Here is a 57671-nt window from a genome sequence, read left to right on the forward strand (position 1 = left end):
ATGCACACCGTTGCGAGTTTCCCATCCCATCACAGGGCTTGCTGGGTGAACTTTTACGCCGAGTGCTCGCGCCTTTCTTAGATAACCAAACGCCAGTTTCCCTGCATGGATGCCAATACCTTCTGGCTCATGCATTGCGCCTGCTGCTTCTTGGTCGCCGACGTAATCACGCTTTACGGTTTCCGCATCTAAGATCTGCGCATCGTAATCAAACGTGTCACGCAGCAACTTGGCTTCTTTCTCGAGTGTTGCCATCACTTTTGGACGGTGAGCAACATATAAGTGGCCACCCGGCTGCGGGTCACAATCAATGTCTTTGATTAGAGACTTAAATGTGTTCATGCCATCGACGCATTCGCGGTGCATTTTTAGCGCGGTTTCTAATCCCCAGCGTTCAATCCACTGAGAACGCTTCAAACGTCCTGACGCACACTGAGCCTGACCACCATTTCGGGTACTGCAGCCCCAACTCATACGGTTAGCTTCAATCACAATCGCTTTAATGCCGTACATTTCAGCAAGGTGTATCGCAGTACTTAGGCCTGTGTAGCCTGAACCGATTATCGCCACATCGACATCCATATCCGATGTAATTGGGCCATCATCTTCAGGTGGCACGCCTGCGGTATCTACCCAATAAGTCGGGGCGTATTCCTTGCCGTGACCTGGGCTCTTGTCTTTAAGTGGGTCGTATTTTGGATCGTATCTTTCTTTTGCTTGGGTACTTTCTTGTGCTCGGGTGCTTTTCACCTTTGGTGGCACATCGGCTGCCGGTTGTTCCATTACTAAACTCATAATTCGACTCTCCTAGTCATAACACGTGAACGGGTTGTGGTTTCGTGTCTAGCTCTTGGGAGTGTTGTTAGGAGTCAAAAGAGGTCGTGTTTTACGGAAGGCATTTTTTACGCTGATTTTTCCCTCTTTCAGGGTAAACACATCAACCATACGAGCTTCGATGACGGTGCCATCAGGGTTAGTCGCAGAGAACGTTGATTCGCTTACCGCGCGGTCGCCACACACAAAGTGGACAGGGTCGCTCCAGGCTGCATCTGGAAAGTTCTGCCAAACCAATTCAAAGCTATTACGAACGGCTTCGTACCCTTCGATAGTGTTTCCAAGTTCGCCTTCTCCTGCCACGGTGTGGAAGACACAGTCTTCGGTCATAAACGACATTAGCGCTTCAATATCATGGTTATTCCATGCATCACTAAAAGACTGTAAAAAGGCGGTGTCGACTTGGTTTTCCAGCACGAATGTCGCTGCATTGGTTTGCATATTCATATTCCAGAATCCTTTATGTTTTCGTTATTGGTTTAAATTTCAGTAGCTTTGCGCCACTTTTTTATTAGAGTGTTTAAACTAGATCTGTGAAAATTTAACAACTTGATAACAAGATTCGCCACTCTAACTTCGAGTTACTTTATAAACAATCTTTAAGCTCACAGATTTCATCTTTTTATAAATTAATTAGTGTTCTGATTTTATTTATCTCGTAATCACTAGATTTATATTAGGTCTAAATAAAATCATTAGAAATATTAGACTTTAGTCGAAATCAAAATCTTGATGGTACTTTCGGCCATACTGCTCAAGCTGGCGATCATGAGTATTAACTTGTAACTCGATATTACCCTCGCCTTTATTCATTGCTTGATTGCTGTCTATATGGGCTTCATTTTTCAAATCAGCCAGTTTCTCTTCAATATATTCTGTCGGTTCATTTAAAACATTCATGGAGATTAATTCCTTTATCAGGTTTACTTTCGCTGATGGAAGAATATGAACGGATACTAGACCGTTTGAATATTCTTTTTCATCGTACAAAGGCTGAATGGCATCATTGCCACCTTCCTTAAATGGGTGAATGGAATACCACTTATCTTTTCGTTGCTCTTGCTGATCACAATCAGCCACATTGAATATCTGAGTCCTATTGAGGTCACATGGTGAGTTGAAAACACTAACTTTATGATAATCAATGGCTTTAATAATATTGATACAGTCTTTACTTTGGCTATGACATACAGACCACAGCGCATTAATCAGGTTATCTGTCCATTCAAGTAAACGGGTTGGAAACCCCTGTTTCTTGGCTAAACACATCAGTAACCAATCGTTTATCTCGTGTGCACTCAACGAATGCCCACCATAAACTCTCACGCTCGAGAGAAGCTCTTGTTCGAAACGGCGAATATTCTTTCGATTTGATCGGCCTAAGCTCGGCATCAAGTTATTATTTTCATAATCACACACGTTATAAATCAAATCACGATGTCCACTACACTCAGCAATGAGTGAATCGATTATTTCATACAGCTCTTCGAGTGAGCTTATATAACGTTTATTTTTCACAACATTCATACAATAAGTCATTTAATTTATATTCGGTAAAGTTAAAGTATTAATAATCACGTTAATCAATTGTTCAATTGTTCAATTGGTATAGTTGTAATTATTGAAAAATGATAATAGGTATATATCTTCGTCAAAGATGACCATTTATGGATCCATTAGTTAAGGATCGAACAATAATAATGAGTGACAAAATTTATATAGCTAGAACCACTTATGTACCGATGGAACATTTAATTAGTGTTCTAATGTTTAAGTAGAAATTATTGAACTAAGCGTTTACGTTCTTCACTTAAGCACTTTGCCAATACCCGTTAATATTGCCCGACCACGTTCTTTATAATGCGGTGGCCGGACAAACTTCCTATGACTTATACGTAGTCTTTATATTTATCTAGGAAACGAACCGGTGTTGATAGTGCATCTCGGCGGAACGGGTCGCCCAATTCCTGAGTACACATGATTTCAATGATGGTTGTTTTGCCTTCGTTCATTTGCATGTCGATAGCTTTTTGCAGAGTTGGGCCTACATCTTCTAGCTTATCAACTGTGATACCTTCAGCGCCCATTGCTCGTGCGATCTCTGCAAAGCTTTGGTTCTCAAGTTCACCAGCAACAAAGCGTCGGTTGTAGAAGTCGACTTGGTTCTTCTTCTCAGCACCCCATTGACGGTTGTGGAATACCACGGCTGTCACTGGAATGTTATGGCGAACACATGTCATGGTTTCCATCAAGCTCATGCCCCACGCACCATCGCCAGCATAAGAAATAGCGGGACGATGAGGTGCCGCTGCTTTCGCACCAATGATGGTCGGGAACGCATAACCACAGTTACCGAAACTCATTGCAGCAAAGAAGCTACGTGGTTTTTCAAAGCGTAAGTAGCTGTTTGCCACTGAGTTGATGTTACCGATGTCCGTCGAGACCATTACGTCTTCAGGCATCGCTTTTTCTAGCTCACGCAATACTTGGCGTGGGTGTAGATATTCGCCACCAGAGAACGGAGTCTCGTGTGAGTTTTCTTCAATCATATCTAAGCTGAACGAGTCACGTTCGTGTGTCCACTCATCAAGCTCTTTTTCCCACAGTGCTTTCTCTGTTGCGACTGTATCTTGACGAGCGCCTTTGTTGTCATCACACAACAGTGCGCGGCCTTCCAATCTTTCAGATAAAGCAACCGCAGCTGCTTTCGCATCGCCACAGATACCAACAGAAATCTTCTTAACCAAACCTAGCATCTTGTTGTCTGCATCAATCTGAATGATTTTCGCGTTCTTCGGCCAGTAGTCCATGCCATGTTGAGGCAAGGTACCAAATGGACCAAGACGTGTACCCAACGCGATAACCACATCCGCTTGAGCCATCAATTTCATTGCTGCTTTCGAACCTTGGTAGCCTAGAGGGCCACACCATAATGGGTGACTCGCAGGGAAAGAGTCATTGTGCAGGTAGCTGTTCACTACAGGTGCACCTAGTCTTTCTGCTAATGCTGCACACTCTTGAACTGCATCTGCCATTACCACACCGCCACCAGAAATGATGACTGGGAATTTTGCTTCAGCAATCAGGTCTGCTGCTTCATTCAGAGACTTCTCGCCACCTGGACCACGATCTAAACGCGCGGGTTTCGGGATCTCGGTTTGAGTTTCACCGTAGAAATAGTCACGTGGAATATTCAGTTGAGTTGGACCCATCTCGCTCATTGCGCGGTCAAAACATCGGCCTGTGTATTCTGCCATACGGTCTGGGTGCGTTACGTGTCCTTGATACTTAGTAAACTCTTGGAACATTGGAAGCTGGTTACACTCTTGGAAACCACCTAAGCCCATTGTTTTTGTACCTGTCTCTGGCGTCACAATGACGACCGGGCTATGTGCCCAGAACGCCGCTGCAATCGCAGTCACACAGTTACTAATACCCGGGCCGTTTTGCCCGATTACTACGCCGTGGCGACCAGATACACGAGAGTAACCATCTGCCATGTGAGCAGCACCTTGCTCGTGTACCACTGGGACCAATCGAATGCCAGCAGGAGCAAAGATATCCATTGCGTCCATAAATGCTGACCCCATGATGCCGAACATGTCGGTAACATCATTAGCAACCATAGTTTCAACGAACGCTTCTGATGGTGTCATTGTTACTGTGCCGGAAACAACCGTACGTTTTTCTTGCTCGCTCATTCTTCCATTCTCCTTGAGTTAACCAAAATTTCATTTTTCGGAATGAATTGTCTCTTTTTCGAATTCATTTTCACCTTAGTAGTAGAATTTTTGCACGTCAACTTTTTATATTAAATTGGAACAATTCATTCTAATTAATAAAACTGGATCACATTATTGGTAGTTTTTCGTACAAAAAGTGCCATTAACTTAAGAGGAGCTGTTAATAATCGATGTCATATCGCGATAGCAGCGACAAGTGATGAGCTATATAGAGGGGAATATAATGAAAGAGGCGGAATTGATACCAACGCAACCAGTAAGTGTGAGAGAACGCTTTGGGATCGACAGCAATCTAACCGTGATGGCATTTGAACATGCGGGCGAATATGTGCCGAAAGTCGACCCTAATTACTGTTTTGACCCTGAAGTGACGCTGGCTATATTGGCGGGGTTCACCTCCAATCGTCGCACACTGATTCAAGGCACACATGGGACGGGCAAGTCGTCTCACATTGAGCAAATTGCCGCGAGATTGAACTGGCCATGCTTGAGGATCAACCTAGACGGACACCTAAGTCGCTTGGATTTCATAGGTAAAGACAGCATCGCCATTAAAGACGGAATGCAGGTGACTGAGTTTAAAGAAGGCATTCTTCCTCAGAGCATTCAACAACCCATCGCACTGGTGTTAGATGAGTACGACGCTGGTCGTCCTGACGTGATGTTTGTGATTCAACAACTATTAGAGCAGGACGGGAAATACACCTCTTTAGAACAAAATCGAGTGATCACGCCTCACCCTTCTTTTCGCTTGTTTGCTACCTGCAACACGCTTGGCTTAGGTAACTTCTCCGGTTTGTATTCGGGCACTCAAGTGCTTAACCACAGTCAATTAGATAGATGGAACATCATCGCTACGCTCAACTATTTAGACCCACAACATGAAACCAAGATCGTGTTATCCAAGCTTCCAAATCTGAATGATGAAAGTGGCCGCCAACTGGTTGAGAAAATGATCGCCACCGCAGGATTAACGCGTAACGGGTTTCGGGCTGGCGACCTTTCAACGGTGATGTCTCCGCGAACGGTGCTCACTTGGGCTGAAAATATCCAAATATTCGACGATGTTGCGACGGCATTTAGGCTTTCATTCTTAAATCGCTGCGAAGACGAAGAAAAAGAACTGGTTAGCGAATACTATTTCCGTTGCTTTGGTGAAGATTTAGAAACGCCTACTCAAAACTATTCCCACTCGGAGTCGTAAACCATGGCCAATGTTTCTTCCCAGCAGAAAAAGATCCTCGATCTTGGCGTGTCTGTCGCCAGAGCGATCAGCGGTGAGTTGAGTCTGAATTATCGGGGAGAACGTCTCTATAAAGGCAATAGCCCCTGTTATTATCAGTCTGCACATACTAACGATCTCACCTTTGTGTCTCGCCATGAGTTGAAAAACAGCAAACTTTCGATGCAAGGCAAGATCGATTCATCAGCATTACGACTCTTACTTTCAGATGCTGATCTTCACTATTCATTACGACCGAAAAACGAAGTCGAACGTCTGTTATATGATTTCTGCGAACAAGTACGAATTGAATCGCAAGTTCCATCTTATTTAAGAGGTGTAACCACCAGTATTCAGTTCAATTTTGCGTATTGGAGCGACCAATATCATCAGAATGGCTTCACCGAATCACGAATCGGCATGTTGCTGTTTACACTGATGCAAGTCATCCACACCCGCTTAACCGGTGTTCCAGTTTCGGAGCCGATTGCTGAAACCATTGAATCGACTCGCGCCGGCATCGTGCCTACTTTTGGGCACAGCCTGAAGCGCTTAAAGCAACATAGAACCGACCAACAACAGTTTGCTCACTGCGCCAATGAGCTTGCAGCCCTTGCACAAGAGCTAATAACCCAAGAACAAGAGAGCGATAACTCGCCCACGCCAACAGTTGAAGAAGACATTAAGATCCTTGCACAACTTGCCTTAATTGTGGATGGTGACATTCAAGATGAAGACGTCGATACCGACATCACAGGCAGTAGCAAGGTATTCGAGCTGTCGGGCGCCAATTATCAGGTCTTTAATTCAGAATTGGATCAAGTCATCGCGGCAGACAAACTCGTCAGGCGCGCCCTATTACTCGAACTGAGACAAAAGCTCACCGATGACATCATGGCGAGACAAGTCAACACTCGCCGTTTAGCCGCGATGCTCACTCGCTTTGTTGCCACTCCTCAAACGAACCGACGTCAGGGTCATTTAGAAGAAGGCATTGTTAACGCCACTACCATCACCAAGCTCATCACATCGCCATTAGATCGCACTGTCTTTTATCAACCAGACATTGGCGCATCTCATCAATGTGCCATCACGTTTTTGATGGACTGCTCAGGCTCAATGCAAAAGCACAGTCACAAGCTAAGCCTACTGATGGATACAATTCTCAAATCCGTTGGGCTGGCCAGCATTCCTTTTGAGATTATTGGCTTCACCACCAATAACTGGAACGGTGGCAAGGTTTATCGACAGTGGCTCAAGCAAGGTCAACCGAAACACCCAGGCCGCTTGAACGAAGTTCGACATATCGTATTTAAGGATTTTGATACCCATTGGAGACGCTCTCGCCTTGGCATTGCCAGCCTTCGTAAAGCAGACATCTTTAAAGAAGGGATTGATAGCGAAGCGGTGCAATTCGCTAGTCAGCGGTTGCAACAGCACAATGCACAAAGAAAGGTTTTAATCGTGTTCTCAGACGGCTGTCCGATGGATACCGCCACCAGCACCGCCAACGATCAGTTCTATTTAGATAACCATCTCAAACAAGTCATTGAACGTGAGTCGACCAAAAACGGTATCGAAATTCACGGTGTGGGGATGGGTGTCGATTTAAGTCCGTATTACCGCAGTAACATCACTTTAGATGTGCAGGAGAGCTGTTTGTTTGGGTTATCTAGGAACATCTTCGAGATGCTAAAGCGTTAGGAGATATAAGTCGTGAGCAGTGAAGTATCGGCTAGCAGACCGCTAGCCTTTTATCGGAATGTTCTTAATAGGTAGCAAGCAACTGATATATAAAAAGTAGCTAAGAGACAGCAAGCAACGACCATGCAGAGGCCGCCATCAAATATCCACCAATCAACATCAGCACAATAAACACCAGCTTTCTGAGTTGATCATTGGACAGCGGCGGTGGGAAGCGCCGAGCAAACATAGTAACAAGTGCCACCAAGGGGACAGCGATTGCGGATAGCCACAGTATGCTCGCTTCCATGTCACCAGCAGCGTAGACATTGACAGTACGGGACATCGACGTACAAGCGAACACCATCAGCAGTGTGCTTCGCACCAGATCGAGCGTAAAAGGTTGTCGATAGAGATGATAAACAATCGGTGGACCTGCCATCCCAAACAACCCACCCGCTAACCCAGAGCTAAAGCCTGAGACAAGGAAAGATACGGTTGCCGAACGATCCTTTCTGGTTTTAGGTTTGAACATAAAACTCACACCTGCGAATAGCACCATCGCACCCAATAGTCCTCGGAGAATATGCGTTGCCGAATCGCTCAACTCGTCCAGCAAGAACACCCCCATCGATACGCCGGGAATAATACCGATCACTAACACCACCAGAATCTTGAGCTCCCCAAGTAATGGTTTACCCATCAAAGCAACCAAGCAATTGAACAAGGTCACAATACTCACCACTGCGGCTATAACGGGTAAAGAAACCAGATTAAGGCTGACCGTCAAACCAATCACGATGATACCGAGGCCAAAACCCGTCACAGTTTGGAAGTAGGTACCCACCGCAATAGTGGCAAGAATGGCGAGTAAAACAGGTAACTCCATTAGCTATCCTAATTAGGTTGTTTTGGGTTTGATTTGAATGTGAGTACTAGATACTAGAGTGAGATGTTAATACCGGAACTCAAATGCCGACTCTTCTTTTTCTTCAACATCAGCTTCAGTATCAGCCTTAGAGCTAGACACTTTCTCTTGCTGCGCTTGTACGGCAGTCACCGCAATTACGTTAAAGATATCTTCCGCGCTACACCCTCTGGATAAGTCATTGGCAGGCTGATTCAATCCTTGTAGTAACGGGCCAATCGCGACCGCGCCACCTAACCTTTCTGCGAGCTTATAGCCTATGTTCCCCGCTTCTAAATTAGGGAATATCAATACGTTAGATTGGCCTTTTACTTCTGAATCGGGCAGCTTTTTTGCGGCAATTTCAGTCACAATCGCGGCATCGAGTTGAACATCCTGATCGACAGCTATTCCGGGACAGCGTTGCTTCACTAACTGAGCAGCATTGCGAACCTTATCGACCGATTCGTGTTTCGCACTGCCATTGGTCGAAAACGACAACATTGCCACTTTAGGTTCTTCCATCAGCAGCGTTTGAGCACTGTTTGATGCCGCCACTGCAATAGAGGCCAACTCCGTTTCATTGGGGTTAATCACCAAACCACAATCACTGAAAATCATGCCGCCTTTAAGATTATGGAAAGGCTCACACAACATCATCAGAAAGAAGCTGGATACCAATTCACTGTCTGGCGCAGGCCCAATAATCTGCAGCGCCGCTCGTACTACATCAGACGTGGTATAAACCGCACCATTAACCGTACCGTCGACCAGTCCTTCCCTCACCATCAAATTGGCAAAAATCAGTGGGTCTTTGACCTTCTCCAATGCATCTTCATAAGTCATGCCTTTGGCTTTTCTTAGCTCATAGAGCCGTTCAGCCAACACAGCTTTGAGTGCTGATGTTTGTGGTGACACAATATGAATGCCGGCGAGATTAATGTGGTTCAACTGTGCCGCTTCGATAATCGCCTTTTCATCGCCGACTAGCGTGATGTAAGCAAGCTGTTTATCTATCGCCAATCGCGCCGCTTTGAGTACACGAGGGTCTTCTGCTTCACTCAAAACCACTCGCTTACGATCTAAGTGAGCCTTATCAATAATCCGTTCAATCGCCTTCATCTTAAATTCCATTTATTGAGATTAATTGTTCCATAATTTATATTTATATTATTGAAATAATAAAAAAGGTCAAATTTTATTCAGATAATTGAAGATTTTTAATTTGGTATGTACACTCTTATACATAGACATATCGCAAGGATGAATCACTGTATGCAAACAGAAACACCACAAGTTCAAGGAGATACGCCCACTCTCCGACTTTTTGCACTATTAGAGGTGATAGCGCAAAAAGATGAGTTTATTTCTCTTCAAGGGCTCGTCGAAGAAACCGGACTACCGAAACCAACTCTGCACCGTATGCTGCAACAATTGGAAGCCGCAGGCATTATTCAAAGAGATGGTGACGAAAAGCATTACAGCTCTGGCATTCGACTCAGAAAGCTTGCTGAAAACCTGCTGTTCAATAGCACCATGCACAGCGCACGACGCACTATTCTTGAAAACCTTCGAGCAGAAGTCGGCGAAAGCTGCAACCTAACGGCACTGTCGAGCGGTGAGATCATCTATCTTGATCGAGCAGAAACCGAAGCCCCGCTGCGCTTCCATCTACAGCCAGGCTCTCGCGTGCCCGTACATTGCTCAGCCACAGGCAAATTGTTTTTGGCGCACATGTCGAAATCACAACGCAGAAGACTGATCGAAAGTGTGCCTCTCACTCAATACACAGTAAAAACCATCACCGACTACTCGACGCTAGAGAAAGACATCGAAGAAGCGAAGATCCAAGGTTTTGCTATTGATGATGAAGAGTTCTTACCCGGTTTAGTCTGTATCGCTGTATTGATACCGTCTTCTACTGGCCAATCCAATCTTGGCTTAGCAATACAAGCACCAGTGATTCGAGTAAAACCAGACGAAGCGATCAAGTTTCTGCCAGCTCTTCAAAAAGCAGCCAAAGCGCTCGCGAAGATAGAGTCTGATAACTGGGGCTAGTGAGAAGCTATCTCAGAGAATGACCAAGATTAGCGAATCAACATTAATGAACTTCGACCAATGAACATTTGGTCGAAGTCATTTCAACACACGCCACCCCGCACATAAGCAACACGTCTAAAGTAATCACAACAAAGGAATCACGATGCTAAACATTAAGAACCAGCACTTACTCTCTTTTATGGTGACAGAAGCGAACAACGCAGTTGCAGTCACAAACCCAGCAACGGGTGAGCTTATTGGGCATGCGCCAATCTCATCCGAGGCGGAGTTAGAGAGCGCTATCGAACGCGCTCATGTTGCGCAGAAAGAGTGGGCAAAAATTCCCGCTAAATCCCGTGCTGCATTGCTAAGTGGTTGGCATCAACTGATCCTTGAAAACAAAGAAGATCTTGCTCGCCTAATGACCATTGAACAAGGTAAGCCTTTAGCAGAAGCAACGGGCGAAGTGGTGTATGGCGCGAGCTTTATTGAATGGTTTGCCGAAGAAGCGAAGCGAACTTATGGTGATTCCATTCCTAGCACCGCCACAGGCAAACGCTTGGTGACCATCAAGCAACCTATCGGAGTCGCATGTGCCATTACGCCATGGAACTTTCCAATTGCGATGATCACTCGTAAGGCCGCTCCTGCCCTTGCTGCTGGCTGTAGTTTTATTGTGAAGCCCTCAGATGAAACGCCGCTTTCTGCATTTGCTGTGGTTGAACTGGCTTACCAAGCAGGCATTCCGAAAGATCTACTCCAAGTCGTACTTGGCGACAGCCCCGAACAGATTGGTGAGCTTTTCACATCACACCCACTGATCAAAAAGATCTCTTTTACTGGATCGACTCGAGTCGGCAGTATCTTGATGGCTCAAGCGGCAAAAGGCATTAAGCGCACCTCAATGGAACTGGGTGGCAATGCACCGTTTATCGTGTTTGACGATGCGGATATCGACGCTGCAGTTCAAGGCGCAATGGCTTCAAAATTCCGTAATGCAGGCCAAACCTGTGTTTGTGCAAACCGTTTCTACGTACACAGTAAAGTACACGATGAGTTTGTGGCTAAATTCGACCAAGCAGTACAGCTGCTTAAAATTGGAAACGGTTTGGACGAAGGCGTAACGGTTGGCCCTGTTATCAATGAAGGTGCTAAGCAAAACATCCAAGGATTGATAAACCGAGCTATTGAACAAGGTGCTAAACCTGTGACGCCACTTCAACAACTTGATGGACTCTTCCTTCAACCCGTTGTTCTTAAAGATGTAAAACACAGCATGGACATCGTTCAACAAGAGATTTTTGGCCCAGTCGCACCCGTGATGCAATTCGAGACAGACGAAGAGCTTATTGAGATGGCCAACGACACTATTTACGGTTTGGCGTCGTACTTCTACAGTCAGAACATTCATCGAGTATGGAACATCGCGGAAGCACTTGAGTACGGTATGGTTGGCATAAATGATGGCCTAATCTCAACCGAAGTCGCGCCTTTCGGTGGGGTTAAACAATCAGGTATTGGCCGTGAAGGCGCAAAGGAAGGCATCGATGAGTATATGGATATTAAGTATCTTTGCTTTGGTTGAAAATAGGGTTGGTAGTCACTAAGTTTCCTCACTGACTCAGCTATTCTCTTTCTATAACCCCTCAAAAAAAGCCGCGCTATAAAGCGCGGCACCTTGGGCTCGGTTTAAATGGGTGTTTCTTTTCTTAGTGGTTTTATTATTTAGTGACGTTGTTATTTAGCTACTCCGTAACACAGTTACGTTACTTTGCTATTTTGTTCTGTGGCCTATTTAGCAACCTTGTTTTATGCAAGTGCTTTTAACTTCAATCGCATCGCATGTAGCACTGGCTCTGTGTAACCACTTGGTTGGGCGCAACCTTCGAATACCAACTGACAAGCTGCTGAAAATGCAATGCTGTTTTCAAAGTTAGGAGCCATATTACGGTAGCTAGGGTCGCCAGCGTTTTGCTCATCAACCACTGCTGCCATACGCTTCATAGTTTTCATTACTTGGGCTTCATCGCAAATACCGTGACGTAACCAGTTAGCGATGTGTTGGCTTGAAATACGCAATGTTGCGCGATCTTCCATCAAACCTACATCGTTAATATCAGGTACTTTAGAGCACCCTACGCCTTGGTCAATCCAACGAACCACGTAACCTAGAATACCTTGCGTGTTGTTATCCAATTCGTTTTGGATATCTTGAGCTGTTAGCTTTTGATTACCTAATAGCGGAATAGTAAGGATATCGTCTACATTGGCTCTCACTCGCTCACGAAGCTCTTTCTGGCGGCTTGGTACACTCACTTTGTGATAGTGCAGAGCATGCAAAGTCGCAGCAGTTGGAGAAGGTACCCAAGCCGTATTCGCGCCAGCTTGTGGGTGTCCGATTTTCGCGTCCATCATCTTCGCCATATTATCTGGCTCTGGCCACATACCTTTACCGATTTGAGCTTTACCTTGCAGGCCACAAGCTAGGCCAAGATCAACGTTTTGATCTTCGTATGCGCCAATCCAAGTCATGGTTTTCAGCTGTGTTTTAGGCGCAAATGGCCCAGCTTCCATACTCGTGTGAATCTCATCACCCGTTCGGTCTAAGAAACCGGTATTAATGAACACAACACGATCTTTAGCCGCACGAATACATTCTTTCAGGTTGACCGAAGTACGACGCTCTTCATCCATAATGCCAACTTTGATGGTGTAGCGGTCTAAACCTAAAGCATCTTCAATGCGACCAAACAACTCATTGGTAAACGCCACTTCTTCAGGGCCATGCATCTTAGGTTTTACAATGTTGATACTGTTTGCGGTCGAGTTTTGGTAAGCGCTATTGCCTTTTAAATCATGTATCGCGATTAGCGAGGTGATCATACCATCCATAATGCCTTCAGGTACTTCATTACCTTCGGCGTCAATGATCGCAGGGTTGGTCATTAGGTGACCCACGTTACGTATAAATAACATGCTGCGGCCTTTGAGCGAGATCTCACCGCCAGTGACACTGGTGTATTGGCGATCTGGATTCAAACTACGAACGATGGTTTTGCCGTTTTTCTCTAGCGACTCTTTCAGGTCACCTTTCATCAAACCTAACCAGTTGCTATAGGCAAGCGCTTTATCTTCACCATCAACCGCAGCAACCGAGTCTTCACAATCCATAATGGTCGTCAAGGCAGCTTCGACTAATACATCTTTAATACCAGCAACATCAACGCTACCAATCGGTGCGCTCGGGTCAATTTGAATTTCGATATGCAGATTATTGTGTTTAAGCAGAATGCACGAAGGGGAACTTGCGTCACCTTGATAGCCAATGAACTGGTCGCTATCAATTAGAGTGACTTCCTCACCGTTATCCAGTGTCGCTATCAACTTATTACCGATACTAGCGTTACTGATGCTGTATTTGGTTACGTCTTTATGAGAAACGCCATTTAGTGGCGCAGCATCATCAAGGAACTCACGAGCATAAGTCACGACTTTAGCGCCACGCACAGGGTTAAAGCTTCCACCTTTTTCCGCGCCGTCACTTTCGCTGATCACATCGGTGCCGTAGAGCGCATCATATAAGCTGCCCCAACGCGCGTTGGCTGCGTTAAGTGCAAAACGTGCGTTCATAATTGGCACTACAAGCTGTGGCCCTGCCTGGGTGGCGATTTCTGGTTCGACATTCGCTGTTGTCACTTGAAAATCATCGCCTTCAGGGACTAGGTAGCCAATCTGTTGTAAGAACTGTTTGTACTCTGCCGCATCTAGCGTTTGTCCAGCACGCTCTTGGTGCCAAACATCAATTTGGTGTTGAAGGTCTTCACGCTTAATAAGCAACGCGCGGTTTTTTGGAGCCAAGTCAGCAAGGATGGCTGCAAAAGATTGCCAAAAGTCCTCGGCGATAATGCCCGTTCCAGGAATGATCTGCTCATTAATTAATTGGTAGAGGGTGCTATCAATGTTCAAGCTTCCCTGTTGAATACGACTGCTCATAAAATCTCTCTCAAATTAACTGATGACTACTCAATAGATTTACGTAACTGGCTTAAGTTTACTTTACTAGCTCACATTTATGTTACTAACTTAAACTTACTTAACGGACATGAATTTAGCTAATTTATGCCACTTATACCGGATATTCATAAAAAAAATACCCTACAAGCTGTGTTATCCCGTCACTCCACTCTCTATCTCGTTGGCAACACTTTTAATTAAGCGGCGCATCCATTGGTGGTCGGGATTGGTTTGCAATAATGGACTCCACGCCATTTTTACCTCAAAGGGCTCAATCGCAAATGGCGCAGGTTTGATCAACAACCTAGGATTATTGCGCTGCAATTGTGCAGCTTTGGTTGGAATGGTAAGAATCAAATTTTTCTGTTGAGCGAACAAAATCGCCGACAAGTAGTGTCGAGTAAACACCGTAATATTTCGTGTTTTACCAATACGCATTAGTGCTTCATCTATCCAACCCAGCTTTTGTGCTTCACTCGGATTGATCCCGACTCCGGTTCCCATTCCGGTTTTACTCACCCAAATATGTTGTGCCTTTAAATAAGACAAAATATCAAAGTTGTCGGCTATTGGATTGTCACAGCTAAATAAGCAAGAAAACCCGTCGTGCCAAAGGCTCATCTGGTGAAACGACTGTGGAATATCGTCAAAACGATTGATAATAATATCAACAGTTCCTTGCTCTACATCCTGATAACTCACGTCACTTGGCGTCATGATATCCAGTCGTATTTTCGGCGCGATCTCACTCAACTTTTTTAGCAATGGTTGAATGATGGTCGATTCAGCATAATCACTCGCCATAATACGAAACACACGTTCACTGTCTTCCGCACTAAACTCAGTGGTCGGTTGTAGCGTCTTCTCTACATTGGCCAGTATGTTGCGAATCAGCGGCTGTAATTTGTGCGCTCGCTCGGTAGGAACCATTCCTTCACTTGTTCTCACCAGCAGTGGGTCTTCAAATAAATCCCTCAGTCGGCGCAGTCCATTACTCATGGCTGGTTGAGTAATTCCTAGCTGATTTGCCGCACGAGTTACGTTTCTTTCACGTAACAACATGTCTAAATACACAAGTAAATTAAGGTCTATACGAGCAATATTCATAAGAAAAATACCGAATATAATAACTATAAATTAACAAAATTATCACATGCATGGTTATTCTTTGTCCATAGCAAAGTTTTAATCCAAGCCAATTTGGCTACCATACCCCACGTGAAACTAAGGAATAGTTATGTCGCAAATTACACAAGATATCGAAATGATAGAAGTTGCAAAAAGCGCTGCAGGTGCACCATGGGATGCAATTAACCCTGAATCTGCTGCTCGTATGCGAGCTCAAAACAAATTCAAAACAGGTCTGGATATCGCGCAATACACGGCAGATATCATGCGTGCGGATATGGCGGCTTACGACGAAGACAGCTCTCAATACACTCAGTCTTTGGGTTGCTGGCATGGTTTCATCGGCCAACAGAAGCTGATCTCTATTAAGAAGCACTTTGATGGCAAGACAGACCGTCGTTACCTATACCTTTCAGGTTGGATGGTAGCAGCACTTCGCTCTGACTTCGGTCCACTTCCTGACCAATCAATGCATGAGAAAACGTCGGTTGCAGGTCTAGTAGAAGAGCTATATACCTTCCTACGCCAAGCTGATGCACGTGAGTTGGGCGGGTTATTCCGTCAACTAGACGCAGCACGTGAAGCCGGCGATGTTAATCAACAGGATCTTATCCAAGACAAAATCGACAACCACGTGACACACGTAGTACCAATCATTGCCGATATCGATGCTGGTTTCGGTAACGCAGAAGCAACTTACCTAATGGCTAAGCAGATGATTGAAGCCGGTGCGTGTTGTCTACAAATCGAAAACCAAGTAGCTGATGAGAAACAGTGTGGACACCAAGACGGAAAAGTAACGGTTCCACACGCTGACTTCCACGCGAAACTTCGCGCACTTCGTTACGCATTCCTTGAGCTGGGTATCGACAACGGCATCATTGTTGCTCGTACCGATTCACAAGGTGCTGGTCTAACAAAAGAAATCGCAGTAGTGAAAGAGCCGGGCGACCAAGGTGACATCTACAACTCATATCTAGATGTTGAAGAGATTGATGTTGCTGATATGGCTGAAGGTGATGTTTGCTTCAACCGCGACGGCAAGCTGGTTCGTCCTAAGCGTCTGCCTTCAGGCTTATACCAATTCCGTGAAGGTACAGGTGAAGACCGTTGTGTATTTGACTGTATTGAAGCAATCAACGCGGGTGCTGACCTACTTTGGATTGAGACAGAGAAACCACACATTGGTCAAATCAAAGAGATGATGGATGGCGTACGTGAAGTGCATCCTAACGCTAAACTGGTATACAACAACTCACCATCATTCAACTGGACGTTAAACTTCCGTCAGCAAGCGTACGATGCAATGGTAGCAGCAGGTAAAGATGTATCAGCTTACGACCGTGCAAACTTAATGAGTGCGGAATACGACGAAACGGAACTGTCTGCAAGCGCTGACGAGAAGATTCGTACATTCCAAGCGGACGCATCTCGCGAAGCGGGTATCTTCCACCACTTGATTACTCTGCCGACTTACCACACAGCTGCACTGTCTACCGACAACCTTGCAAAAGAGTACTTCGGTGACCAAGGCATGTTGGGCTACGTTGCAAATGTTCAGCGTAAAGAGATTCGCCAAGGTATCGCATGTGTTAAGCACCAAAATATGTCTGGTTCAGATATGGGCGATGACCACAAAGAATACTTTGCTGGTGAAAATGCATTGAAAGCAGCAGGTGAAGCGAATACATCAAATCAATTTGATTAATCGCTAACCGTTTTCCCCAATAAAATCTCCTCCTTCCCCATTCCCTGTTAGGTTTTCGGAGGGAGGAGGTTTTGAAATGAAGATTGTATTTATTATAAGCTTCATCTCAAAGCCTCAGATTTGTGTTCCACACCACGGTTAACTGAACAACTTCTGTTTAAGCTAATTACATTCCCGTTCGTTGACTTTCCTATTTATTGAGAGTGCCTATGACTTCAATTCCTACACACTTACAAGATGCAAAAACACTGCTATCAGAAAATGGTTTCGCGACGGGGGATACTTGGTATCACGGTACATCTTCAGCCTTACTTGCTTCAATCCAAGGTCAAGGGCTAAAACGCTCTGGCGATAAATCACTCACCGAAGCCGCCTTAAAAACCATGGCGACTATTGGAAACGACTACACAGAATCCGTTCAACCTATCTTTCTTACTCAGAGTAAAGAACTCGCGTATTACTGGGCTCAGCAAACGGTTCGAGAACGCACGGTTCGTTTTGCAGGCACAGAACTCCCTGTCGTTTTAGCAGTGAACCTACCAGAAAAACAACGTCAAAAAGTAAGGCCTGACGTTGGTGCAATGAGCCTACTAATGATGAGTGCTGGAGAGCAGTTCATGGAACACTTGGCTCAGATCTATCAAGAGAACAACATTGAAGGCCCAAACATAGAACTACGTAATGCCGATCGTATGGACTACCTCAACAAACTTGGGATGGCATACATTGATGAAGACATAAGTCGCGCTTGCGTGAAAGAGTTATCGGAACCCGAACTGGCTAACTAATATAGCTAGCTAATAACAGCTAACTATTAACTACTAGCTAGTTAATAGTTAATAACGTTTAAACCGCTCCTACTGACATTAAAAATGGCTCCGTTGAGAGCCATTTTTTTAACCACTTGTTGAGCTGTGCAACCCAACTTAACAGCCGAATTTGTTAAACTTGTTTATTGGCACAAACGGCCTTGTTGCGCGACTTCCATCATCTCGATATCACCTTGTAACGAACGATAGACGATAGTATTCCATACCTCACCATTATCCATTTCAAACTCAATAGCATAGTTCAAGCCAGCAACGACCTGAGTACGAACACTCAGAATTTGTTTGAGCTCAGCTGCAGTGTTCATTTGACCAAGAACTGCGTCTAAAGCTTGCTCTGCCTGAGGCGTGATATCACTTTTCGACCAACCACCGGTAAGGTTTTGAGTGCTACAGATTGGATTCGTATTCTCTTGTGATTGGTTCATAGCTTCTCCCTTCTGACTGCACCCAGCCAAAACCACAACGCCTACCAAAGTAACCAGTAATGTTTTTTTCATAAACCCTCTCTAATAGGTCAAGCCTCTAGTAACAAGCAATTACTCGCAACAATGTTTCATATGCTGTCAAGATTAAACCTCAAATGTCATCACTTCATCAGAAATTACGGTGTACCAAACCCATAATCACAGAGCAGTGTCAAAAAACAAAGCCGGACATTTATGCCCGACTTTTTGTTCTGCTATTGAGCTTATATTTAGACCATTTAGGTAGGGGGACGTTTTCGTCATTTCTAGTTGGGCTGATGCCCTTTTATTAATACTATTGACTTAATGCGTCTTATTGGTGCTCTCTACTTAGTGAACGTACACCAACATCTCAACATCATCCCCTTCTAAGTCTGCGCTGAGTAAGAAATGCAAATAACCCACCTCGCTCACCGGAATTTGCAGATATTCATTACTACCTGTGTAGTTCGACGTATACTCGTATTTCCCTGCGGTTGGCCAATATGAGCGACTAGCAAACAGATCGACATTACCGGTATCTGATTGAGTCGCTTTTTTATCCGTTAACCACACTCGCACCTCCTGCACACCTCCAGGAACATACACCGCAGCATAGCGGCGTTGATGAACAGTAATTATTTGTGGCTGACCTGACTCGAAGATTATTGGTGTTAAATCATCTTGTTCTTGGGCTGGTGGTGGTAGCGTTTCTGTTTCTAACGATGCCAACAGTTTCACGTCATTGAAATCGGTGCGCCCTGCGATACTCATGTAGTAACGACCTGTTTGGATGTAACCCGACGCTTCTGGCTCAAACGTCACAACTTCATTACTGCCGTTACCGTATTGGCTGAACTCGAAATCATAATAATGCGCCTCTTTGTTGTAACTCATATAAAGGTCTGCATCACTTTGACCCAGAGCACTACCTTCAATCGAAACCTCAAAATGCGTGGTGTTCTCTGGTACATCGACGTAGAACAACTGCTCACTGTACGCCTCGCCGCTCAACACCACACCTTGGTTTGCTGCAAGCACTATGGCTTGGTCTGTTGGATTTGTAGGATCAGTCGGTTCTGTGGGATCAGTCGGCTTTGTTGGTTCACTTGAAACAGTGTCTAGCCAACGCTCAAACTCACCATTGTATTGCAGCCCAAGCACTTTCACTTGTTGTGCCCATTCTGAAAATTTGCCAGCACGAGACAGTGCCAATAAGCTTTGTACCTCTTGAGGATGTTCTTCTATCATAAAGCGCACCGCCAAGTAGCCCCATCGGTAGATACGGTTAGAATCATGGGAGTAAGTGGTCGCAAGCACATCCGACAAACTCATCTTCCCGCTACGAATCAAACCAACAGCGGCATCGTAACCTTGCTTGTAATGCATGAACTCAGCAAAACCTTCTAGCCACCACACAACGTAACCATGTGCCAAGTTGTCGTTAAACGACCCGTATTGGTTAAAGCGCGCATCGAGATAGTGAGTGTACTCATGCTCTAAATTGAAAATTGAAAGGTCATCGCCGTTAGCGTAACGGTAAGCTACAAAGCGAGCGACGTTACCCACTTCTGATGGGTTTCCTTCTAAGTACTGACCACCGTTGTCTGTGGTGTTTCCAAACAAGAATGCAGAGTAATCAGTGTAGCTACCTTTACTGCCAAACACCGCGACTTCAACTCGCTCGTTATTATCGTCGGCGACAGGTTGTTGACCTGTGTTCGCTATTTGATGGAAGTCCGCCTCTTTCCCCGCGAGTACATCACACGCTTCTTGTGATTGTGCTTGCGTTAAATCTTGAGAACGAATAATCGCAGGTCCTTGGCACTCATGACGATTGGGAAGTACACGCATTGATAAATCACGCTTTGCTTGCTCTAAATCCAATCCATTCAAGCCGTCTGGCGCGTAATACCCCATCATCTCAACCGCCGCTAACCAAAGCTTGTCATGCTCACTACCAAGTGGGTTTTGTACCATCACTTGCTGCATAAAACGCAGCGCTTTGTCTTTCGTTGATTTATCTGGGCTTGCCAGCAAACGACCGGTTTCACGCACGGCGTTATAAACAAGGAAGCTCGCATCAGTATCTAAAGCCCACGTGTTATCACGAGCGAATACCGCCAACGTATCGATGTGCTGGGTATGGCTCGCCATGTAATCGTAGAAGTCATCTCTAGCTGCGTGCCCTGCCATTGCTCGAAACAGGTTGTTTAACCCGTCGACCCATTGTGAGTCTTGCGCCGTTTCTTGATTAAAGTGACGTAATGCCGCAAGTTGAGCATCCATTGTTAGTGGCAATTGCTTAACGTTATCGACCATTAACGTCAGGCTCTTCATTGCCCCGACTTGTTCGCGACCTTGGTCTAATGCATTTGTATTCGCAAGAAAAGCATTGGTCGATTGAGCAAAACGTTGACTCAAGGCTTTAGAGAAATCTTCAGCTTGCGCGTTATAGCGAACGTAATAAGCGGCACGAACAAACTCACCAAGGTTTTCGATTTTACGGGCTTGTTGTTCTTCCCCTCGATAGCCGGCAACTTCCAAGCTCAGCGCGATTTGAATGCGGCTAAGACTCGCTTCACTATAAATATTATTTAATGCATTTTCCGGTGCAGAGAACCAAGATCCATAGCACCTATTATTTGCAGCAGAGACAGAAAGAGCAAGATCAGCGGCCTGTTGAAGATCAATGACATCACATTGATGTTCGGCAAAAGAGAAGCTGGAAACACTGGCAAGGATGCAAGCGATCGCCAAACGATGACGCGGGAATAAACGGGTATGAGACATACTACACTCATTAGTTAATTATATATTTTGGCTCGCCGTTATATTCCTTGCGATTATCAAGGTGAATCTAGTTGCTTATGATTTATGAGATTGGTTCAAAAAATAGATATTTTTCATAATTTTATAAATTTAAAAGCTTATGCTCACCTGATTAGATCATATTAAAACTACAACTAACACATACAAACTGTTGATAGTAAGACAGTCTATTTTCATGTTAATTAAATCAGATATGATAAAGCTATATTGTTAAGGACGAGCACAAGTAGTAAACTTGCGCCCAATTGTGCAACATGTTTTATACAGTGCGAGCACAGGTAAAGTCACTATTACCCTGTTAGTGGCGTACCACATATCAATACTAAAATTAGTGCTCGTAAATCATGACTCGTGCAGACCAAATAATAACTATTATATAAACCTAGGCTAAGTTAACTCCATGAAATTAAAGTTGTCTTTAGACTCACTGTTGGCTAGCAGTCTGCCTATCGAAAAGAAACAGCGAACGCTGATCGAGATCATGCTCAACGCCTATCTGCCTCAAGAACGTACTGTGCTTTTCCAAACCATTACAGACTATCGCAGAAGCCAATTAGAATCGCTCTTCCCTAAACATCAAAACAAAAGCTTATCTGTATTATTTGAATTGATGAGCTACCGCGATCTCCTACAACGATATCCAAACACTTTGTCGATAGAAATGGCTTCGCTGGAAGCCATCGTTGGCCACTGTTATAAGCATTGGTTAGATTTTTGGTGTGAATGTGAAATTGCCTGGATAAAAGCAAAGGCACCCATCGATGTGAACGAGACACTTCATGTAGAACTACCTATCAAAGACAGTGCTTATTACGGTGCAATTATTGAACAGATAGAAGCTTCTTCACTTGTGGTACAAATACCCAGCCACCCTCAAGCCATGCCAATCTGTGATGCCATTGCTTTATGCAACCTTGAGGTTTTCATCAAAGGTGAGAAATGGTTTGAAATGTTACCTTTACTGCACCTATCACAAACAGGTAAACACTTTGTCTTACTCAAACATCCAACTGGTGAAGTACACACTACGCTGGTCTCATCTGCCTTAATTCAAGATTGGTCGAAGAATGAAACATGGCTAAGTTACGCGCCACCATTTAGCAATGAACAATGGCAATACTGTTTACCTAAGCAGGGTTACGATGATTTAGCAGGATTACAACTTTTCACACCACCAAAACTGCCGAAATGTCATTCTCTCGTAGAATTTGATAATCACTTCCAGTTACAATTGTCTGACAAAAACGCTGTGTGTGAAGTGTTGCGCTTGACAGTAAGTGGCAATACTCAACAAAAACTCTATTTTCTCTACCTTGCTCAGAAAGAATTGATGAATGCCTTACATCAAATAGAGTACAAAGTCGGCTTCACTATTATCGAGCAACCTTTCATGCTCCAATTTTATCAAGCTACCGATCCCAAAGCGTATTTCCATTCTGGATATTGCGAGTTGAATGACGACGGTACAACCATTTATCGTGGGTTCTGGAATTTCGAAGTGATGACCAAAGTATTCAATAACACCGATTTTCGTCGCTACAAGCGCACAGTGCGGGACAATAGAAAGCTCAGTTCTATAGAAAAAGTAAGCTCAGTAGATAAATCCAGTTCAGTAAAAAGAGATGAACATGTTTGATTTCGGCCTAGAGGCGATCGCTTATGCCAAAGCAATAACGCTCCTAATGACGGCAGCAATCGTCGTAATGTGGTTGCTCTACTATTGCTATCGCCTTAAACAAAAAAGAGAAGTAATCGCAGGCACGCATCATGTACCTTACATTGCTTATTCCGTCTGCATCATTGCTTGGATTGGTAGCAATGCTTATTTCCATACTGAGTTGTTACCGGAACTTGGCGATTCGGCCGCTGTGTTTGCGGCAAAATTTGCCAACCTTGCATCTTTCTTTGCGTTTGCCTTCGCCTACTACTTCTCGTGTCAGCTCGCAGCCGAGCAACGCAATGGCAAAGTACACTTATGGCAACAAGCCATTTTCGTCAGCTCATCTGTCTATTCCCTGTTTATTAATTTAAGTCCAGGATTAACCGTTGAACACGTCGATATTACCGGCCCAAGCCAATTCGTTATTGAGTTTGGTCCTCATACGCCATACTTCTTTATCGGACTGGTGAGCTTTGTTGTCCTAACCTTAACCAACCTTGTCGCTATGCGAACCAATAGCAGCAAACTCATACTCGCCAAGACAAATTACATGATTGCGGGCATCTTAGTTTTCATGCTTTCAACTGCGACCATTCACCTTGGCATGACCTACTTCATGCGTGATTTCTCACTGACCTGGCTACCACCTGCTTTATCGATTAGTGAGATGATGTTCGTTGGTTATGCCCTGCTTACTTCACGCTTTTACAGTGTGAAATACCTCGCTTATATGAGTCTCAACGCGCTGTTAGTCTGCGCGATTCTAGTGATACCTTTCGGTGCAATCTTCATCCCACTGACCGATGACAATCAGTGGCTAGTAGCCATTCCTATCTGTGCGCTGATAGGCATTACTTGGCATGTACTCTACAAACGCGTGAGCCACTACGCCTCCCTCTTGGTTTACAGAAACAAGAAAACGCCAGTACAACAAATCCTTGCTTTGGAAGACGATTTCAAACTTTCGATTGATGATGCGATGCGTCGTTTAGGTAACCTGCTGCAGATACCAGAAGACAAACTGCGCCTCGTCAATAGCAACTACAACGAGACTTTTTACGAAGAGTACCTTTCAACCAATAAGTCCGTATTGTTATTCGATGAACTTTCTGAAGAACTCGATTACTCAGAGCCTACGAAAAGCTCTATCAAGGCGCTTTATGACAAAATGAGCTCGAATAACACCGCCTTGGTTATGCCTCTATTCGGCAAAGGCCAGTCTGTTTCGCACTTATTGATATCGTCACACAAGAATAACGACCAGATGTTCTCTAATGAAGAGATCCTAGCACTGCAAACCTTATTAACTCGTGTGCAAAGTACCATCGAAGCCGATCGTCGTATTCGCCAAAGCCGAGCACTAGCTAACTCGATTGCTCATGAAATGCGTAATCCTCTCGCTCAAGTACAATTACATTTTGAAGTGCTAAAGCAGCATATTGATAACCAAGCACCGGCTAAACAGATATTACTCGATATCGAGAATGGCCAAGCGGCTATTCAGCGTGGGCGTCAGCTGATTGATATCATCTTACGCGAAGTCAGTGACAGTTCTCCGGAGCACGGTCCCGTTACCATGACTTCTATTCACAAAGCGGTGGATCAGGCGGTAAGCCAATACGGTTTCGAGAATGAGAAGATTATTGAGCGAATTCGTTTACCACAACATGCTGATTTTGTAGTAAAACTCAATGAAACCTTGTTCAATTTTGTCATTTTCAACCTGATACGGAATGCGATCTATTACTTTGATTCTTATCCAGAAAGCCAAATAGAGATCAGCACTAAAGCCGGATCATACGAGAACGTTCTGATCTTCCGAGATACAGGCCCGGGCATTGACGAAACCATAGCTCACAAGATCTTTGATGACTTCTTCTCTTATCAAAAAAGTGGAGGTAGTGGACTAGGATTAGGTTATTGCCAACGCGTGATGCGTTCATTTGGCGGCAAAGTTGAATGCCACTCTAAACTTGGTGAGTTTACAGAATTCCACCTTTACTTCCCTGTGGTGCCAAATGCACCCAAAGCAGATGCGCTTCGTACGCCTTACTTCAATGATTGGAAAAGTAATCAAACCGCAACTGAAAACAAAACCAACGCCAAGGTTAAGCCAGATAACCAAGCGGAAACGCAACATTCAGAACCAACAAGTACAGTAACCCCAGAAAACCATTTGGCTCCAACCGTGCTTATCGTCGATGATAAAGAAGTACAACGCACGCTTGTTCAGATGTACCTGAGTCGACTTGGTGTAAATAGCTTACAAGCCAAAAACGGTGAGAACGCCGTTGAGCTGTTCAAAACACACAAGATCGATTTGATCTTAATGGACGTACAAATGCCGATAATGAATGGTTTTGACGCAAGCCAAATCATCAAGGCACGCTCTCCTCAAACGCCAATCATTGCTTTGTCCGGCGAATCAGGACAGAACGAGTTAGATATGATCAGCCAGTTGATGGATGGTCGCCTAGAGAAACCAACCTCTTTGAATGCACTGCAACACGTGCTCAATAACTGGCTTGATAAAGGCTGGGCGTCAAATGCTTCCAAAGAAGCCGAAGGTGGAGAGTAGATGGCTAATGACTAATGGCTAATGGCTAATGGCTAACAAGTTAATCAACGACTGATAAAAAATCCCCTCAAGAAAGGTTCTTGAGGGGATTTTTATTTGGGGATATTTCAGGAATTAGAAGAAATACTAAAGCTCTTTAATCTCGATCTGACGCAGCGTTTCCATGTACTCCAAAGTTTCATCCACATCGACTGGCTCATATAAGTGCAACACTCCCGCCCAGCCTTCAAAATCATAAGCTTCACCTGAGCCACAGTTAAATGTCACTGACACCGTGCCATCACCGTTATCACGCATGGACTCGCCCGACGCATAGAAATGCTCAGAATCAATCCAACCGTCCGCACCATAGGTTGTCAAAGAGTAATAACCACCACGCCCTACAAAGTCCAAGTTTGGTGTTGGAATCCTCCATTCTTGGCAGCTTATTGTCTATAGTGAAACAGAGCGACGTATTATTCCCATGCTCAAAGCTACTGGCCAATTCGCTTTCAAATGAATTTTCCTTTGTGCAGTTTCCTCACATGCCCAACATGCCAAATGGCGACATAGGCATGACTATCGGGCGTAAACATCGCAATCAACCGAAAATGCGCTGGTTGGAATCATGTATCGAAGAGGTATTCAGAGGCTAGGGCCTCTAAAAAGTAGAAAACAAAGCTCGCCCTTACTGGTGATTAGCCTCTGCCATCGCCGTTTCAATCAAATCCAGCAGCCATTTGTATTTAGCTGAATGTTGGTTTTTCTTATGAAGATAGGCGAACACCTCCATCTCCTCGGTTCCCTCTTCCAATCCCTCAATCGCGATTGAGCGCAATACACCTTTATGTTGTTCAATCACAGGAGGCATACAAGGGGCGATAATATTAGAGTGCTTGATCGTTTCAATTAACCCAACGATAGAAGTCGTCCGAAGCGCCATGTTAATCGATTTACCTTGGCTTATGACTTCCTCTTCCAATCGCGAGTGCTTGTTTTGGTCGAAGTAAGCGAGGTCAACATGAGCGAAAGGAAACGCCAACAAATCATCAATCGTTGCGATGGACGCCTTGAAAGGATGACCTTCTCTTACTGCCAATACAAATTTTAAGTTTACGAGAGGTACGGCAATGATCTCGGCAGGCAAATTCTCAGCTTCGAAATGAACGACAAAATCAATCTCGTCACTCTTAAGTCTTTCTAAGGAATTTTGGGAGCTAGTATGACTTATCAGTCTTGAAGATGGACTTTCTACTGATAGCTGATGAAACAGAGCGGGAGTCAACCAAGGCAGAACATGAGGATTCGCATCAATTTTAAAATCTTCACTGAGGTCCACGGGATTAAACTGTTTTCCTTCTTCTATCGCCGTAACCAATCCATCCAATAACGGAAAAACGCGACGATACAGGTCGTCCGAATAAGGCGTGGGTAAAAACTGCTGATGGGACAGCACAAACAATTCTTCACCTAAGGATTCTTTGAGTTTCTTGATGCTTTGGCTAACTGCAGGTGTCGAGACAAACAACTTCTCAGCCGCTTTTCTCAAGCTCTTCTCCTGATACACCACCACAAACACTTTCAATAAGTTCAGATCGACATTGTTCAGTTTCATGAGACACCATAAAGCATTGCTTAACGAATGATTAAGTTTATATGAATTAACTTAACAAAGTCCACTTTGTATAGTTATCCCACCTTCACGAAGTACACGGATGTAGTGAAATAACTCTATGAGGCAGCTATGTTATTACAACGTTCGATCCTTTCTCTAACCCCTCTTTTGTTGGCTAGCGGTGCTATCGCTGAAGAGACAGAAGTTCAAGATATGTCAGACCCATTGGCGGTCTACACACAAGCCGGCTTCGGCTACACCGACAAGGGCTTAAACCTAAAAGTTGGACAAACCTACGACACTGGTAGTGATACAACCATGGGCATGAATGTGTTCGAAATCAAAGGTATCGCTGGTGAGGCTATTGGTTGGAACGGTCGAGATGCAGACGACAGTATTGATTCCATCCGCTTTAGAAACTTTGGTGTAGACCTAACTAACGGCCGAGGCACTCAGGTTGATATGTCTTGGGATTTCGATAGCAACCAAGGCAGTGCGTCTTACAGCTTTATTCAAGCATTACCACAAATGGGCATGTTTAACTTCTACCCGCTTGCGGGTGTCGGTGTTGCTGCAGGTGAAGAATTGGTTGAAGGCACTGGAGGCAATCTCGACGCCGATCAGCTTCGCGACCGCTACAACATGCACGGTACTTTCTACGTCGCAGGTATGTACGCCAAGATGCAACTAACTGACAAGATTTGGCTGAACTATAACCCAATGTATTTAGGCACAATGTCGGGGTCTTCAACATTCAAAGATTTTGGCTTTGAGGGCAGTGATTCAGTATTCGCACATGAATTTGCAGCGAGCTATCAGATCTCTCCAAGAGCCAACGTTCGTTATTTTGCAAACTGGACTGAAAACACCAGTATCGAAGACGGTGATCACCGCATCGAATTTAACTATCAGTTTTAACTAAGCATTTCTAACAAAGCAGTTTTAACTGAGCATTTCTAACGAACGGTTTTAAATTCAGCGAGAAGCTTCAAATTAAAAAATAAGCTTCGAATTTTTGAGGACACAACATGAACATTTTATCTAAAGCAATAGCCGGCACTCTCACTTGCCCACTACGATCGACAGCGATGCTCATTTCCGTAACGGCCTTGTTTTCAGCAACAGCGATTGCAGGAAACGATAACCCAACAGAAACTCTTCAAACACGCGCGGGAGACTTCACTTTCGAAACCGACTTTCTTCATGGTATTCCAACACAAGAAAGCTCAGCAAAGTTGTTTGAACTGATGGACTATCAACGTGCGTCACAAGCTTACATTTGGTCGGTACCTTTAGTTTCAAACTACGCATGGAAACAAGCCTATGCTGATATGGGTGCTGAGGACGGCCAAATTACTTATGTTGAGTCTCACGAATCTAAGCTAGGAGGCTTAACTTACAACACATCTACACCTTACGCGATTACTTGGTTTAACGTCGAGAAAGAGCCCGTTGTTATAGAAATTCCCACAGATGAATTGCGCGGCGCAGTACACACCATGTGGCAAATCGGTATTTCTCAGATGACCGAACCGGGCGTCTACGTGGTAAAAGCCAAAGGAGCAGAAACACCGAGTAATCTGCCAAAAGGCGCTAAGGTTTTTGAGTCGGACACCAACTATGTTTTCTTCGGTGTTCGCTTAATGGCAGAGTCAGATAAGCAACGTATGAAAGACTTAGAGGCTCTCAAAATTACAGACCTCAACGGTAAGCCACTGAGTGATAACGGCGTAAACTTCCCTGAGCGTGGTGAAGACGCCAAGCACCCAAGAGGCATGGCATTTTGGAATACGTTGAATGAAGCCATTCAAGCTGAGCCAGTAGCAGAGCGCGATCGTATGATGCACGACATGCTACGTCCATTAGGTATTGAAAAAGGTAAAGCGTTTACGCCATCAGTTCAGCAGCGTGACATCTTAGAGCAAGCTGTCGTCATGGGTGAAGCTATGGTTAAGAACATCGACTTCAACAAAACGGAACGCTTGCCACACGCAGCTTACGGTAATGAAGGTAATTCGTGGGAAATAGCAACAGCTTCGACTCCGAACCAAGATCGTGACTACGGTATGGATCTCGATGGACGTGCGGCTTGGTTTTATGAAGCGGTGACCAACGATATTGCGATGCACGGTTTCGAAAACGGCGGTTGGGGTCAGATCTACCTAGACAACTACCGTGATGACAATGCAAATGGGCTTAATGGCAGCAATCACTATACTTTGACGTTGGATGGCGATGTTAATTTCGCCGATTTGTTCTGGACAATCACTGTTTATAACGTTGAGAACCGCGCCATCATCGACAACGACATTGAGCGTGCCGATGTAGGTTCAAACATCGAAGGAACGGTCAAAGACGCACAAGGTAATTACACCTTCCACTTCTCGCCAACTAAACCAGCAGGTGTGAATGAGGCTAACTGGGTGCAAACCCGAGAAGACGAAAACTGGTTTGTTTACTTCCGTGCCTACTCACCAAGTAAAGCGTTTGTAACGCAGCAGCCAGAAACCTTATTGCCTAACTTCAAGCGTGTGAACTGATCATCAAAAGCAAGTCACATATGATCTGTTCACGCCACAAATAACTATCAGGCTTACAGATCAAAACAAAAGAGGAGCCTCAGGGTTCCTCTTTTTTACTTTGGCTAAATAGTAAAAACTAAGGGAATCGTCTTAGGAACCTAACCCAAGGTGAAGAGTCGATGGAAAGTAGCTAACAAGTTAATCAGCGACGAATAAAGTAACACCCGTTTCTTGGTTAATTGAAATGGATTGCGCTACTCCATTTCTTATCAACCTTAGACTGATAACATCCGAGCACCACTCGATATCAGAAACTCGAACCTCATCGTTTTGCGTCAAATTATGTACCGTGGCAACTTTAAGAACCGCTTCTTGGCTACGCAAAATCGTGTAAGCTAAATCACTGGTTGCAGGGTTGTCTGGCGCATACCCCAACAACAGAGTCGCTGAACTATCCGTTATCAGCTGCTGATTAAATTCGGTTTGTCCATCAATCGAATAACGTAAATTAGTGGACGCTTTAAGAGGCATCTCATGGCAACTCGTCATTCTTGCTAAAGGCCCATCTAGTGGATTGTCGCAACCTTGTGCCTCTGCCAAAGCACAGTGTTGTCCTCTGATATGCCAGACCAAATCCAACTGTTGTTGGTGAGGATTTTCCGCGGTATTGAATTCAATCGCCACATCCCCTAACCACAGAATTTGACGACGAAACACAACGTCTTTGTACGCGGCTAAATCCCACTGAACAATAGTATGGCTATCGACCGTCGGTAACTCACCACACCAATCTGTTTGTGTGTCTAACCATTCGTAGGACTGTTCTTTTACAAACGTATTCACCTGAGGGTTGGCTGGCGGTTGATTCTTCTGATTCACCGCCAAGGTGTTGTGCGTCACCGTATTTTTATAATACCCATAATGCAGTTCAGCACCGTACCCTGTTGTTCCCAAGTCAGGCAAAATTTCTTTACCATTTCGAGTAACGATCATCCCTAGTCGATCATAGTGATCATGCTCACCACCATACGGAGAGTGCTTAATTAATAGCATGTTATCGTGCTCTCGATCGTGCATGATCGTGACGCCTGATTGTTCTGCATGAATAGACTGGCACATGAGCAGCTCTGCCACAGGTAATGCATCAACACCGTACAACAGTGCGTCGATATTGTTGCGTGGCTTATCTTGATAGATGCTCTGCAACGCCGATGCAAATAAAGGGTCTCTGAACTCACGATACCCGAATTCGAACAAGTGGCTATGAGTTAACTTCTCTTGACCCGCAATACAGTCGTTCAGACGTGGAAAGTCACCCGTATTGATGAGTAGCTTGAGCGGGAACGCCAACATGGTATGGAAGTTTGGTACCGATTGTAGTGAGTACTCTGTTTTACATGCCATTTTTTCGAAATTCAGAAGTGCTTGTAAAGCGTAGTAATGATAATGGATAGAACCTTCAAACCATAAGCCCTCCCCCTTTACACCATACTCTAACTGATACTTCAAGCCATAAGGCGTGCTCACCGCAAAGTCGATGAATTTTCGGTCACCAAGTATCAAGCCTATCACACCAATAGTCGCAGAAATTTTCATTTCATGGTTATGCAATTGATCAGCTCGATGTTGCATCAGGAATTCAGCGCCTTCGCGTAACAAGCGCTGTTCAATAAACAATTGCTCTTCGGTATTCAACTGATCTTTAACGAAATCATAGCCTCGGGCAAAATCAATATTGCAATTCGCTTCGCAAAGAGTCTGCGCGTTTGCTTTGCCTGGACCATTGTATGGAATACCGCCATGTTCTTCGTAATTCGGGTAGTATTCAGCATAACCTAATAAGATCTCACGAACTTTTTCGAAGTATTTGCGGTCTTGAGTAATGTGCCAAAGCAAGCCTAGGTCATTACACGCTTTCGAATTGAGCCCATTAAGCCAACGCCACCATGCTCCGTCATAAGGTTCCCCAGTAAGCACCTCGCCATCAACAGGGCATACATGTTCAGTGGGTCGGTCTCTATCCCAACTTAAGCGAACCCCATGCGTGGGGCAAAAATAATATAAATTCCATGTTGCGCGGGCATCAGGTGGAACGAGAGTATCTGAAGTAAGCACAACCTGATTATCTTGAATAATTTGTTCGATTATCTCTTGGCTGGCATTTTGACGAATGACCGCCATTTCCTGAGAGGTAAACTGCAGCATAATGGATACCTATACTAAATCTTTAGATGGATGAAAATTGAAGTATTGTTTGGCATTTTGATAACAGATATTCTCGACACTCTGTTTAAGCAAAGGCTCATCATTCGGTAATTCCCCGTCATCGACCCACTTACCGAGTAAGTTACATAAAATGCGACGAAAATAGTCATGACGAGAGAGTGACAATACGCTGCGAGAGTCGGTTAACATTCCGACAAAGCGTCCTAGAGCCCCTAAATTTGCTAGATCTTGAAGTTGTTTTTCCATACCCGCCTTATGATCGTTAAACCACCACGCAGAACCAAGCTGGACTTTACCTGGCTGCGCATCACTGTCTTGAAAGGCGCCTATGATTGACCCAAGCACTGAGCTATCTTTCGGGTTAAGGCTATATACGATAGTCTGAGGGAGTTGGCGGTCTTGATCTAACAAACTCAATAAATGACTCAGGTTTTCTGCAATTGGGTTGTCACTGATAACACTGAAACCCGTACCGCCACCTAGATCATCAAAGCGCCGCTTATTCACATTAATTAACACTCCAATATGAATTTGCATCGACCAACCATGCTTATGATAAGCCTTGCCAAGCACTTCAAAAACGGCCGTCTTAAACTGCGAGATTTCTTCACTATTCAGCGCATCACCACGTTTGACCTTTGCTATAGCTTGATCAAGTACATCAGGGTGATAGTGTGAAAAATCTACAACTTTTAACCCTAAGTCAGATAATCGACAGTTATGCTGGGCAAAATAGTCCACACGAGACGTGATTGCTTGAGCGTAGCTTGCAAAATCGACGACATTAATGTCAGTGATGAACGCCAGTGAATTGAGTGTCTTTTGAAAATTACTTTGATTCTCTATTTCAATCAGACTGTCAGCACGAAATGTCGGCAAGACTTGTACAGAAAATTCTGAACGATTCAGTTTATCGTGATAACTCAAATCGCTAAGTGGATCATCCGTAGTGCACAAGGTATCGACTCGACTCTCTTTAAGCAGGCTTTGGAATCGGTGAGACTCTTGGCTGAGTTTTTGATTACAGTGTTGCCAAATAACCGCGCAATTCTCTGAGTTGAGTAGTAAATCGAGACCGAAGTATTTCTTAAGCTCCAAATGACACCAGTGATACAGCGGATTGCCGATAAGATACGGCATGGTCTCACACCACTTTTGAAACTTTTCATAATCACTCGCATCACCTGTGATGTAATACTCATTGACTCCGTTACTTCGTAATGCACGCCACAAGTAGTGATCGCAACTTAACCAAGCCTGAGCAATATTGTCGTATTGATGGTTGTCATAAATCTCTTTGGCATCTAAGTGGTTGTGATAATCAATAATGGGAAGCCCTGCCGCGTAATCGTGATATAAACGCTTGGCAGTGTCCCCCTGCAATAGAAAATCTTTATGTATGTATGAAGACATAATTCAAACTCTTGTAGAAAACTGTATTGATAAACTTTAGGGAAAAATTCATTCATGAAATTGTTTCCTAAAGCCCCTCTACGAGGTGGTTCATATAAGCCAGAGAGTGTCCCCTCTGGCCTATACCCTTGTTACTTTTACATGGCTAGCTATTGCCGATTACTTGGATGTAGACATTTCTAAACGAGGCGTTTTCCTCGCACTTTTCAATAACAGAGAACCCACAGTAACAATCACTGCGCCACAGAAGATAAAGGCCATGCGACCCCAGAACGGATTCGGGATTAGTACCATCGCCGTTACAAGTGCACCGAAAACCAGAATGAGTTTGCCTAGCATGTCGCGTTGTTGGCGATCCATTTCATCTTGTCCTTCCTCTTCGATAACAGGAGTCGCAACATCACTCCAAAACTCTTTAAGTTCTGTGTTTCGTTCACCCACTGGCTCTTTGTAGAACTTAGTTGTTAGACAGAAGAAACCACCCGTGATCACAAGGTGACCAATAACCCCAAGTAGAACTTTTAGGTCACTCGCTTCACGTCCTGTGAACGGAACTTCTAGGTTTAATAGATTGGCAACGACATCTGCTGTAAGCACAAAACTCACGATGTAAGACACCAACATGCCCACAGCCAATGTCGCCCAGGCTGCCCAGTCGGGCGTTTTCTTAATAAACATACCGAAGAATAACGGCACTAGAATCGGCATCTGTAACAGCGTACTTACGTACATCATTGCGTCGAAAAGGCTCAAGCCACGAAGAGAGTTAATGAACAGAGCCACCATGATGATCAATATGCCGAAGACCATAGTCATGAATTGACTCACTCGCATCAACTTCTTGTCATCCGCGTTTTTGTCTATGATTGGTGCGTAAAAGTTACGCACGAACACACCTGAATTTCGGTTTAGACCTGAATCCATTGAAGACATTGTTGCCGCAAATACAGCCGACATAAGCAGTCCCACCATACCAACCGGCATGACGTTTTCGACAAACACTAGGTAAACTGCATCCGCTGCTTTACTACCAAGTTCAGCCGCATGTACAGTTGCCGCTTCAGGATAGATAATTGCCGTTACCCAGGGTGGTAAGAACCAAATCGCCGGCCCAATCAGCATTAATACGAACGCAAGTAGGGCGGCTTTACGTGCGTTAGTAGAGTCTTTTGCCGTTAAGAAGCGATAAGAATCTTGCATGTTGTTGATGTTTTGCAATTGCTTAACGAACATGAAGATAAACCAAGATACGAACAGCAATGGATAGTTCATATCAGAGCCCATGACACTGTCGGCAGGGAATTGCTCGATAAGATTCGCTGGGCCACCAATTTTTGCCAATGCAGCTACCGCACAAACCACGGTCACCGCCATTATCACAACCATTTGTACAAAGTCTGAAGCTACTACACCCCACGCTCCGCCCAACACCGAAATAAAGAGAACAATCAAACCAGTCACAACGATCGTGGTTTCGATATCAACTTTAAACACAGCACTAACGAAAAGTGCGAGACCATTTAGCCAAATACCGGTGTAGACCACGCTTGTCGGCATTGTTGCCCACGTAAACACTTGTTCATTCGTTGCACCGAAGCGACGACGCACACCTTCAATAGGTGTAACAACACGCATTTGTCGAAAGCGGTATGAAAAGAACAACCACGAAAGTAGAAAGCCAAATGCGTTCGCCATGAAAATAACCATGATTGGGAACCCATCGGTAAAAGCTTTACCCGCAGCGCCAGTAAATGTCCAGGCACTAAACTGCGTCATGAATGCGGTAGAGCCAACCATCCACCACAACATCTTGCCTCCTCCACGAAAGTAATCACTGGTAGAACTGCCTGCAAAACGTTTGAAGATGACGCCAATCGCTATCATAAAGATAAAGTAGACACCAACAACGAGCATGTCGATATTCATTACGAACCCCTTTTCATTATTGTTCCGTTTAAGTGATTTAATTTTTAAAATACCGTTTCATTATTACATTAACGATATTTTATTTAAGGGTTTCCTGTGATTTTTGTGATCCAAACAATGCAAAAGTCATACAAATGAGATCGAGTTTGGATTATTGAGTTCTGCGCTTTTTAATTTAAAAAGATCATTGATGGATATTTAGATACATCGTGGCGAGAAGGGGCGAAAATAGATCAAGTAACCTAGGGGTATAGCGACCAAATTACGCGTCTAGGAGGTATACCAAGCCATGACTCAGGCGCCGATTGCTTTGGTATTAACTAAACATCAGCTATTAGTTATCCAAACTCCTGATATAAAAAAGCCAGCCTCATTGGGCTGGCTCTCTGAAATCAAGCGTTTCAATTAGTCCAAAAGCGAACGGACATAATCAGCAATTGCTTGGTTTTGGCAATTATCAAAGAAACACTGTTGGAAACGAGGGCTACCCACAGCAGTCTTCACTAGATCTTGATCGATAGCGCGCAGTGAATCAATAAAGTTATCCTTCACTACCGCTGCTTTCACCTCATTAAGAAGCGCGGCATTGCGTTGTTGTGGCTCTGCTCGATCTAACGGGTAACCTTGACCACGCTCACCTGTGAAAGCTTTTTCAAAGATGTAACGAACGTTCAGTTCACCAGCCCAACCAAAACCTTTCGCAAAAGCGAGCGCGATAGCGTTGCCGTTGTTGATTTGGTTGAACAAGAACGCATCAGAAGGTTCTAAACAGTAACCACAAACCACGCCTGGATGTAAGTTCAGCGACATCAAAGCACCTTGACCAGTGCCACATCCTGTCACAACAAAGTCAACAGCCTTTGAGTTAATCAGAATGCTCGCCATAATACCTAGATGAATATACGTTAAGTGGTGATCGTTCTCATCTGTCATTCCTAGGTTGAAAACATCGTGACCAAAACCACCAGCAACTGACTCTAGTTCAGCTGATACCATTGCATTTTTGCCTGCTTGACTGTTTTCCATCATTAATGCGATTTTCATTTACTTTCTCCCGCAGCATTACTGCAAATTTAAAAATTAGTGCTCAAGTGTTCGCTCTAAAAAATTTAGAGCTTAAACAAAGTCTTTACGCATTGGCGTAAAGTTATCAATTAATACGCCGGCTTCTAGGCAAACACAGCCATGTTCGATACCCGGCTCTTTGTACATAGTGTCGCCTGCGCGCACCACTTTCGTTACATCGCCAATCGTGAACTCAAAGGCTCCCGACAAAACGTATGTGAGCTGCTCATGAGGATGGGTATGCAACGCACCAACTGCGCCTGTTTCGAAATGAACTTCTACAGCCATCACGTTCTCGCTATGAGCAAGCACCTTGCGGGAAACTCCCGCGCCAAGATCTTCCATTTTCACGTCTTCGTTATACACAAACATGTCGTTTTTATTCCTGTTGTTGCGGCGTAATTTTGCACTTGGCGTTATCTTGGTATAGACGAAAAATAGTAACGAGGTTAATCCCTATCACTGATATTTCCATCAGCGAGCCACCAATTGAACCAATAATCAGATTATTAGTTAGCCAGCATGCAGCTCCCAATAAAAAGCCGACTCTTAGTGCAATACCATTCAATCTAAATATTGAGTACGTTCCAATAATCGTTCCGGCTAAAGGCAGAAGTTGATACCAATGCTGAGCAAAACCGATTCCGCTACCAACTGCGAGGGCAATAAAGAACCCTGCAGCCCACAGCGATTTTGTGTACATAGCAGTGCAAGTCCTGAGTGCTGAAATCAAAGCACCGATTGCCGATGTAATAGAACCCAATAATAAAAAGTGGATAAGATGGTTAACGTTCAACATCAACATGACCACTTTGAGCTTTTTGTCGTCCTTCTGGTAAAAGGTCGAAAGGCCCAGAAGGAAACTTAGTAGCCCTACAGCTTGTGCAACGATCTCGTTAACCATCTTATATTACAAAAATCGTTAGCGTGCTAACCATCCACCATCGACAGCAATGGTATAACCATTAATATAATCCGATGCAGATGATGCTAAGAACACACATGGGCCAGCGACATCTTTAGGTGTACCCCAGCGATCAGCAGGAATGCGCTCAAGAATAGCTTGGTTACGATCAGCATCTTCACGCAGTGCTTGAGTATTGTTGGTTGCCATATATCCAGGTGCAATCGCATTGACATTAATGTTATCGCTCGCCCATTCGTTCGCCATCGCGCGGGTGATACCCATTACAGCACTCTTAGACGCTGTATACGAAGGAACACGAATACCACCTTGGAAAGAGAGCATTGATGCGATATTGATGATCTTGCCGCCAGTACCTTGCGCTTTAAACTGCTTCGCAACCGACTGAGACATAAAGAAAACAGTCTTAGTATTGATGTTCATTACGTCATCCCAGTTTTGCTCAGAAAACTCAATCGCATCTTCTCGACGAATGATGCCGGCATTATTAACAAGGATGTCGATGCGACCAAATTCAGTCAGCGCTTTATCTATAATTCCAGGAATCTCTTCTTGCTTTAGAAGGTCGGCACGTACGTCTAAAAACGTATGACTCGATTTATTCATTTTTTCAATGGTATCTACTGGCTCAACACGATTAACGCCCACCACTTTACATCCAGCTTCAGCCAGACCAATTGCCATACCTTGACCAAGGCCAGTATCACAACCCGTCACTATCGCTACTTTACCTTCCAGATTGAATGACTCTAACATCATGTTTGCTTCCTCAATTACGTTTAGTGTTGTGGCATTTCTGTAATGTCGCCCACTCGATTTAGTCATACAATAAAACATAAGATCATTGCTGGCAATTATTTTTGAAACGACATTTCAAAAATAATTTCTACTTATCCTAAAAGTTTGAAGTTGATCGTTATCTTTTTTTATTTTTTTGAAAAGGCTTTTTAGAAATTACGAAAAATGGTATTTTGTCTTGATATTAGATAGCTCAAAGGAAGAAAAATGGAGAAGTCCACCCAGCCAGAAGCCGTTTCATCGGTATTAAAAGTTTTTAATATTCTTGAATCTCTGGGGGAACAGAAGGAAATAGGCGTATCAGACCTTTCACAACGTCTAATGATGTCTAAGGCCACTACCTACCGCTTTCTACAAACCATGAAAATGCTTGGCTATGTATCTCAACAAGGCGAAGCTGACAGATACTCACTTACATTAAAGATGTTTGAGCTTGGCTCAAAGTCACTCGAGTGGGTTGATATGATCACAATCGCCGAGAAAGAGATGCGTGTGATTTCAGAAGAGACCAATGAAACCATTCACTTAGGTGCGTTGGACCATGGCTCTATCATCTACATACACAAAATCGATTCTAGCTTCGCCCTACGCATGCACTCACGCGTTGGTCGAAGAAATCCTCTGCATACGACTGCGATTGGTAAAGTATTATTGGCAGAACGTGACGAAGAATTCGTTCGCACTCAGTTGGCAGACGCCGAATTTGTGAAAAGTACAAAAAATACCCTTGAAAATGTCGACCAACTTGTCGATGAACTTAAAGCGGTTAAGCTACAGCACTTTGGCGAAGATAATGAAGAACAAGAGCCAGGCTTACGTTGTATCGCAGCTCCAGTTTACGACCGCTTTGGTACCGTAATTGCCGGTGTCTCAATTTCATTTCCTACTATTCGATTTGATGAAGAGAAAAAAGCTTACTATGTGGAGTTACTGCACAACGCAGGCAGAAATATATCCAAGCAATTAGGGTTTAATGATTACCCAATCAAATAATAAAAAAGGCGGCAATTATTGCCTGTCTCTTGATCACAAGTCTGGTTAATCAAGAGACTTAGCGAGTTCATACCCTTCAAGGATGGTTTGTAACCTGAACCATCCTTGCCATAACGTCTTTATGGAAGCGCGACCCGTTCGCTTGGTATTCTTCCAGCCACCTAACCGAGCAATACCATTGTAAGCCCATGATATATTGGGCGCTTCCTTCGGCAGCTGCTTTTTCTCCAACTTTAGCCACATTAACTTCCATGCTTTGCCTTTTAATACCTGCTCACAACTGGTCTTAGATAACTCATCGGACTCATTCATGAACCTCAACTGGAGTAAGCGAGTCGCGATAAAAGCTAAAATGACGCTGAGCCTTTCTAAGTTATCTTTACTCTGCATTCTCAGTTGCTCAACTTCAGTCCCTTCACTTTTCCAGACTTTATGAAAATCTTCTATTAGCCAGCGCCGCTCATAATAACTGACCATTTTGAGGGCCTCTTCTTTGCTCGTTATCGGCTCCGAAGTCAGTAAGTGCCAGGCTAGCTTATCGTTATTCTCTCCTTGTTCTATACATCCCACGTAGTAAAGCGGAATGTTATCGAACTCTTTCTTGTTTGCAGGAGACTTGAGTGTCACGGGGGCATATTTAATATCTAAATGAGCCTTGCGAGCTTTGCGACCGCCTTTTTGCGGTATTTCGAGCACTTTCTCCCCGGCTGATGACAGAGTAGATGCATAGCTATAAAGACGATTATCATGCTCTTCAATACAGCGGCTTTGCATGGAACGAACGAGGAATCTTTGTTGTTGCTCTCGCTTGTAAGTGAGGTATTCAAAGAGGTCGGCTTCTCTATCGCACACCGAAATGACATCCGACATTTTATCGCCAAGTCGCTCAGCGACATAGCGAGAGGCTTGTTCCCACTTATAACTTTCTTTCTCTTTGTATGGTCGAGTCGCATGCTGGTGTCTTTGACCTCGCTTTTCTATATCACGAGTCCAGCGCTGTTGTTCAATTAAACCAATCACAGATTGAGTGTCGGGCGCAAAAAGTAAGGTAGAGTGTACGAACATCGCTCGATGTCGATTGCCTTGATTGGAGTGTCCGAGTTCATCTCGAATACTGCGATGGGCGTAACTCAGAGAAGTCGTGTCTTCTAAGGCAAGAAGTGTTTGTTGCTTTAACGCTTCTTGCGCAGTGACATAAAACCCTGCCTCTGCGATATCTTCTGCTTTGATTTTCTCATTACGGATGAAGCGATAAGCCCCTTCCATTTCAGCCGGTGAGATAATGAGTTTCGAGACAGGTACGCCAGGTTGCTCGGCCAGTGAAGCTGCGAGAGCAACGAGTCTTTGAGTACGTCTTGGGTCATTAAGGTGGGCTTGACCGAACTGTTTTTGTGCCCAAAGGGTTGGCTCTATATAGGTCATGATAATCATCCTTGTCATTGCTTAGATGATCAGATCATAGAACCTAAAAATAGTTCAAAAAAAATCCCTAAGCATAGCTTAGGGATTTGTGTATAAGAGACAGGCAATTATTGCTGCCTTTTTTATTACGCGTTGTCCCATCGATTACCAGCCCAAGAATCATGACAAGCCATGCTATGTGTAAATAGAAAGACTTATAGATCAGATAAATAGCTTCCACCGTCATCAGATCGCACGAAGACCTGCAAACCTATAACCCACCATGAACGATGTTCTCAAAGATCCCCTAAACCAGATATTCTAGGGATTTAGAAACAATCCCATGATTTAAAAGAGTAAAAGGGTTATACATAATGATGTGTTATCTAAATGACTGAAAATATCATGACGCTCACAGAGATCCTTAAAACTCCCAATGTCCGCTACTTCTTAATGTTTCGAAGTAGCTACTTTGCGCGTTTTTATTACCCTATTTTCACCCTACTCTATTTAGATTACGGCTTAACCCTGTCTCAGTTTGCCATGCTAAACGTAGTCTGGGCAGCCACCATTGTGCTTGCTGAAGTACCGTCGGGCGCATTCGCCGATACCTTAGGCCGTAAGAAACTGGTGGTGCTATCTTCGATTGTGATGTTTGTTGAGATCGCGATGATCGCCTTAGTGCCAACCGGAAACCCTAACTTGGTGTTCATTGTCTTTCTAATTAATCGGATTCTCAGTGGCTTAGCGATGGCACTGGCGAGCGGCGCCGACGAGGCATTGGCTTACGACACCTTAAAAGAACAAGGCAATGAAGAGTTGTGGCCCCGAGTGCTGCAAATCCAGCTTCGTGTCGCCTCAACTGTCGGTATCTTTGTCACTCTAATTGGTGCGGCGATGTACGATGTGAACTTTATGGCGAACATCTTTCATTTCTTTGGACTAGCGGAGCCAGAAAGCACTAAAGACCTGATGCGTATTCCCGTGTTCGCCACCTTATTTGTTGCGACGATCGCCATCTATGCCGCGATTAATATGCGCGAAGAGAAAAAGGTGATGCCAAGCGACCAAACCAAATTAGCAACCACCATCGCAAGCCTCAAGTTAACGATCGATGCAGGTAAATGGGTATTTGCTACGCCTTACGTGCTGTTCATCTTGCTCTACTACAGCCTATTCGAACACACCTCGCGAATGTTCCTAACCATGAACAGCCAATACTATCTGGCCATTGATATTCCAATTATCTACTTTGGTTTTATTGGCGCGGGTATCAGCTTGCTTAAGATTATATTGGCAGGGCAAAGCCGAAGATTGGCAGAAAGCATCGAGCCCAAAACCTTTATTGTGTTCATGGGGTTAGCAAGCATGGCGACCTACTATTGGATCAGTTTAGGTTGGTCGATTTATGGCGTAATTCCCGCGTTGGTACTGATCTTTATCATCATGACGATGAACATATTCATTAGCTACCATCTGAACAAAAAGACGGAATCACATAACCGAGCGACCGTTCTCAGTTTCAAAGGCCTGATGTTTAACCTTGGGTATGGCTTGATCGGTATTTTGTATGCCTACTACTATAAATTGGTGTCTCAGAGCTACACCGCACAAGAGATAGAACAAAACCTCGACTTCTTAGCTTCACTGTCTTCGTTCTTCTATTACTTCACCTTATTGTTCGTTTCGATCAGCGTACTGTTCTATTTCAAAAACAAAAAAGGACCCATTTTTTGAAGGGGTTAGCTGTATTTTGTCGAAATTAAAGCTTCACCTCTGGCTATAACAAGACTAAGTCGCTTCTTATATTGGTATGGTTTGTTAGTATAATCATTAATTTATATAACACATGGAAGCGTCATGTCTTTTAGTTGGATAGCTTTTACTCTTCTTGCTGCCTTCAGCCAATCTTGGCGTAATGCATTTCAAAGCAAATTAAGTGGCACAATGAGTGTGGCGGGAGTGACGCTGGCTCGCTTTATTTGGGCTGGCCCTATTGCACTTATTTACCTATGCGCGCTCTATCAATGGCAGCCAGTCGCTGTTCCTAGTTTTTCCGGCAAGTTTGGCTTTTTTATCGTTGCAGCAGCCATTATGCAGATCCTCGCGACCGGTTTAATGGTGATGCTATTTAAACTCGAAAACTACGCGATTGGAGCCGGACTCGCTAAGTGTGAGGCTCCCGTTTCGGCAGTGCTTTCTGTGTTGTTCTTTGGTACCGCGTTAACGGTGACAGGTTGGATAGGAGTACTTATTGGCACGTTAGGCGTGCTAATAATGAGCAGCTCTTCCGGTTGGCGAAGCCTCTCTCCCAAAGTCTTTCTCTTAGGTATGGCTTGCAGCACAGCCTTTGCTTTAACGTCTCTTTGGGTACGTGAAGCTAGCTTGAGTATTGGCCTGCCCTTCCCTCATAGCGCCGCATGGGTGCTGTTTCTCGTCATTTCCCTTCAGACAGTGATTATCTGTACGTATCTTTTTTTCAGAGAACGCGACACATTGCGCCAGATCTTTACCAAGTCGAAACTGGTGGTAATGACAAGCCTAGCAAGTGTAATTGGTTCTCTTGGCTGGTTTAGCGCGATGTCACTTCAAGCCGTGCCTTATGTAAAAACATTAGGGCAAATCGAAGTAGTCTTTATGGTATTGATCTCTTACTTCTGGTTGGGGCAAAGTATTGCTCGCAAAGACATTCTTGCGCTGATCTTACTTTCTATCGCAGCTGTGTTGGTAATGTGGCAGTAGTTGAACTGCGTCATACCGTGGTGTTTAATCATTCCCTCATTCCTTACTTGGTTGAATCACTACAGTCTGGCATTATGCGCTCGAGAAATCCGTGCACATTCACGGTATAGATAGCACGAAGGTAGTCAGTGTTAGAAAACAACCAACAATTAAGTAACCAATACGACGAACAGGGTTACTTTGTTCTCAGAAATTATTTCGATGAAGCTCAAATTGCATCGCTTAGAAAAGTCGTACTTAAATTCCATGAATCGTGGAAGGCCGACAACGAAGAGTTCTATCAAGAAGAAGCGTTTAACTCGTCTCTAATTACGGGAAGCCAATATTTACCTACTGATGATAGAACTGCACTCTTTGATTTCATTAGCTCAAAAAAAGTCATGGATGTCGTTGATGCGGTAATTCCGAACAACCCTGCATTCATGAACACGCAACTATTCTTCAACCCTGTAAACCCGGAGCAGAAAGACTTTTGGCATCGTGACTGTCAATACGATTATGACATTGATGACCAGATGAGAGTAATACTAGAAACGCAAGTATTACACCTACGCGTCCCCTTATTTGATGAACCCGGAATGGAGCTCATCCCCGGAACACACAAGCGATGGGACAATGAAGAGGAATACAATGTTCGCCAAGAAGTGAATGGTAAAGAGAGCAGTGATGACATCTCTGGCGGGAAGCAAATACCGTTAGCTGCAGGCGACTTGTTGGTATTTTCGGCGGATATGATCCATCGAGGCCGATACGGGCTGGATCGGTTGGCTTTGGATATATTGATCTTTGATTCTGCGGCCGATTATGTAGACTACGTCGATGACGATTGCTTGCCAACTCCATCAATGTTGAACAAGTTTAACGATCCAAGATTGTTTATGAACACGCTACAGTTAAAATCGATGCTGTGCTAGCAATCAATTAACATCGCGAATTTTTAACAAACTAGAGTAGAGAATATCGCACATATTGTGGCTTAGAGTTGAAATATCTAATCCCAGAACGCTGATTTATGATTGGCGAGACCACGCCCTTATCTGCGCAATTTCATCTTCATCGATATTTAAAGATTGCAGGAATTTGAGATGTCCTAGCGGCTCCATCTGCTCAAAACGTTTGTGCCAATTGATCATACCCTGTTCATCCATTCCTGATTCTTTAAGTATTTCTGTCCAACGCTCTTTGGTGAGTAGGCCTTGATTAAGAAGTTCAGGGTCTTTGAGTAACGCCATTATGGACTGTTGCTGCTGGCGCAATTTTTGAATTTCTAGATCGAGGGCGGCAAACTGTTGTCTTAGTACCACATCTCGGTCTTCATCCTGAGATTGCTGTAGCAGGCTCTCAATCTCACTGACGGGAATACCATAAGAGCGATAGGCAAGTATTGCTCTAAACTTTTCAAGCTCTCGTTCGCCATATTGGCGATAACCGTTAGATGCTCTAGTTGCGGGAGTGATTAGCCCCTTTCGCTCGTAGTAGAGAACCGTTGTTCGACATACCTCAAGTTGCTCACAAAATTGTTTGATGCTCAACACTTAGGGCTATCCTCTTTGGTTGTTTGATAGTGAGACCAAATCAATGGAATCAATGCACTGATAAGAATAATCAGTGCGCCAATCATTGACCATAAATCAGGAATTTCAGAAAAGACAACTAAGCCAATAATAAGTGAATAGATAATCTTTACATACTCAACATTGACAATGATGTTGGCTTGCACCCATTTATATGCAGAGATACCAACATACTGAGCAAACGAAGAGATGATGCCAACTAACAGCAGTAGCATAAAGTCTTCGACTGTTGGTGTGCGCCATAAGTAAAGGGTTGGTATTAATGTCATCAAACCAATTGCCAGAGCTTGGTATGCCATCAATGTTATCTTTGGTTCGCTCTGTGCCACTTTCCTAACACACACTACCGCTACCGACGCGCCTAGTGCGGCAATCACGCCAGATAAAACATAAAGGTTATGGCTTGCAAAGGTCGGTCGAACAACCGTCATTACCCCGATAAATCCAACCACAATCGTGAAAATTCGACTGCTGGTGATCTGCTCTACCAATACGAAATGAGCGATTAGAGCCACAAAAAGTACCTGCAGAAAACCGAGTGCTGTTGCGTCAGAAAATGGAATGTTGCTCACTGAAATAAAACCAAAATATAGAGCGGTAAAAGCGCCTAGTATTCTTAGTAGGTGAAGCGATATTTTGTTGGGCTTAAGCAGCACACCGATATTTTTTCTGATCGCAGGCAGGAGCAAGAGCATAAAGATGAGCTGGCGAAAGAACAGGATCTGAAATGTGTCATAGTCTGTACTGAGTTGTCGAACAAATACCCCAACTATAGTAAACAGTGCTGTAGATATAAGGGCAAGAGTGATCCCTTTCATTGTCGATGAAAGGTGGTTAAAGAGCTGAAGTATCTTTGATTGCTGTAAGTCTCGTAATTGGTACAACGAAATGTGCCTCTTTAGTCATGATAAGTATAAGGCTAATCATTCTAAAGTCGTTACCTGTAGACAGGTCAAGTGATATGAGTTGTTAACGGATAAAAGTAATCTCTTTGAAACATGAAAAAGGGTAATTCTGAGTTAAAAATTGACGTTGGTTAAGATTTAAAGTGACAAGGTTTTGGACAAAATAATAGCTCGTCCTGTTTTTCAAATTGCTTACTCAAAGTGACAGAGGTAGTTTGCGTTATTTTATGCAGGGCCTTTAGAAACCGTTGTCTATCAGCCTTAGCTCTTATATGTCACTCTCATTTTGATCGATTTCAATTTTTTCGATTAAATGCAACCTATAACGCCTAGTTTCACTATCGTCAAACTCAGTTTCCAGCCAAATATCAACTAGTTTTATTGCTAGTGTCGGTTCAATAGTCAAGGCTCCCAAAGTAAGTACATTAGTATCATTATGTCGCCTAGCCTGCTCAACAGTATGGGATTCAAAGCCCATCACAGCTCTTATACCATTAACTTTGTTAGCACAAATATTCATTCCTACACCTGTCCCACAGATTAATATGCCCATATCTACGCGTTTAAGTTTAACCAATTTGGTTACTTTATCTGCATAGAGCGCTGAATGTGTACGTTCCTTATTTCCTGTACCCATATCAATAACGGTATGGCCTTTATTTTCAATATGAGTGACAAGCTTCTGCTTTAATTCAAGTCCAGCGTGGTCATTACCTATTGCAACTTTCATACAATTACTTTCTACCTCATAGGTTTTATATAAATGTAGTGGACAATTAAATTTAGCCACATAGCTCGATGAAAAAATATACCAAATGATGCCAGAGTGAAGCATATATTGAATCAGCCGAAACAAAGAACGGAATATTTCTGCGTTACGATGTTCCCCCTCCTCTCTTCTGCACAGCAACGTATCAATGAGTGGACTAAATTAGCATCTCACGGATAATTTCAAGTATTACAAATCTCCAATCAAGTAGCCAATTCATTGAGCTATTACAAACTGCCCATCAACATGATTGGGAGCGTTAGGCGACGACATTTTTTACTGTCTCCGGTCCCTTTGCTTACTTAGTTTACCTCTAAACCATGCGACATTAATAACGTGTTCCTTTTCCCATTGATTAGTTGTTATGTCTTTTTGGACAAATTTACACCAACCAGAGAGCTGTGATTTAAACACAGAAAGTGTAAGAAAATGTAAATAATGTAAATTCAATGCAAATGTAAATCATTGTCATTTACCTTGCGGAGGAATAAACGACTCGTTAGACGTCATCAAAGAATGAGCGCGGTTCAGGTTACGGATAATTTGTTTCTTCCATCGCTTAAACAACGACAGGGTCTATGGAAGCCAATACGGTCAATCTTTGGTATTGGCGAAACTGGTTACGCGAAAAAAAATCTAACGATGATAAAAAATAATAAATAGGAGTTAAAAGTACAGTGTTTTTCAAAACAAAGGTATCGCTACTAATCAGTGCAGTATTAGCGAATCAAGCATTTGCAGAAAGTCATACGACTGAAGAGCCAATGGTGCCAGCTGAAACAATGACAATTGTGGGTAGCGAGTTTGCTCATTATAAGAATGATACCAACAACACCGCTATGCGTATGGAGATGACTCAATTAGAAACTCCGGGGCAAATTACGGTCATAGACAGTTCAATGTTCGAAGAGCAAGGGGCAAGTAGTCTTGGAGAAGTTTTAGAGTATGAGTCAAGTGTAACAACAGGGAATACCAAAGGGCACAACATTGAATACTTTACCATGCGTGGTTTTGATGTTGGTAGTGGTAGCGGGATCATGAGAGATGGTCATCAACTCTGGTCGTATTACCCACAACCGACCGAGCTACTAGAACGAGTCGAGGTGTTAAAAGGTCCATCAAGTTTACTTTATGGTCAATCAGAGCCTGGCGGTCTAATTAACATGGTGACAAAAAAGCCAACGTCTGAGACGCAACTCATTTTGCGCCAAGACATTGGCTCTAACGATAAATCTAAAACTATGATAGATCTCAGTGGCTCACTTAACGAAGATCAATCTTTGCGCGCAAGAACTATCCTAGTAAAGGATAGCTACAGATCTTGGCGCGAATATGCAGATGGAAGCAACCCTCAAACAGAACGCATGATCGGTGCACTAATGGTTGATTATGACATCAATGAAAAAGCGATGTTATCTCTGCATTATGACTATTTTGATTATGACGGTGATGTTGATACTGGCTCTTACATTGTGGATGGTAAGCCAGTTGCAGGCAGCAAATATATTTGGGACGCTGATTGGGCTAATACTGATATTAAAGTTCAAAACTACGGTTTTGACCTTCTCCTATCACCAAGTTATGACACCAACATAAAGACGGGATACAACGCCCAAAGATATGAACGTGATTATCGTTACACATGGACTAACTTTAGCAACTATGAAGAAAATGGGACTGTCACTCTGACCCCCGGTGAACAGTATGACGAGTGGAACCATGATACCGCTTATGTTGATCTTACCCACAACTTCGATTTAGTTGGAACTGAGAATACTCTATTAATTGGTGCGAACTACTTGAGGTATTCTTTCGACCGTATAAATCATACAGGTGATGTAGTTAGTGCAAGTGTTGGAGAGTCTGTCGACTTCCCTGAATCGTTGAATACTAGCATAAGAGCGTCTTCTTACGATCTTTGGGGTACTTACATCCAAAACTTAACAAAATTCAATGATCAATGGCATCTTCTAGTGGGTGTTCGTTATGACGAGAAACATGATGATATTACTGAAAGCCAAGTTTCACCAAAAGCAGGGGTTATTTACCACCCTTCAGATAATAGCTCTATTTATGTCCAGTACTCAGAAAGTTTCATTCCTCAAGGTGAAGTGGGTACATCTTATATAAACGAAGGTGAAAAACTCGACGCTGAATTAGGTAAATCTTATGAAGTCGGAACCAAATGGGAGCTATTTGATCGTCGCTTATTTTTGACTGGGGCTTTGTTTGAGACAACTTTATCGAACATTCAACTAAGCGTTGAAAACCCAGATAATGCAGATGAAGATATTTTGACTCAAGATGGCGAACAGGTTCATCGAGGAGCTGAATTCGCAGCACAGGGGCTCGTTAGTAGTAAGTTAAGTCTTTCAGGATCTGCTACATATCTTGATGCAGAGATAACAAACAGCGCTTCTTACGAGGGTAATGTACCAGCGAATACACCTGAGTTTTCAGCGTCAATATGGTCAAATTACAAACTTAGAGATGACACCAATCTAAATCTAGGCGTTGTCCATGTCGGAAGCCGCTACGGTGACTCAGGTAACACTTTCAAGAAAGATGCATATACGCGTATTGATACCGGTATCTCTTACACTCAGAAGTACAACGACCTCAACATCGTAGCTCGCTTCAATATTGAAAATCTATTTGATACTGATTATCTAGATGGAGGCGGCAATACAAGAAGCACTCAATTAGGTGGTGAGGATGTTGATATTGGTGAGGGTCGAAATTATATGGCTAGCATCCAATTTGAATATTAATTAGCTGGCTCTCAGCTTAAGCCATTGCAACCAAAACCGTTTTTCAATAGGTGTGATGTTCGCGATGGCTTTTCTGATTTTAGGTTAAGTTATAAGCTGATTGGTTTTTACCTTTCAGCTTATAGCTTTAGCTATAATATCAGGATTCATTTAACACCGACCTTACTTTTAGGCTTCTTACCAAGGAAGAACTTGCCTAGATTTAAGTGCTCCTTTCCCCTGCGACACCTAGAGGCAATCAGAAGCCAGTATTTAACTCCATCTATCAGATACCTACCCAGAATATCTCTTAAAACGAATTGGCAGAGCGACTTTCGTAAGTCGATATGAAACAAAGAAACGATGAAGAACAATTTTATTTGTAGAAGAGTTTAGATCTAGTCTATTAATTGCTTTTGTCAGTAACCTTGGTGCATAACAATAGCTATTGTGTCAATGCTTTGGACACTCGACTAACATGAACTAAGCTCATTAGCTTAATTGATGGTTTGATGATTAGCTGCGCACTACCTACTATAAATAACCAAGTACCACTTTCAATCAGAGACTCATTTAAAAAGAAGAAGCTACCAACCAAAAACCAAACTGCAATTAATAAATCATTGAATGCTCCTAAAGCCTCATAACGACGCTGAATCACTATATGTTTTTTACCAATATCTACATCCAACTCTACACCTTGATTCACAAACTCTCCTAAATCGAACTACAGTTAAAGATACAAAGGGCTATTAGCTCATCAATATGTTAATTGCCCTATCAAGACTTTCATTGAAGCCATCAAGTGTTGGAAGTTATTCAGAGAGTATCAATTATCGGTAGATTACCGACATTAATAACACACTCACCTTTCCAAGTAGTACCCGATATAAACGCTTCTCTTTAGAGCCTACATAAACAATTACAGAGTGTAAACCAGGCGTAATTGAAAATTATTATGTCCTATTGATTTATACAGTGCTGGCTACACCAATGGCATAACAACAGTGGTAAACTCAACTCATTTATGAGTGTTCAGCTAACTTTGGGGCAGATCTGAGCTAGAAGCTAACTCATGACTTGATATAAAAACCTAGTTCAAGCATTCACCAAGCCAGCACGGCCCTCGAATCTCAAGTTATAAGCCGTCCAAATTGCCCTTCAATCGTTATCCCCTCTTCTTATATTGATCTATTTTCTCCTAATCGAAGTACAAGTTATTAATAATTCGATGTAAATCGCTAATTTTTTTAAATTGTTGTCTAGAATCTCATAGGGCCTATCGCTTCGGTAATTGCCAATAGAAACGACACCTTTTGATTCTGTTTTTGGTTTTAGGGAGATGAAATGGAAAGCCCAATTGTCACGCTCAAACATGCGAGCAAAAGCTTTGTTGATGGCAAAGAGACCCATAACGTATTGGAAGGCGTCGACTTCACATTGGCGACGGGCGCAAGTGTGGCTTTGACAGGAGCGAGTGGCAGTGGCAAAAGCACCCTACTCAACGTGATTGCTGGTTTCGAACCACTTTCAGTTGGTGAGTTGTGGCTAGATGGCGATAACGCGATGGTTTGGAAGGATCCGCAATGGAGTCGCTTTCGCCATCACAAACTCGGCGTTATCTTTCAACAGTTCAACTTACTCACCCCGCTCAACGTAAAACAAAACATCGCCTTCCCGCTTCATTTAAACCAACAAAAATGGAACGATTGGTGTGATTATTTGGTGGAAGCTTTAGGCATCAGCGAGCTACTTGATAGGCATGTTTCTGCGCTCTCTGGCGGCCAGCAGCAACGTGTCGCTATTGCACGCGCGCTAGCCCACAAACCCAAGCTACTGCTTGCCGATGAACCGACAGGCAACCTCGACCAAAAAGCAGGCTTGGAAGTCATGAAGTTGCTGAGTGAAATCACCACACAAGGCAACACTGCTGTACTGTTGGTCACACACAGCCCTGAGTGTGCCAGTTTTATGCAAACACAGTTGGTTTTAGATGATGGTCGTTTGAAGACCGTTGATTTGAAAAAGGCTCTATCGCAAGCCAGTGAGCAGCCCTATGAAGCAAGCTAGGTTTGCGAGCACCAAGTTCACCCATACCAAACTGACTCTAAATCTGTTCGCGGCGCACTATCGCCAATCACCGTTACAAGCTGCTGCAATTTTAATCGGCATCGTGCTGGCGGTGACCTTGTTTGTCGCCGTGCAAGCCATTAACCTTAATGCGAAACGTAGTTATTCAGAATCGACTGAGCAACTTAGCGCACAGGCGCAAAACTTAATCATTCCGCCATCAGGGCAAAACTACTTACCAGAATCGCTTTACTTCACCTTGAGACAAAATGGATTAAGTGCCGCGCTGCCTGTGATTGAAGGGCAAGTGAGAGACGAGCAAGGACGTCGTTGGTCAATACAAGGCAGTGAATTAATCGCCGCTCTCACCTCAAGAGCTCGTTACTCTGGCGTCGATGAAAAAAGCGATAACGAAAAAGACAATACTCGAGGCAATGATCCAAACATTTCCCTGTTCGATACCGCCTTACCTTTACCGCCACTCTTAGCGGGCGAGCCCATCGTGATGATGAGCCAATCGCAATACCAAAACTTGGGCGAAGTAGACACGCTCACTCTGGATGAAATCAAAACCAAAGTCGTGGTGCTACCAGACGAATGGCAACTGGGTAGCAGAATGCTGATGGACATTGGATTCGCTCAGCAACTGCTCAACAAACAAGGACAACTGAGCTACATCGCTGTGTTTAATCCCAATAACAACTCACTCGATAAATGGCAAAGCATCGTTGGCGAACAAGGGCAATGGATCACCAATAATCAAAGTACCGATCTCGGCTCGATTACTGACAGCTTTCACCTCAATCTCACCGCCATGAGTTTGTTGGCGTTTTTGGTTGGCCTGTTCATCGCTTACAACGGTGTTAAGTACAGTTTGCTGAAACGTAATCGGCTGTTGGTGCAAATTCAACAAGCTGGAATTGCGCCAAGCATCGTATTTTCAGCTCTGTTAGTCGAGCTGACTCTTTTAGTCACATTGGGTGCGTCGCTTGGTTTCATTTTAGGAATTCAATTAAGCCACTGGCTCCACCCCACCGTCGCGATAACGCTTGAGCAACTTTATGGTGCTACACTGCTTCCCGGTACATGGCAGTGGCAATGGTTAGCGCAAGCTTTACTGCTCACTCTAGCCGCAACGCTGGTTGCATGTTGGCAGCACTTTAAGCAGCGCGTCCGCCAGCCTCTCTCTTCACATGGTGGTTTTTATCAAGCGCCGGAAGCCTCGAACGAAAATCAGCTATTTGTTGTTGGCGTGGTACTCACTGTTTTGGCGTTGGCCGGTTTATGGCTTAGCGAACATCACCGGTTCACGATGGCCTGGCTCGGTGTGTTAGTGGTGTCGATACCTTTGTATCTACCGAAAACCCTAAGTGTGCTAGCGAGTTGGAGCGAAAAGCGCGCCCAATCAGGTTTAATACAATATCTGTTTGCTGAACTGCGAGAGCTGATCTCCCCTCTTTCCCTTGCCATGATGGCCCTGCTTCTTGCTGTTACCGCCAATATAGGAATGAATACCTTAGTTGGCAGTTTTGAGTCCACCCTAAAGCAATGGCTTGAACAGCGATTGCATGCTGACATTTACGTTAGCCCCGCCCAAGGTGAAATTGCCAATGTTGAACATGCCTTAACCCTGTTTGATAACGTTGAAACCGTCTACAAGCAATACTACGTTGATGATAACTTGCAAGGCTTGCCTATTTTGCTCGGCACCAAAGACAATGAAACACTTGAACAAACCATGGTGTTCCAATCTCATGTTGATAACTTCTGGACGCGCTTTTACCAAGGTGAATTAGTGGCGATAAGCGAACCTACGGCGGTGAAGCTCGGCTTGTCTCTTGGAAGCCAACTCAAATTAGACGCTATCCAAGACAATACATTGAGTGTTGGCGCGATTTTCCATGACTATGGCTCACCAAATGGGGAAGTGTTATTGGCTCCCAACTTATGGCTTGAAAACGGCTTTACGGACTTACCCACCAGCTTGGGAATCAAAGTATCTGGCGACCCACAACAGGTGTACGAACAATTACGCCAACAATTGAATTTGCATCCTAGTCAGCTTTACGATCAAGCCCAAATCAAGTCCATCGCTTTGGACATTTTCTCACAAACTTTTGCCATTACGCGAGCGCTCAATGGCGTCACTTTAATGGTTGCTGTTATTGGTTTGTTCTGTGCATGCTTTATGTTGCTCGACGCACGCAAGGCCGCTATTGCAAGGTTGTATGCGCTTGGCGTTAGTCGGAAGAAATTAATGGTTATGGTGGTGGGGCAAATCGTTGTTCTGGTCGCTTTTACTCTAGTGATCGCCGTGCCGCTTGGTGCCATGGTAGGCTATGTACTGACGGACATCGTCACCCTTCGCGCATTCGGTTGGAGCTTAAATTACGTATGGAGCTGGAGTGACGCACTGAACATTGCTGTCATCACTATTTTAGTCGCAGTGGTTGCTACCTTAATTCCGCTGTGGCGTTTGGTCAGTAAGCCGGTCGTGTGCAGCTTGCAAAGTGAGGTGTTGTGATGAACCAACTAATTAAGGCAACAGCGCTCATTCTGTTGAGTTTATCTCTTATCGCATGTGAAGACTCACAGCCCCAAAACATGGGCTCAATCCTCAGCACTGAAAGACAAACTGACGAAGAAACGCAAACAGACAAAGCGCAGTTCACTACAGTGGTAAAAGGCATCGACATCACCTTTCCTGCCGACCATCAAGCACACCCTGATTTTCGTCATGAATGGTGGTATTTAACTGCCAATCTGACTGATGAAGAAGGTCACTCATTAGGTGTGCAATGGACTCAATTTCGTTTCGCAACCGCACCACAAGAAAGTGAGCACAGCACTCAGAAAACAACATGGCAAAGCCAACAGATCTATATGGCGCATAGTGCCGTCACCACCAAAGACAAACACTATGCCAACGAAAAATGGTCTCGCGGTCAAGCTAAGCTAGCAGGTGTCGATTCTTCACCATTTCGAGTTTACCTTGATGATTGGCAATGGACCTCGGCTACCGATGATCTATTCCCTGCTACGTTGAATGCAGATTCTGAACAGTTTGGTTACTCGCTCAAATTAACTAACGATGCACCCTACCAAAAACAAGGCGACCAAGGCTACAGCACCAAGAGCGGTGACGCGAAGGTAGCTTCGTATTACTACAGTCAGCCGTTCATTGATGTATCAGGCGAAGTGATCATTAATGGAGTAGCACATCAAGTATCAGGCAAAGGTTGGATCGACAGAGAGTGGAGTTCGCAGTTTTTGCTCGACTCACAACAAGGTTGGGATTGGTTTGCTCTAAGGTTAAACGATGCAACCAGTTTGGTCGTGTTCCAACTTCGAGATTCAAAAACAGGCAAAGCCAGCTATTCCCATGCGAGGTTAATGCAGCGAGAAGGTTCTGGCATCGCGATTAAACAACAAGACATCAGCTTAACCGTCACCAAGAAAACAGAGATCGATGGGCGTGACTATCCAACAGAATGGCAAATTAAGATTCCGACGCAACAAATTAAACTGACTGTTTCGGCGCTTAATCCAAATGCGAAAATGCCACTATCGGTGCCCTATTGGGAAGGACCAATCATGATTAAAGGATCCCACTCTGGTTCTGGCTATATGGAGCTGACAGGATATTAAGCAAAATATCTCTGGCTACTTAGGCATTTCAATCAGCAATTTGTACCCTACCCCATAAACCGAACGGATAGGGTTTGCTGTTGGTGCCACAGCATGTATTTTTTTACGGATGTTCTTTATGTGGGTATCAATATTTCTGTCTGATACATCGGCAAGATCGCTGTAAAGCGCATTGAGAATATCATCACGACTATACACTCGGCCGGGATGCTCCACTAGCAGGCGAAGTAACATGAATTCTTTGGGCGTTAAGTCAAGAAAGCAGCCACCAAATCGGGCCTCATATTCGTCAGGCTTTAATATAAATTGTCCCAAAACTAACTCAGCGCTTGGTTGATAAGAACGGTTAGACGCTGGGTTTGGTTGAATGCGGCGCAGTACCGTTTTGATCCTCGCAATCACTTCTCTAGGGCTAAACGGCTTGCAGATATAATCATCAGCTCCGAACTCTAAACCAATTAATCGGTCAATCTCTTCACTTTTTGCGGTCACCATGATGATAGGTAATTGAGAAAACTGACGTACTTGTTTGCATATCTCTACACCGTCTACATCTGGCAGCATTAAATCAAGCAACATTAAGTCAAAAGTCTGCGATTTCACCGTCTCAACAACATTCGCACCCGACGCGAGGTGGGTCGCTTCAAAGCCACTATTTTGGCAATACGCGATCAAGACTTCGGCAATGTACTCCTCGTCTTCCACAATCAAAATATGCGTCTTCATTCTCTCTTTCCTCTATCGAAATCTTATTGTGAGCCAGTATGGTGATGGATCGGTAGGGTTATCATCATTTTAACACCGCCCAGATCTGATTTTTTAGCACAAATAGTGCCTTGATGCGCTTCGATAATTTGGTGACACAATGCTAAACCAATACCAGAGCCACCATGATCTCGACTGCGAGATTGTTCTACTCGATAAAAGCGTTCAAATACCCGTGTGAAATCTTGCTCAGGAATGGATGGTGACGTGTCTTCAATTGCCACCTCTACGGTGTTTTTGTCTTTGTGAAGGGATAAAGCGATGCTTCCCGGTGCGTCGGTATAACGACAGCTATTTTCCAATATGTTGGTAAACAACTGCGTCAAACGCTCTCGATCAGCCACCACAAAACACGCTGTCCGCTCTTTCCCATACAGTGATTCACACTCTAAACCTAGCCCCAATTCATCGGTCTTAACCTTAAAGCCAAGTAAGATACCTTTGAGAAGTTCAACAAGATCGAATGAAGATTTTTGGTATGACAAACCGCCAATATCAGTAATAGACAGCTGATAAATATCACCGACCAAATGGCTCATGCTATCAATTTGATCAATCATCACCTGTAAGCGCTTTTCATCCGCTTTAAAAATCCCATCTTGAATTGCGTTAAGCTGCCCTCGAACCACTGTGAGCGGTGTTTTCAGTTCATGAGCAACGTCTGACATCCACTTTGAGCGTTCCGTTTTATTCTTCTCCAGTGTCTGAGCCAGAACGTTAATATTGTCAGTGAGTACGCCAAGTTCATCGTTACTAGCACTCTCCACCCTTGCTGAAAAGTTACCTTGAATCAACTGAGTCGTACCTTCATTCACTTTAAAAATGGGCGCAACCAAGTGACGAGAAAAAAGCCAAGCTGTTATAAACGCAAGCACGATAACGGCCAACGTAATCGCAACATAGCTTTGGTATTGCTCAGCCAAAAATGCGTTGGCAGGGCTGTGTTCAGCCAGCCGCGAAGGAACATAACTGAGCCAGCCGACCACGACACCGTCTAACACAATGGCGTGAGTAAAGGCGCTTTCATCAATTCGAGAGCGGCCTACCACCACCGTTTTATCGACATCATATAAACTGAGTCTTCTCTGCGTTTGCAGTAACTGGCTCATTCCCGTCGTATCCGTCGGCAAAGAGAGTGATCCTCGCTCCTCTGGCCCTTTTCGAGTGCCCACCAAACGTCGCCAATGCTTCTCGTCTTCTTTTAGCGATTGCCACGACCCATTGGTTTGATAGTACTCTCCCAACTTTTGGCTGACTTGCTTGATATAGCTCGATTCGGCCTCTTTGATAAAGTCATGAAAACCCGACGACAGGTTCTGCATAATCAAAGCGAGCATAATGCACACCGCGACAAAGCTTGTGATACAAAAAGCAAAGAAGAACTTATGAATAAGCTTCAATTTATAATCTATCTTCAACGTTCTTTCCTTATCCTCGAGATAACGCATCCACAGGGTTTAATTTTGCTGCATTTCTAGCGGGTAAAAAACCGAAGAGAACCCCAATCAGTGTTGAGCAAATAAAGGCCGCAATAATTGAGTTGGTCGAATAAATCATACTCAAACCACTGCTCGTCGACGAGACAATCAAGCCCACAGCGTAAGCTAACCCTATACCCAAAGCGCCACCACACAAACACACTAAAACGGCTTCAATTAAAAATTGTCTCAGAATATCTGCTTGCCTTGCTCCAACTGCCATACGAATGCCGATTTCTCGCGTTCGTTCGGTTACCGACACCAGCATGATATTCATAACACCGATGCCACCCACCACCAATGAAATAAAGGCAATAGCCGAGATAAGTAAGGTCATCGTTGATGAAGTTTGTTCAATATTTTCTCTGACCGTATCCGTATTGACGGTAAAGAAGTCTTCCACACCATGGCGCATTTTAATTAAGTTAATGATCGCTTGCTCTGCTGCGGTGCTGGATACTTCGTCGCTCACCCTAACCGTAATA

At 44.0% G+C, this 57671-nt stretch carries 45 protein-coding genes (2 of these 45 running past the window's edge); 18 read left to right on the top strand and 27 right to left on the bottom strand.

Going from position 1 to position 57671, the window contains the following annotated elements; genetic code table 11:
• From OCW38_RS20230 to xsc, 4 genes are all read right to left on the bottom strand, one after another.
• Positions 1-795 carry the 5' portion of an NAD(P)/FAD-dependent oxidoreductase gene (locus OCW38_RS20230; protein ID WP_016767900.1) on the bottom strand. It extends 672 nt beyond the left edge of the window, so 795 of the gene's 1467 nt are visible here — the first part of the coding sequence; the start codon lies at positions 793-795; the stop codon falls past the left edge of the window.
• A gap of 48 nt (positions 796-843) precedes the next feature.
• Positions 844-1281: a nuclear transport factor 2 family protein gene (locus OCW38_RS20235; RefSeq protein ID WP_016767899.1), complete on the bottom strand. Its 438-nt coding sequence runs from the start codon at positions 1279-1281 to the stop codon at positions 844-846.
• Positions 1282-1545: 264 nt separating this feature from the next.
• Positions 1546-2361: an FRG domain-containing protein gene (locus OCW38_RS20240; protein WP_171343571.1), complete on the bottom strand. Its 816-nt coding sequence runs from the start codon at positions 2359-2361 to the stop codon at positions 1546-1548.
• Between the two features lie 362 nt (positions 2362-2723).
• Positions 2724-4535, bottom strand: a complete 1812-nt coding sequence (gene xsc, locus OCW38_RS20245; RefSeq protein WP_004731917.1) for a sulfoacetaldehyde acetyltransferase — start codon at positions 4533-4535, stop codon at positions 2724-2726.
• A gap of 265 nt (positions 4536-4800) precedes the next feature.
• Between xsc and OCW38_RS20250 the strand changes: the two genes are divergently transcribed.
• Complete coding sequence (locus tag OCW38_RS20250; protein WP_261895930.1) at positions 4801-5781, top strand: AAA family ATPase; 981 nt, start codon at positions 4801-4803, stop codon at positions 5779-5781.
• A 3-nt stretch (positions 5782-5784) separates the two neighbouring features.
• The gene (locus tag OCW38_RS20255) at positions 5785-7503 is read left to right on the top strand and encodes a cobaltochelatase CobT-related protein (RefSeq protein ID WP_261895932.1); all 1719 of its coding nucleotides are present in this window, start codon (positions 5785-5787) and stop codon (positions 7501-7503) included.
• A gap of 100 nt (positions 7504-7603) precedes the next feature.
• Here the strand turns inward: OCW38_RS20255 and OCW38_RS20260 are convergent, their stop codons facing one another.
• Together OCW38_RS20260 and pta are read right to left on the bottom strand one after the other, a co-directional pair.
• Complete coding sequence (locus OCW38_RS20260) at positions 7604-8371, bottom strand: sulfite exporter TauE/SafE family protein (RefSeq protein WP_261895934.1); 768 nt, start codon at positions 8369-8371, stop codon at positions 7604-7606.
• A 66-nt stretch (positions 8372-8437) separates the two neighbouring features.
• Complete coding sequence (pta, locus tag OCW38_RS20265) at positions 8438-9511, bottom strand: phosphate acetyltransferase (protein WP_261895937.1); 1074 nt, start codon at positions 9509-9511, stop codon at positions 8438-8440.
• Positions 9512-9664: 153 nt separating this feature from the next.
• Between pta and OCW38_RS20270 the strand changes: the two genes are divergently transcribed.
• Both OCW38_RS20270 and OCW38_RS20275 read left to right on the top strand, forming a co-directional pair.
• Entirely contained in the window at positions 9665-10447 is a 783-nt protein-coding gene (locus tag OCW38_RS20270; protein WP_016790487.1) for an IclR family transcriptional regulator, read from the top strand.
• A gap of 145 nt (positions 10448-10592) precedes the next feature.
• Complete coding sequence (locus tag OCW38_RS20275) at positions 10593-12014, top strand: NAD-dependent succinate-semialdehyde dehydrogenase (protein ID WP_016790486.1); 1422 nt, start codon at positions 10593-10595, stop codon at positions 12012-12014.
• Between the two features lie 224 nt (positions 12015-12238).
• On the opposite strand, the gene OCW38_RS20280 is transcribed toward OCW38_RS20275, so the two are convergent.
• Together OCW38_RS20280 and OCW38_RS20285 are read right to left on the bottom strand one after the other, a co-directional pair.
• Positions 12239-14422: a malate synthase G gene (locus tag OCW38_RS20280; RefSeq protein WP_016767891.1), complete on the bottom strand. Its 2184-nt coding sequence runs from the start codon at positions 14420-14422 to the stop codon at positions 12239-12241.
• Positions 14423-14596: 174 nt separating this feature from the next.
• Positions 14597-15550 carry a LysR family transcriptional regulator gene (locus tag OCW38_RS20285; protein WP_010431332.1) on the bottom strand — a complete coding sequence of 318 codons (954 nt, stop codon included), beginning with the start codon at positions 15548-15550 and terminating at the stop codon, positions 14597-14599.
• A gap of 130 nt (positions 15551-15680) precedes the next feature.
• Between OCW38_RS20285 and OCW38_RS20290 the strand changes: the two genes are divergently transcribed.
• Positions 15681-17279, top strand: coding sequence for an isocitrate lyase (locus OCW38_RS20290; RefSeq protein ID WP_016767890.1), 1599 nt, complete (start codon positions 15681-15683; stop codon positions 17277-17279).
• A 209-nt stretch (positions 17280-17488) separates the two neighbouring features.
• Positions 17489-18067, top strand: coding sequence for a hypothetical protein (locus OCW38_RS20295; RefSeq protein ID WP_010431336.1), 579 nt, complete (start codon positions 17489-17491; stop codon positions 18065-18067).
• A 164-nt stretch (positions 18068-18231) separates the two neighbouring features.
• Here the strand turns inward: OCW38_RS20295 and OCW38_RS20300 are convergent, their stop codons facing one another.
• Both OCW38_RS20300 and OCW38_RS20305 read right to left on the bottom strand, forming a co-directional pair.
• Positions 18232-18606 (bottom strand): cystatin domain-containing protein, encoded by a 375-nt coding sequence (locus tag OCW38_RS20300; protein WP_010431338.1) that lies wholly within the window; start codon positions 18604-18606, stop codon positions 18232-18234.
• Between the two features lie 297 nt (positions 18607-18903).
• A complete protein-coding gene (locus OCW38_RS20305) occupies positions 18904-21345 on the bottom strand; it encodes a M9 family metallopeptidase (RefSeq protein ID WP_016767889.1) in 2442 nt (813 codons plus the stop codon).
• A gap of 439 nt (positions 21346-21784) precedes the next feature.
• Between OCW38_RS20305 and OCW38_RS20310 the strand changes: the two genes are divergently transcribed.
• Positions 21785-23020, top strand: a complete 1236-nt coding sequence (locus OCW38_RS20310) for an acyl-homoserine-lactone synthase (RefSeq protein ID WP_016767888.1) — start codon at positions 21785-21787, stop codon at positions 23018-23020.
• Complete coding sequence (gene luxN / locus OCW38_RS20315) at positions 23013-25622, top strand: quorum-sensing autoinducer 1 sensor kinase/phosphatase LuxN (protein WP_261895941.1); 2610 nt, start codon at positions 23013-23015, stop codon at positions 25620-25622. Before OCW38_RS20310 ends, luxN begins: the two co-directional genes overlap by 8 nt.
• Before the next feature lie 126 nt (positions 25623-25748).
• Here luxN and OCW38_RS20320 read toward each other — a convergent pair whose 3' ends face one another.
• Both OCW38_RS20320 and OCW38_RS20325 read right to left on the bottom strand, forming a co-directional pair.
• Positions 25749-26015 carry a hypothetical protein gene (locus tag OCW38_RS20320; protein WP_016767886.1) on the bottom strand — a complete coding sequence of 89 codons (267 nt, stop codon included), beginning with the start codon at positions 26013-26015 and terminating at the stop codon, positions 25749-25751.
• Positions 26016-26289: 274 nt separating this feature from the next.
• The gene (locus OCW38_RS20325) at positions 26290-27216 is read right to left on the bottom strand and encodes a LysR family transcriptional regulator (protein ID WP_016767885.1); all 927 of its coding nucleotides are present in this window, start codon (positions 27214-27216) and stop codon (positions 26290-26292) included.
• Between the two features lie 129 nt (positions 27217-27345).
• On the opposite strand from OCW38_RS20325, the gene OCW38_RS20330 reads away from it, so the two are divergent.
• Both OCW38_RS20330 and OCW38_RS20335 read left to right on the top strand, forming a co-directional pair.
• Positions 27346-28134, top strand: coding sequence for a hypothetical protein (locus OCW38_RS20330; RefSeq protein ID WP_016767884.1), 789 nt, complete (start codon positions 27346-27348; stop codon positions 28132-28134).
• 110 nt (positions 28135-28244) lie between these two features.
• The gene (locus OCW38_RS20335; protein ID WP_016767883.1) at positions 28245-29756 is read left to right on the top strand and encodes a DUF1214 domain-containing protein; all 1512 of its coding nucleotides are present in this window, start codon (positions 28245-28247) and stop codon (positions 29754-29756) included.
• Between the two features lie 180 nt (positions 29757-29936).
• Here the strand turns inward: OCW38_RS20335 and OCW38_RS20340 are convergent, their stop codons facing one another.
• From OCW38_RS20340 to kduD, 7 genes are all read right to left on the bottom strand, one after another.
• Positions 29937-31943 (bottom strand): heparinase II/III domain-containing protein, encoded by a 2007-nt coding sequence (locus tag OCW38_RS20340; protein ID WP_016767882.1) that lies wholly within the window; start codon positions 31941-31943, stop codon positions 29937-29939.
• A gap of 9 nt (positions 31944-31952) precedes the next feature.
• Complete coding sequence (uxaC, locus tag OCW38_RS20345; protein ID WP_016767881.1) at positions 31953-33377, bottom strand: glucuronate isomerase; 1425 nt, start codon at positions 33375-33377, stop codon at positions 31953-31955.
• 159 nt (positions 33378-33536) lie between these two features.
• Entirely contained in the window at positions 33537-35303 is a 1767-nt protein-coding gene (locus OCW38_RS20350) for a sodium:solute symporter family protein (RefSeq protein ID WP_016767880.1), read from the bottom strand.
• Positions 35304-35708: 405 nt separating this feature from the next.
• Positions 35709-36347 (bottom strand): RpiB/LacA/LacB family sugar-phosphate isomerase, encoded by a 639-nt coding sequence (locus OCW38_RS20355; RefSeq protein WP_016767878.1) that lies wholly within the window; start codon positions 36345-36347, stop codon positions 35709-35711.
• A 72-nt stretch (positions 36348-36419) separates the two neighbouring features.
• Positions 36420-36740, bottom strand: a complete 321-nt coding sequence (locus OCW38_RS20360; protein ID WP_010431369.1) for a cupin domain-containing protein — start codon at positions 36738-36740, stop codon at positions 36420-36422.
• A gap of 7 nt (positions 36741-36747) precedes the next feature.
• Positions 36748-37272 (bottom strand): YgjV family protein, encoded by a 525-nt coding sequence (locus tag OCW38_RS20365; protein ID WP_010431373.1) that lies wholly within the window; start codon positions 37270-37272, stop codon positions 36748-36750.
• 18 nt (positions 37273-37290) lie between these two features.
• Positions 37291-38052: a 2-dehydro-3-deoxy-D-gluconate 5-dehydrogenase KduD gene (gene kduD, locus OCW38_RS20370; RefSeq protein ID WP_016767877.1), complete on the bottom strand. Its 762-nt coding sequence runs from the start codon at positions 38050-38052 to the stop codon at positions 37291-37293.
• Positions 38053-38298: 246 nt separating this feature from the next.
• On the opposite strand from kduD, the gene kdgR reads away from it, so the two are divergent.
• Positions 38299-39084, top strand: coding sequence for a DNA-binding transcriptional regulator KdgR (kdgR, locus tag OCW38_RS20375; RefSeq protein ID WP_016767876.1), 786 nt, complete (start codon positions 38299-38301; stop codon positions 39082-39084).
• A gap of 45 nt (positions 39085-39129) precedes the next feature.
• Here the strand turns inward: kdgR and OCW38_RS20380 are convergent, their stop codons facing one another.
• Positions 39130-40506 carry an IS4 family transposase gene (locus tag OCW38_RS20380; RefSeq protein ID WP_261894103.1) on the bottom strand — a complete coding sequence of 459 codons (1377 nt, stop codon included), beginning with the start codon at positions 40504-40506 and terminating at the stop codon, positions 39130-39132.
• Positions 40507-40890: 384 nt separating this feature from the next.
• Here OCW38_RS20380 and OCW38_RS20385 point away from each other — a divergent pair, with 384 nt between their 5' ends.
• From OCW38_RS20385 to OCW38_RS20395, 3 genes are all read left to right on the top strand, one after another.
• Positions 40891-42222 carry an MFS transporter gene (locus OCW38_RS20385; protein WP_032544939.1) on the top strand — a complete coding sequence of 444 codons (1332 nt, stop codon included), beginning with the start codon at positions 40891-40893 and terminating at the stop codon, positions 42220-42222.
• Between the two features lie 123 nt (positions 42223-42345).
• Positions 42346-43227, top strand: coding sequence for a DMT family transporter (locus OCW38_RS20390; protein WP_010431385.1), 882 nt, complete (start codon positions 42346-42348; stop codon positions 43225-43227).
• 128 nt (positions 43228-43355) lie between these two features.
• Complete coding sequence (locus OCW38_RS20395) at positions 43356-44141, top strand: phytanoyl-CoA dioxygenase family protein (protein WP_016767874.1); 786 nt, start codon at positions 43356-43358, stop codon at positions 44139-44141.
• A 96-nt stretch (positions 44142-44237) separates the two neighbouring features.
• Here the strand turns inward: OCW38_RS20395 and OCW38_RS20400 are convergent, their stop codons facing one another.
• The 3 genes from OCW38_RS20400 to rpiB form a co-directional block, all read right to left on the bottom strand.
• Positions 44238-44762, bottom strand: a complete 525-nt coding sequence (locus tag OCW38_RS20400; protein ID WP_016767873.1) for a MerR family transcriptional regulator — start codon at positions 44760-44762, stop codon at positions 44238-44240.
• Positions 44756-45619: a DMT family transporter gene (locus tag OCW38_RS20405; RefSeq protein ID WP_016767872.1), complete on the bottom strand. Its 864-nt coding sequence runs from the start codon at positions 45617-45619 to the stop codon at positions 44756-44758. Before OCW38_RS20405 ends, OCW38_RS20400 begins: the two co-directional genes overlap by 7 nt.
• 355 nt (positions 45620-45974) lie before the next feature.
• On the bottom strand, positions 45975-46436 hold the full coding sequence (gene rpiB / locus OCW38_RS20410) for a ribose 5-phosphate isomerase B (protein ID WP_010431394.1): 462 nt from the start codon (positions 46434-46436) through the stop codon (positions 45975-45977).
• Between the two features lie 716 nt (positions 46437-47152).
• On the opposite strand from rpiB, the gene OCW38_RS20415 reads away from it, so the two are divergent.
• The gene (locus tag OCW38_RS20415) at positions 47153-49246 is read left to right on the top strand and encodes a TonB-dependent siderophore receptor (RefSeq protein WP_016767870.1); all 2094 of its coding nucleotides are present in this window, start codon (positions 47153-47155) and stop codon (positions 49244-49246) included.
• Positions 49247-49670: 424 nt separating this feature from the next.
• Here OCW38_RS20415 and OCW38_RS20420 read toward each other — a convergent pair whose 3' ends face one another.
• Entirely contained in the window at positions 49671-49934 is a 264-nt protein-coding gene (locus tag OCW38_RS20420) for a YrhK family protein (RefSeq protein WP_010431397.1), read from the bottom strand.
• A 638-nt stretch (positions 49935-50572) separates the two neighbouring features.
• Between OCW38_RS20420 and OCW38_RS20425 the strand changes: the two genes are divergently transcribed.
• From OCW38_RS20425 to OCW38_RS20435, 3 genes are read left to right on the top strand one after another with little or no spacing between them, the layout of a single operon-like run.
• On the top strand, positions 50573-51295 hold the full coding sequence (locus tag OCW38_RS20425) for an ABC transporter ATP-binding protein (RefSeq protein ID WP_010431399.1): 723 nt from the start codon (positions 50573-50575) through the stop codon (positions 51293-51295).
• Complete coding sequence (locus tag OCW38_RS20430; RefSeq protein ID WP_016767869.1) at positions 51282-53819, top strand: ABC transporter permease; 2538 nt, start codon at positions 51282-51284, stop codon at positions 53817-53819. The genes OCW38_RS20425 and OCW38_RS20430 overlap by 14 nt, the downstream gene beginning before the upstream one ends.
• Positions 53819-54943 (top strand): lipocalin-like domain-containing protein, encoded by a 1125-nt coding sequence (locus tag OCW38_RS20435; protein ID WP_016767868.1) that lies wholly within the window; start codon positions 53819-53821, stop codon positions 54941-54943. Before OCW38_RS20430 ends, OCW38_RS20435 begins: the two co-directional genes overlap by 1 nt.
• Before the next feature lie 15 nt (positions 54944-54958).
• Here OCW38_RS20435 and OCW38_RS20440 read toward each other — a convergent pair whose 3' ends face one another.
• The 3 genes in view from OCW38_RS20440 to OCW38_RS20450 are tightly spaced (at most 23 nt apart) and all read right to left on the bottom strand, a layout consistent with a single transcriptional unit that may run on beyond the window.
• Positions 54959-55669 (bottom strand): response regulator, encoded by a 711-nt coding sequence (locus tag OCW38_RS20440; RefSeq protein ID WP_016767867.1) that lies wholly within the window; start codon positions 55667-55669, stop codon positions 54959-54961.
• 23 nt (positions 55670-55692) lie between these two features.
• Positions 55693-57126: an ATP-binding protein gene (locus OCW38_RS20445; protein WP_016767866.1), complete on the bottom strand. Its 1434-nt coding sequence runs from the start codon at positions 57124-57126 to the stop codon at positions 55693-55695.
• Between the two features lie 10 nt (positions 57127-57136).
• Positions 57137-57671, bottom strand: partial view of a MacB family efflux pump subunit gene (locus OCW38_RS20450; RefSeq protein WP_016767865.1) — the end only. Its footprint extends 1442 nt past the window's final position; only the last 535 of its 1977 coding nucleotides appear in the window; its start codon lies off the right edge, out of view; its stop codon occupies positions 57137-57139.

It is taken from the genome of Vibrio cyclitrophicus (assembly GCF_024347435.1).
Classification (GTDB): Bacteria; Pseudomonadota; Gammaproteobacteria; order Enterobacterales; family Vibrionaceae; genus Vibrio; species Vibrio cyclitrophicus.

Excerpts from the sequence above, each read along its gene's own strand:
- OCW38_RS20280 (WP_016767891.1), bottom strand. The coding sequence starts at position 14,422 with ATGAGCAGTCGTATTCAACAGGGAAGCTTGAACATTGATAGCACCCTC.
- OCW38_RS20305 (WP_016767889.1), bottom strand. The coding sequence starts at position 21,345 with ATGTCTCATACCCGTTTATTCCCGCGTCATCGTTTGGCGATCGCTTGC.
- OCW38_RS20295 (WP_010431336.1), top strand. The coding sequence starts at position 17,489 with ATGACTTCAATTCCTACACACTTACAAGATGCAAAAACACTGCTATCA.
- OCW38_RS20430 (WP_016767869.1), top strand. The coding sequence starts at position 51,282 with ATGAAGCAAGCTAGGTTTGCGAGCACCAAGTTCACCCATACCAAACTG.
- OCW38_RS20350 (WP_016767880.1), bottom strand. The coding sequence starts at position 35,303 with ATGAATATCGACATGCTCGTTGTTGGTGTCTACTTTATCTTTATGATA.
- kdgR (WP_016767876.1), top strand. The coding sequence starts at position 38,299 with ATGGAGAAGTCCACCCAGCCAGAAGCCGTTTCATCGGTATTAAAAGTT.
- OCW38_RS20405 (WP_016767872.1), bottom strand. The coding sequence starts at position 45,619 with ATGAAAGGGATCACTCTTGCCCTTATATCTACAGCACTGTTTACTATA.
- OCW38_RS20425 (WP_010431399.1), top strand. The coding sequence starts at position 50,573 with ATGGAAAGCCCAATTGTCACGCTCAAACATGCGAGCAAAAGCTTTGTT.
- kduD (WP_016767877.1), bottom strand. The coding sequence starts at position 38,052 with ATGATGTTAGAGTCATTCAATCTGGAAGGTAAAGTAGCGATAGTGACG.
- OCW38_RS20260 (WP_261895934.1), bottom strand. The coding sequence starts at position 8,371 with ATGGAGTTACCTGTTTTACTCGCCATTCTTGCCACTATTGCGGTGGGT.
- OCW38_RS20310 (WP_016767888.1), top strand. The coding sequence starts at position 21,785 with ATGAAATTAAAGTTGTCTTTAGACTCACTGTTGGCTAGCAGTCTGCCT.
- OCW38_RS20270 (WP_016790487.1), top strand. The coding sequence starts at position 9,665 with ATGCAAACAGAAACACCACAAGTTCAAGGAGATACGCCCACTCTCCGA.
- OCW38_RS20240 (WP_171343571.1), bottom strand. The coding sequence starts at position 2,361 with ATGAATGTTGTGAAAAATAAACGTTATATAAGCTCACTCGAAGAGCTG.
- OCW38_RS20235 (WP_016767899.1), bottom strand. The coding sequence starts at position 1,281 with ATGAATATGCAAACCAATGCAGCGACATTCGTGCTGGAAAACCAAGTC.
- OCW38_RS20435 (WP_016767868.1), top strand. The coding sequence starts at position 53,819 with ATGAACCAACTAATTAAGGCAACAGCGCTCATTCTGTTGAGTTTATCT.
- OCW38_RS20325 (WP_016767885.1), bottom strand. The coding sequence starts at position 27,216 with ATGAAACTGAACAATGTCGATCTGAACTTATTGAAAGTGTTTGTGGTG.
- OCW38_RS20340 (WP_016767882.1), bottom strand. The coding sequence starts at position 31,943 with ATGCTGCAGTTTACCTCTCAGGAAATGGCGGTCATTCGTCAAAATGCC.
- OCW38_RS20285 (WP_010431332.1), bottom strand. The coding sequence starts at position 15,550 with ATGAATATTGCTCGTATAGACCTTAATTTACTTGTGTATTTAGACATG.
- pta (WP_261895937.1), bottom strand. The coding sequence starts at position 9,511 with ATGAAGGCGATTGAACGGATTATTGATAAGGCTCACTTAGATCGTAAG.
- OCW38_RS20365 (WP_010431373.1), bottom strand. The coding sequence starts at position 37,272 with ATGGTTAACGAGATCGTTGCACAAGCTGTAGGGCTACTAAGTTTCCTT.
- OCW38_RS20380 (WP_261894103.1), bottom strand. The coding sequence starts at position 40,506 with ATGACCTATATAGAGCCAACCCTTTGGGCACAAAAACAGTTCGGTCAA.
- OCW38_RS20360 (WP_010431369.1), bottom strand. The coding sequence starts at position 36,740 with ATGTTTGTGTATAACGAAGACGTGAAAATGGAAGATCTTGGCGCGGGA.
- OCW38_RS20255 (WP_261895932.1), top strand. The coding sequence starts at position 5,785 with ATGGCCAATGTTTCTTCCCAGCAGAAAAAGATCCTCGATCTTGGCGTG.
- xsc (WP_004731917.1), bottom strand. The coding sequence starts at position 4,535 with ATGAGCGAGCAAGAAAAACGTACGGTTGTTTCCGGCACAGTAACAATG.
- OCW38_RS20385 (WP_032544939.1), top strand. The coding sequence starts at position 40,891 with ATGACGCTCACAGAGATCCTTAAAACTCCCAATGTCCGCTACTTCTTA.
- OCW38_RS20330 (WP_016767884.1), top strand. The coding sequence starts at position 27,346 with ATGTTATTACAACGTTCGATCCTTTCTCTAACCCCTCTTTTGTTGGCT.
- uxaC (WP_016767881.1), bottom strand. The coding sequence starts at position 33,377 with ATGTCTTCATACATACATAAAGATTTTCTATTGCAGGGGGACACTGCC.
- rpiB (WP_010431394.1), bottom strand. The coding sequence starts at position 46,436 with ATGAAAGTTGCAATAGGTAATGACCACGCTGGACTTGAATTAAAGCAG.
- OCW38_RS20300 (WP_010431338.1), bottom strand. The coding sequence starts at position 18,606 with ATGAAAAAAACATTACTGGTTACTTTGGTAGGCGTTGTGGTTTTGGCT.
- OCW38_RS20275 (WP_016790486.1), top strand. The coding sequence starts at position 10,593 with ATGCTAAACATTAAGAACCAGCACTTACTCTCTTTTATGGTGACAGAA.
- OCW38_RS20335 (WP_016767883.1), top strand. The coding sequence starts at position 28,245 with ATGAACATTTTATCTAAAGCAATAGCCGGCACTCTCACTTGCCCACTA.
- OCW38_RS20250 (WP_261895930.1), top strand. The coding sequence starts at position 4,801 with ATGAAAGAGGCGGAATTGATACCAACGCAACCAGTAAGTGTGAGAGAA.
- luxN (WP_261895941.1), top strand. The coding sequence starts at position 23,013 with ATGTTTGATTTCGGCCTAGAGGCGATCGCTTATGCCAAAGCAATAACG.
- OCW38_RS20440 (WP_016767867.1), bottom strand. The coding sequence starts at position 55,669 with ATGAAGACGCATATTTTGATTGTGGAAGACGAGGAGTACATTGCCGAA.
- OCW38_RS20355 (WP_016767878.1), bottom strand. The coding sequence starts at position 36,347 with ATGAAAATCGCATTAATGATGGAAAACAGTCAAGCAGGCAAAAATGCA.
- OCW38_RS20290 (WP_016767890.1), top strand. The coding sequence starts at position 15,681 with ATGTCGCAAATTACACAAGATATCGAAATGATAGAAGTTGCAAAAAGC.
- OCW38_RS20390 (WP_010431385.1), top strand. The coding sequence starts at position 42,346 with ATGTCTTTTAGTTGGATAGCTTTTACTCTTCTTGCTGCCTTCAGCCAA.